64 protein-coding genes and 1 tRNA gene (1 of these 65 only partly in view) are annotated in these 53,877 nt (G+C 68.4%); 45 read left to right on the top strand and 20 right to left on the bottom strand.

The window, feature by feature from the left end:
* Positions 1 to 685: the 3' portion of a DsbA family oxidoreductase gene (locus ACWDRB_RS60625; RefSeq protein ID WP_449910779.1), read on the top strand. It extends 35 nt beyond the left edge of the window; only the last 685 of its 720 coding nucleotides appear in the window; the start codon falls outside the window, past its left edge; it ends in the stop codon at positions 683 to 685.
* Between the two features lie 151 nt (positions 686 to 836).
* Entirely contained in the window at positions 837 to 2,339 is a 1,503-nt protein-coding gene (locus ACWDRB_RS60620) for an MDR family MFS transporter (protein WP_449910777.1), read from the top strand.
* 363 nt (positions 2,340 to 2,702) lie between these two features.
* On the opposite strand, the gene ACWDRB_RS60615 is transcribed toward ACWDRB_RS60620, so the two are convergent.
* From ACWDRB_RS60615 to ACWDRB_RS60600, 4 genes are all read right to left on the bottom strand, one after another.
* Positions 2,703 to 3,158 (bottom strand): HIT family protein, encoded by a 456-nt coding sequence (locus tag ACWDRB_RS60615; RefSeq protein WP_449910775.1) that lies wholly within the window; start codon positions 3,156 to 3,158, stop codon positions 2,703 to 2,705.
* 547 nt (positions 3,159 to 3,705) lie between these two features.
* Positions 3,706 to 4,551: an alpha/beta fold hydrolase gene (locus tag ACWDRB_RS60610; protein WP_449910773.1), complete on the bottom strand. Its 846-nt coding sequence runs from the start codon at positions 4,549 to 4,551 to the stop codon at positions 3,706 to 3,708.
* Between the two features lie 14 nt (positions 4,552 to 4,565).
* Positions 4,566 to 5,021: a cupin domain-containing protein gene (locus ACWDRB_RS60605; protein WP_449910771.1), complete on the bottom strand. Its 456-nt coding sequence runs from the start codon at positions 5,019 to 5,021 to the stop codon at positions 4,566 to 4,568.
* Positions 5,022 to 5,025: 4 nt separating this feature from the next.
* Entirely contained in the window at positions 5,026 to 6,066 is a 1,041-nt protein-coding gene (locus tag ACWDRB_RS60600) for an alpha/beta fold hydrolase (protein ID WP_449910770.1), read from the bottom strand.
* Positions 6,067 to 6,229: 163 nt separating this feature from the next.
* Here ACWDRB_RS60600 and ACWDRB_RS60595 point away from each other — a divergent pair, with 163 nt between their 5' ends.
* From ACWDRB_RS60595 to ACWDRB_RS60555, 9 genes are all read left to right on the top strand, one after another.
* Positions 6,230 to 8,506: a tetratricopeptide repeat protein gene (locus tag ACWDRB_RS60595; protein ID WP_449910806.1), complete on the top strand. Its 2,277-nt coding sequence runs from the start codon at positions 6,230 to 6,232 to the stop codon at positions 8,504 to 8,506.
* Between the two features lie 114 nt (positions 8,507 to 8,620).
* On the top strand, positions 8,621 to 9,286 hold the full coding sequence (locus ACWDRB_RS60590) for an alpha/beta fold hydrolase (RefSeq protein WP_449910768.1): 666 nt from the start codon (positions 8,621 to 8,623) through the stop codon (positions 9,284 to 9,286).
* Between the two features lie 107 nt (positions 9,287 to 9,393).
* Entirely contained in the window at positions 9,394 to 12,294 is a 2,901-nt protein-coding gene (locus tag ACWDRB_RS60585) for a helix-turn-helix transcriptional regulator (RefSeq protein ID WP_449910766.1), read from the top strand.
* A gap of 62 nt (positions 12,295 to 12,356) precedes the next feature.
* Complete coding sequence (locus tag ACWDRB_RS60580) at positions 12,357 to 13,121, top strand: alpha/beta fold hydrolase (protein ID WP_449910764.1); 765 nt, start codon at positions 12,357 to 12,359, stop codon at positions 13,119 to 13,121.
* A 25-nt stretch (positions 13,122 to 13,146) separates the two neighbouring features.
* Positions 13,147 to 13,947, top strand: a complete 801-nt coding sequence (locus ACWDRB_RS60575; protein WP_449910762.1) for an alpha/beta hydrolase — start codon at positions 13,147 to 13,149, stop codon at positions 13,945 to 13,947.
* A 74-nt stretch (positions 13,948 to 14,021) separates the two neighbouring features.
* A complete protein-coding gene (locus tag ACWDRB_RS60570) occupies positions 14,022 to 14,807 on the top strand; it encodes an SDR family NAD(P)-dependent oxidoreductase (RefSeq protein WP_449910760.1) in 786 nt (261 codons plus the stop codon).
* Between the two features lie 15 nt (positions 14,808 to 14,822).
* Positions 14,823 to 15,860 (top strand): integrase core domain-containing protein, encoded by a 1,038-nt coding sequence (locus ACWDRB_RS60565; protein ID WP_449910758.1) that lies wholly within the window; start codon positions 14,823 to 14,825, stop codon positions 15,858 to 15,860.
* Positions 15,861 to 16,736: 876 nt separating this feature from the next.
* The gene (locus tag ACWDRB_RS60560; RefSeq protein WP_449910756.1) at positions 16,737 to 17,573 is read left to right on the top strand and encodes a hypothetical protein; all 837 of its coding nucleotides are present in this window, start codon (positions 16,737 to 16,739) and stop codon (positions 17,571 to 17,573) included.
* Between the two features lie 79 nt (positions 17,574 to 17,652).
* On the top strand, positions 17,653 to 18,669 hold the full coding sequence (locus ACWDRB_RS60555) for an NAD-dependent epimerase/dehydratase family protein (protein ID WP_449910755.1): 1,017 nt from the start codon (positions 17,653 to 17,655) through the stop codon (positions 18,667 to 18,669).
* Here the strand turns inward: ACWDRB_RS60555 and ACWDRB_RS60550 are convergent.
* Both ACWDRB_RS60550 and ACWDRB_RS60545 read right to left on the bottom strand, forming a co-directional pair.
* Entirely contained in the window at positions 18,666 to 19,958 is a 1,293-nt protein-coding gene (locus tag ACWDRB_RS60550; RefSeq protein WP_449910753.1) for a hypothetical protein, read from the bottom strand. The genes ACWDRB_RS60555 and ACWDRB_RS60550 overlap by 4 nt on opposite strands.
* 241 nt (positions 19,959 to 20,199) lie before the next feature.
* Positions 20,200 to 20,583: a GntR family transcriptional regulator gene (locus ACWDRB_RS60545; protein ID WP_449910752.1), complete on the bottom strand. Its 384-nt coding sequence runs from the start codon at positions 20,581 to 20,583 to the stop codon at positions 20,200 to 20,202.
* Positions 20,584 to 20,933: 350 nt separating this feature from the next.
* On the opposite strand from ACWDRB_RS60545, the gene ACWDRB_RS60540 reads away from it, so the two are divergent.
* From ACWDRB_RS60540 to ACWDRB_RS60420, 25 genes are all read left to right on the top strand, one after another.
* Positions 20,934 to 21,107, top strand: coding sequence for a hypothetical protein (locus ACWDRB_RS60540; RefSeq protein WP_449910750.1), 174 nt, complete (start codon positions 20,934 to 20,936; stop codon positions 21,105 to 21,107).
* A gap of 103 nt (positions 21,108 to 21,210) precedes the next feature.
* Positions 21,211 to 21,369, top strand: a complete 159-nt coding sequence (locus tag ACWDRB_RS60535; protein ID WP_449910749.1) for a hypothetical protein — start codon at positions 21,211 to 21,213, stop codon at positions 21,367 to 21,369.
* Positions 21,370 to 21,412: 43 nt separating this feature from the next.
* Positions 21,413 to 21,571: a hypothetical protein gene (locus ACWDRB_RS60530; protein WP_449910747.1), complete on the top strand. Its 159-nt coding sequence runs from the start codon at positions 21,413 to 21,415 to the stop codon at positions 21,569 to 21,571.
* A 185-nt stretch (positions 21,572 to 21,756) separates the two neighbouring features.
* A complete protein-coding gene (locus ACWDRB_RS60525) occupies positions 21,757 to 21,933 on the top strand; it encodes a hypothetical protein (RefSeq protein ID WP_449910746.1) in 177 nt (58 codons plus the stop codon).
* A gap of 26 nt (positions 21,934 to 21,959) precedes the next feature.
* Positions 21,960 to 22,331 carry a RapZ C-terminal domain-containing protein gene (locus ACWDRB_RS60520; protein ID WP_449910744.1) on the top strand — a complete coding sequence of 124 codons (372 nt, stop codon included), beginning with the start codon at positions 21,960 to 21,962 and terminating at the stop codon, positions 22,329 to 22,331.
* Positions 22,332 to 22,418: 87 nt separating this feature from the next.
* The gene (locus ACWDRB_RS60515; RefSeq protein ID WP_449910742.1) at positions 22,419 to 22,787 is read left to right on the top strand and encodes a WhiB family transcriptional regulator; all 369 of its coding nucleotides are present in this window, start codon (positions 22,419 to 22,421) and stop codon (positions 22,785 to 22,787) included.
* Positions 22,787 to 23,170 (top strand): RRQRL motif-containing zinc-binding protein, encoded by a 384-nt coding sequence (locus tag ACWDRB_RS60510; protein WP_449910740.1) that lies wholly within the window; start codon positions 22,787 to 22,789, stop codon positions 23,168 to 23,170. Before ACWDRB_RS60515 ends, ACWDRB_RS60510 begins: the two co-directional genes overlap by 1 nt.
* Positions 23,167 to 23,430, top strand: a complete 264-nt coding sequence (locus ACWDRB_RS60505; RefSeq protein WP_449910738.1) for a hypothetical protein — start codon at positions 23,167 to 23,169, stop codon at positions 23,428 to 23,430. The genes ACWDRB_RS60510 and ACWDRB_RS60505 overlap by 4 nt, the downstream gene beginning before the upstream one ends.
* Positions 23,427 to 24,725 carry a DUF2637 domain-containing protein gene (locus ACWDRB_RS60500; RefSeq protein WP_449910736.1) on the top strand — a complete coding sequence of 433 codons (1,299 nt, stop codon included), beginning with the start codon at positions 23,427 to 23,429 and terminating at the stop codon, positions 24,723 to 24,725. Before ACWDRB_RS60505 ends, ACWDRB_RS60500 begins: the two co-directional genes overlap by 4 nt.
* Positions 24,722 to 25,015, top strand: a complete 294-nt coding sequence (locus tag ACWDRB_RS60495; RefSeq protein WP_449910734.1) for a hypothetical protein — start codon at positions 24,722 to 24,724, stop codon at positions 25,013 to 25,015. Before ACWDRB_RS60500 ends, ACWDRB_RS60495 begins: the two co-directional genes overlap by 4 nt.
* Before the next feature lie 5 nt (positions 25,016 to 25,020).
* On the top strand, positions 25,021 to 25,395 hold the full coding sequence (locus ACWDRB_RS60490; protein ID WP_449910732.1) for a hypothetical protein: 375 nt from the start codon (positions 25,021 to 25,023) through the stop codon (positions 25,393 to 25,395).
* Complete coding sequence (locus tag ACWDRB_RS60485; protein WP_449910730.1) at positions 25,392 to 25,868, top strand: hypothetical protein; 477 nt, start codon at positions 25,392 to 25,394, stop codon at positions 25,866 to 25,868. The genes ACWDRB_RS60490 and ACWDRB_RS60485 overlap by 4 nt, the downstream gene beginning before the upstream one ends.
* Positions 25,869 to 25,877: 9 nt before the next feature.
* Positions 25,878 to 27,926: a hypothetical protein gene (locus ACWDRB_RS60480; RefSeq protein ID WP_449910729.1), complete on the top strand. Its 2,049-nt coding sequence runs from the start codon at positions 25,878 to 25,880 to the stop codon at positions 27,924 to 27,926.
* 8 nt (positions 27,927 to 27,934) lie between these two features.
* Positions 27,935 to 28,213, top strand: coding sequence for a hypothetical protein (locus ACWDRB_RS60475; RefSeq protein ID WP_449910727.1), 279 nt, complete (start codon positions 27,935 to 27,937; stop codon positions 28,211 to 28,213).
* 280 nt (positions 28,214 to 28,493) lie between these two features.
* The gene (locus ACWDRB_RS60470) at positions 28,494 to 28,805 is read left to right on the top strand and encodes a hypothetical protein (RefSeq protein WP_449910725.1); all 312 of its coding nucleotides are present in this window, start codon (positions 28,494 to 28,496) and stop codon (positions 28,803 to 28,805) included.
* Positions 28,806 to 28,824: 19 nt separating this feature from the next.
* Complete coding sequence (locus ACWDRB_RS60465; protein ID WP_449910723.1) at positions 28,825 to 29,496, top strand: hypothetical protein; 672 nt, start codon at positions 28,825 to 28,827, stop codon at positions 29,494 to 29,496.
* Positions 29,493 to 29,747 carry a hypothetical protein gene (locus tag ACWDRB_RS60460; protein ID WP_449910721.1) on the top strand — a complete coding sequence of 85 codons (255 nt, stop codon included), beginning with the start codon at positions 29,493 to 29,495 and terminating at the stop codon, positions 29,745 to 29,747. Before ACWDRB_RS60465 ends, ACWDRB_RS60460 begins: the two co-directional genes overlap by 4 nt.
* 68 nt (positions 29,748 to 29,815) lie before the next feature.
* Complete coding sequence (locus ACWDRB_RS60455; protein ID WP_449910719.1) at positions 29,816 to 30,271, top strand: single-stranded DNA-binding protein; 456 nt, start codon at positions 29,816 to 29,818, stop codon at positions 30,269 to 30,271.
* A 235-nt stretch (positions 30,272 to 30,506) separates the two neighbouring features.
* Positions 30,507 to 31,085 carry a MazG-like family protein gene (locus ACWDRB_RS60450; RefSeq protein ID WP_449910717.1) on the top strand — a complete coding sequence of 193 codons (579 nt, stop codon included), beginning with the start codon at positions 30,507 to 30,509 and terminating at the stop codon, positions 31,083 to 31,085.
* Positions 31,086 to 31,184: 99 nt separating this feature from the next.
* On the top strand, positions 31,185 to 31,403 hold the full coding sequence (locus tag ACWDRB_RS60445) for a hypothetical protein (protein WP_449910715.1): 219 nt from the start codon (positions 31,185 to 31,187) through the stop codon (positions 31,401 to 31,403).
* On the top strand, positions 31,400 to 32,302 hold the full coding sequence (locus ACWDRB_RS60440; RefSeq protein WP_449910713.1) for a bifunctional DNA primase/polymerase: 903 nt from the start codon (positions 31,400 to 31,402) through the stop codon (positions 32,300 to 32,302). Before ACWDRB_RS60445 ends, ACWDRB_RS60440 begins: the two co-directional genes overlap by 4 nt.
* A 22-nt stretch (positions 32,303 to 32,324) precedes the next feature.
* Complete coding sequence (locus ACWDRB_RS60435) at positions 32,325 to 33,497, top strand: DUF3631 domain-containing protein (protein WP_449910711.1); 1,173 nt, start codon at positions 32,325 to 32,327, stop codon at positions 33,495 to 33,497.
* A gap of 182 nt (positions 33,498 to 33,679) precedes the next feature.
* The gene (locus tag ACWDRB_RS60430) at positions 33,680 to 33,880 is read left to right on the top strand and encodes a helix-turn-helix transcriptional regulator (RefSeq protein WP_449910710.1); all 201 of its coding nucleotides are present in this window, start codon (positions 33,680 to 33,682) and stop codon (positions 33,878 to 33,880) included.
* Positions 33,880 to 35,304, top strand: coding sequence for a tyrosine-type recombinase/integrase (locus ACWDRB_RS60425; protein ID WP_449910708.1), 1,425 nt, complete (start codon positions 33,880 to 33,882; stop codon positions 35,302 to 35,304). Before ACWDRB_RS60430 ends, ACWDRB_RS60425 begins: the two co-directional genes overlap by 1 nt.
* Positions 35,305 to 35,424: 120 nt before the next feature.
* Positions 35,425 to 36,369 (top strand): restriction endonuclease, encoded by a 945-nt coding sequence (locus ACWDRB_RS60420; protein ID WP_449910707.1) that lies wholly within the window; start codon positions 35,425 to 35,427, stop codon positions 36,367 to 36,369.
* A 655-nt stretch (positions 36,370 to 37,024) separates the two neighbouring features.
* Here the strand turns inward: ACWDRB_RS60420 and ACWDRB_RS60415 are convergent.
* The gene (locus tag ACWDRB_RS60415) at positions 37,025 to 37,336 is read right to left on the bottom strand and encodes a hypothetical protein (RefSeq protein ID WP_449910706.1); all 312 of its coding nucleotides are present in this window, start codon (positions 37,334 to 37,336) and stop codon (positions 37,025 to 37,027) included.
* A gap of 531 nt (positions 37,337 to 37,867) precedes the next feature.
* Positions 37,868 to 37,941 (bottom strand) — tRNA-Ile (locus tag ACWDRB_RS60410).
* A 229-nt stretch (positions 37,942 to 38,170) separates the two neighbouring features.
* Here ACWDRB_RS60410 and ACWDRB_RS60405 point away from each other — a divergent pair.
* Positions 38,171 to 38,389, top strand: a complete 219-nt coding sequence (locus ACWDRB_RS60405; RefSeq protein ID WP_449910704.1) for a hypothetical protein — start codon at positions 38,171 to 38,173, stop codon at positions 38,387 to 38,389.
* A 288-nt stretch (positions 38,390 to 38,677) separates the two neighbouring features.
* Here ACWDRB_RS60405 and ACWDRB_RS60400 read toward each other — a convergent pair whose 3' ends face one another.
* The gene (locus ACWDRB_RS60400; protein WP_363963160.1) at positions 38,678 to 39,610 is read right to left on the bottom strand and encodes a LysR family transcriptional regulator; all 933 of its coding nucleotides are present in this window, start codon (positions 39,608 to 39,610) and stop codon (positions 38,678 to 38,680) included.
* A gap of 95 nt (positions 39,611 to 39,705) precedes the next feature.
* On the opposite strand from ACWDRB_RS60400, the gene ACWDRB_RS60395 reads away from it, so the two are divergent.
* Both ACWDRB_RS60395 and ACWDRB_RS60390 read left to right on the top strand, forming a co-directional pair.
* On the top strand, positions 39,706 to 39,933 hold the full coding sequence (locus tag ACWDRB_RS60395) for a DUF6158 family protein (RefSeq protein WP_449910701.1): 228 nt from the start codon (positions 39,706 to 39,708) through the stop codon (positions 39,931 to 39,933).
* On the top strand, positions 39,930 to 40,166 hold the full coding sequence (locus ACWDRB_RS60390; RefSeq protein ID WP_350741537.1) for a hypothetical protein: 237 nt from the start codon (positions 39,930 to 39,932) through the stop codon (positions 40,164 to 40,166). Before ACWDRB_RS60395 ends, ACWDRB_RS60390 begins: the two co-directional genes overlap by 4 nt.
* Positions 40,167 to 40,388: 222 nt before the next feature.
* On the opposite strand, the gene ACWDRB_RS60385 is transcribed toward ACWDRB_RS60390, so the two are convergent.
* From ACWDRB_RS60385 to ACWDRB_RS60375, 3 genes are read right to left on the bottom strand one after another with little or no spacing between them, the layout of a single operon-like run.
* Complete coding sequence (locus ACWDRB_RS60385; RefSeq protein ID WP_449910698.1) at positions 40,389 to 40,550, bottom strand: hypothetical protein; 162 nt, start codon at positions 40,548 to 40,550, stop codon at positions 40,389 to 40,391.
* Positions 40,547 to 41,632 carry a sodium:solute symporter family transporter gene (locus ACWDRB_RS60380; protein WP_449910697.1) on the bottom strand — a complete coding sequence of 362 codons (1,086 nt, stop codon included), beginning with the start codon at positions 41,630 to 41,632 and terminating at the stop codon, positions 40,547 to 40,549. Before ACWDRB_RS60380 ends, ACWDRB_RS60385 begins: the two co-directional genes overlap by 4 nt.
* Positions 41,614 to 42,228, bottom strand: a complete 615-nt coding sequence (locus tag ACWDRB_RS60375) for a sodium:solute symporter family transporter (RefSeq protein ID WP_449910695.1) — start codon at positions 42,226 to 42,228, stop codon at positions 41,614 to 41,616. The genes ACWDRB_RS60380 and ACWDRB_RS60375 overlap by 19 nt, the downstream gene beginning before the upstream one ends.
* A gap of 62 nt (positions 42,229 to 42,290) precedes the next feature.
* On the opposite strand from ACWDRB_RS60375, the gene ACWDRB_RS60370 reads away from it, so the two are divergent.
* Together ACWDRB_RS60370 and secY are read left to right on the top strand one after the other, a co-directional pair.
* On the top strand, positions 42,291 to 43,073 hold the full coding sequence (locus ACWDRB_RS60370) for a putative hydro-lyase (protein WP_449910693.1): 783 nt from the start codon (positions 42,291 to 42,293) through the stop codon (positions 43,071 to 43,073).
* A 100-nt stretch (positions 43,074 to 43,173) separates the two neighbouring features.
* On the top strand, positions 43,174 to 44,463 hold the full coding sequence (gene secY, locus ACWDRB_RS60365; protein ID WP_449910691.1) for a preprotein translocase subunit SecY: 1,290 nt from the start codon (positions 43,174 to 43,176) through the stop codon (positions 44,461 to 44,463).
* Position 44,464: 1 nt separating this feature from the next.
* Here secY and ACWDRB_RS60360 read toward each other — a convergent pair whose 3' ends face one another.
* The 4 genes from ACWDRB_RS60360 to ACWDRB_RS60345 form a co-directional block, all read right to left on the bottom strand.
* Entirely contained in the window at positions 44,465 to 45,154 is a 690-nt protein-coding gene (locus ACWDRB_RS60360; RefSeq protein WP_449910804.1) for a response regulator, read from the bottom strand.
* A gap of 95 nt (positions 45,155 to 45,249) precedes the next feature.
* The gene (locus tag ACWDRB_RS60355) at positions 45,250 to 46,185 is read right to left on the bottom strand and encodes a sensor histidine kinase (protein ID WP_449910802.1); all 936 of its coding nucleotides are present in this window, start codon (positions 46,183 to 46,185) and stop codon (positions 45,250 to 45,252) included.
* A gap of 44 nt (positions 46,186 to 46,229) precedes the next feature.
* The gene (locus ACWDRB_RS60350; RefSeq protein WP_449910690.1) at positions 46,230 to 46,619 is read right to left on the bottom strand and encodes a PPOX class F420-dependent oxidoreductase; all 390 of its coding nucleotides are present in this window, start codon (positions 46,617 to 46,619) and stop codon (positions 46,230 to 46,232) included.
* A gap of 34 nt (positions 46,620 to 46,653) precedes the next feature.
* Positions 46,654 to 47,562 carry a phosphotriesterase family protein gene (locus tag ACWDRB_RS60345; RefSeq protein WP_363963172.1) on the bottom strand — a complete coding sequence of 303 codons (909 nt, stop codon included), beginning with the start codon at positions 47,560 to 47,562 and terminating at the stop codon, positions 46,654 to 46,656.
* Positions 47,563 to 47,712: 150 nt separating this feature from the next.
* Between ACWDRB_RS60345 and ACWDRB_RS60340 the strand changes: the two genes are divergently transcribed.
* Both ACWDRB_RS60340 and ACWDRB_RS60335 read left to right on the top strand, forming a co-directional pair.
* Complete coding sequence (locus ACWDRB_RS60340) at positions 47,713 to 48,168, top strand: TIGR02611 family protein (RefSeq protein WP_449910688.1); 456 nt, start codon at positions 47,713 to 47,715, stop codon at positions 48,166 to 48,168.
* A 54-nt stretch (positions 48,169 to 48,222) separates the two neighbouring features.
* Positions 48,223 to 49,167 carry a hypothetical protein gene (locus ACWDRB_RS60335; protein WP_449910686.1) on the top strand — a complete coding sequence of 315 codons (945 nt, stop codon included), beginning with the start codon at positions 48,223 to 48,225 and terminating at the stop codon, positions 49,165 to 49,167.
* Here ACWDRB_RS60335 and ACWDRB_RS60330 read toward each other — a convergent pair.
* The gene (locus tag ACWDRB_RS60330) at positions 49,162 to 49,482 is read right to left on the bottom strand and encodes a GroES family chaperonin (protein ID WP_449910684.1); all 321 of its coding nucleotides are present in this window, start codon (positions 49,480 to 49,482) and stop codon (positions 49,162 to 49,164) included. The two genes, ACWDRB_RS60335 and ACWDRB_RS60330, sit on opposite strands and share 6 nt — an antisense overlap.
* A 47-nt stretch (positions 49,483 to 49,529) precedes the next feature.
* The gene (locus ACWDRB_RS60325; RefSeq protein ID WP_449910682.1) at positions 49,530 to 50,450 is read right to left on the bottom strand and encodes an endonuclease/exonuclease/phosphatase family protein; all 921 of its coding nucleotides are present in this window, start codon (positions 50,448 to 50,450) and stop codon (positions 49,530 to 49,532) included.
* A gap of 63 nt (positions 50,451 to 50,513) precedes the next feature.
* Between ACWDRB_RS60325 and ACWDRB_RS60320 the strand changes: the two genes are divergently transcribed.
* Entirely contained in the window at positions 50,514 to 51,782 is a 1,269-nt protein-coding gene (locus tag ACWDRB_RS60320; RefSeq protein ID WP_449910680.1) for an ArgE/DapE family deacylase, read from the top strand.
* Here the strand turns inward: ACWDRB_RS60320 and ACWDRB_RS60315 are convergent.
* Both ACWDRB_RS60315 and ACWDRB_RS60310 read right to left on the bottom strand, forming a co-directional pair.
* Complete coding sequence (locus ACWDRB_RS60315; RefSeq protein ID WP_449910678.1) at positions 51,733 to 52,074, bottom strand: hypothetical protein; 342 nt, start codon at positions 52,072 to 52,074, stop codon at positions 51,733 to 51,735. The two genes, ACWDRB_RS60320 and ACWDRB_RS60315, sit on opposite strands and share 50 nt — an antisense overlap.
* Before the next feature lie 265 nt (positions 52,075 to 52,339).
* A complete protein-coding gene (locus ACWDRB_RS60310; protein ID WP_449910676.1) occupies positions 52,340 to 53,014 on the bottom strand; it encodes an FAD-dependent oxidoreductase in 675 nt (224 codons plus the stop codon).
* Positions 53,015 to 53,135: 121 nt separating this feature from the next.
* Between ACWDRB_RS60310 and ACWDRB_RS60305 the strand changes: the two genes are divergently transcribed.
* Positions 53,136 to 53,735, top strand: a complete 600-nt coding sequence (locus ACWDRB_RS60305) for a TetR/AcrR family transcriptional regulator (protein WP_350741560.1) — start codon at positions 53,136 to 53,138, stop codon at positions 53,733 to 53,735.
* Positions 53,736 to 53,877: the final 142 nt, after the last annotated feature.

Below are 53,877 nucleotides of genomic sequence, written 5' to 3'. Positions count from 1 at the left end.
CGAGGTCTACGCCGACATCGTCTGCCCGTGGTGCTACATCGGAAAGCGCCGACTGGAGCGGGCGTTGCGCAACTTCCGGGGAACGGACGGTGTCCGGATCGTCTACCGGCCGTTCCAGCTCGATCCGGGCGCCCCGGCCACGGGCGCCCCGGCCCGCCAGCACCTCGGTCAGAAGCTGGGGTTGCAGGTCGGCACGGTCCTTGAACGCACCCCGCGGATGGCGGCGCGTGAGGGGATCGAAATGAACTTCGATCATGCACTGATCGGTAACACCCTCGACGTCCACCGGGTGCTACGGCTGGCCGAGGCCGAAGGGAAACAGGCGGGGGTGCTGGAGCAGCTGTTCGCCGCCTACTTCACCCACGGCCGGGACATCACCGACCACGCCGTGCTCGCCGACGCAGCGGCCGCCGCGGGCCTGGACCGCCGGCACGTCTTGGACATGCTGGCCGGATCCACAGGCGTACGCGAAGTCACGGCGGAGATCGCGGCCGCGCACGCACGCGGAGTCAGCTCTGTACCCACCATCGTCGTCAACGGCCGCCACGCGATCCAGGGCGTCCAGGAGATACCCGCGCTGCTCGACGCGCTCGAACGCGCCCGCGACGAGGCTGTGGCCGGGGATGCCGAAACTGGCGACACCACACCCAATCCAGCCGGCGTGGCCGGCACCTGCACGATCTGACCGCGGGCATGACCATGACTTTCCTTTACCGCTGGCATCGGGCGAGGTTGCACCCGATGCGGCGACCGCGTCCCTGCACCGCACAGCACCAGACCTCTGCGCCCCTTGATTGTTCGACCCTGTCGGCTGGTCTCAGGAGCTCGATGGGCGGATGGGCAGGAGCCGCACCGTGGTGAGACGGGTGCCATACAAGTGGCTGGTCGCCACCGCGTTCGTGTTTGGGCTGTTCATGGAGATCCTCGACATGACTGTGCTGAACACCGCATTGCCCGCACTCGGCCAGCACTTCGGCGTCGGGACCGAGACGCTGCAGTGGCTGGTCACCGGCTATCTGGTCAGCATGGCGGTGTTCATCCCCGCCTCCGGGTGGGTCGCCGACCGGTTCGGCACCAAGCGCACCTTCCTGTTCGCGCTCGCGGTCTTCACCGCCGCCTCGGCCTGGGGCGGGATCGCCGGATCGCTCGGCGAGCTGATCGTGGCCAGGGTCGTCCAAGGCGTCGGCGGCGGGCTGCTGACCCCGGTCGGCACTGCGATGCTGTTCCGCGCCTTCCCGCCGGCCGAGCGGGCAAAGGCGTCGGCGGTGCTGTCCATACCAACCACCATCGCCCCGGCCTTCGGCCCGGTGCTTGGCGGATGGATGGTCGACAACGTCAGCTGGCGATGGATCTTCTTCCTCAAAGTGCCGATCGGCCTGCTCGGTCTGCTCTTCGCGATGGTGGCCCTTCGCGAGGAACGCGCGGATCGTCCTGGCCGCTTCGACATCGCCGGGTTCCTGTCCGGCGGTGCCGCGCTCGCGCTGCTGCTGCTCGGCCTCGACGGTGGCGCTCGAGAGGGGTGGGGCGCCGCCCCGGTGCTCGTGCAGCTGGGCGCCGGGCTCGCGCTGGCGGCAGTGTTCGCCACGATCGAGTTGGCCCGCAGCGAGCCGATGATCGACCTGCGCCTGCTGAAGGACCGGCTGTTTCGGACCGGCAACCTGCTGATGCTTCCGGCGTCAGGAGCGCTGATGGGCGCGTTGTTCTTGGTGCCACTGCTGCTGCAATATCAGATGGGCGTCGACGCGACCGGCTCCGGCCTCGTCACGATGTTCCAGGCACTGGGCATGATGGCCTTCCTCCCGTTGGCCGGCCGCCTCTACCCGAAGGTCGGCCCTCGCCGCCTGCTCGCAACAGGATTCGGCATCATCGCCGCCGCCCAGGCAATGCTGATCATGGTCGGACTCGGCACTACCCTGTGGGCAGTCAGGCTGGCGCTGTTCGCCATGGGCGCGGGCATGGCACTCACCGTCATCTCCCTGCAGGCCGCCACCTTCGCCACGATCACCCCCAGGGCGATCGCCCGAGCCTCGTCGGTATTCTCCACCACCCGTCAGGTCGCCAGCGCCGCCGGCGTCGCCGCGGTCGCCACCTTGCTCACCGCGCGAACCGACTCCAGGCTCGCCGACCTCGGTGCCCGCGCCGCCGATCTCGCCGGCAGGCAGGAAGCGCTCTTCGCCGCCTACCACGACATCTTCCTCGTCACCACCGCGCTCGCGCTGATCGGCTTTCTCATCTCCCTGCGCGTGCGCGACATCGACGCCATCACCAGCATGCCTCCAGGCCCTGCCTCGAAGGATGTCGACCGGGCGCAGGCATCGGACGGCGAGCCTTCCACGTAGTCGTCCCCAAGTCTCCGGGTGTTCCCAGAAGCATCGGGGACATCCCATCAATCGAGCGGTTCATGGCCTGTCGTTAAGGAAGCTGTCACCAAGTACACCCGAGCGGAGTTGACCCAGGTAGCAGGGCAATCGCGCGCCGTGAAATAGCTCTTCAGGCAGTCGTCCCAAGGGGATCAGCCAGTAACGGCCTGCCGGTAAGAATCGCGCCACACGGCCCAAACGAGCGGCGTCGCCGCAGCTCACAGTGCGCGACGGTGTCACCTGTAGAGGGTCGGTTTCGGTCCGGGCGTTCGGGGATGAGTCAGGCGCCCTGCGGCGCGATAACGCTGGATCGAGCGTTTCCGCAGGTCGCAACTGGCAGCCCTAGCTATCCATCGACGATGAAATCGTCTGGGTGGACTGTTCATCCCAGCGCCAGGTCCTTATCTCCTCAGCCAGTCCCTTGAGGGACTCGACCGGGTGCTCGACCTCCTCCGTCCACGGTGGCGTGAGGTCGGTGGACTCGAAGCGGGGCACCACGTGGAGGTGGAAGTGGAAGACGCTCTGCCAGGCCGTCTCGCCGCTGGCGTGCCAGAGGTTCACGCCAGGAGCCCCGAGCGCGCCGGCGACTTGCCGGGACACCTCGACCGCGGCCCGCATCACGTGTGCCGCCGTCTCTGCTGGGATCTCCCCCAGATCCCGGTGGTGCGTTCTCGGGACGACCAGTGTGTGACCCCTGGTGGCCTGGGCGAGGTTGAGGAAGGCGATGGCGTGCTCGTCCTCGTGGATGGTCTGCGAGGGCTCGGTGCCGGCGACGATGCGGCAGAAGGTGCAGCTCATGAGCGGCATGATCACAGCTCGCCCGGCCATCATGCAAAGGCGTTTCAGTTGGTGACTCTGGCTATCCATCAGCGTCAACGATGAATCGCCCGGCCGGGGATAGCTGAGGAAGTCCGCGCCTGCGAGCTTGGCATACCGCATGGCCGTGATCGGATGAATACCGAGGGCTTGTGCGAGCACGGAGGGTGGGGCCTCACGGACGAGTTGAAGCCAGGTTCCGCTTCGACCGCCAGGACGAGCCGTCCGTCGGCGGCCCGCGGCAGCGGCAAAGCAGCCAGGGCCATGCGCACCCGCGCGATGTTGAGGCGGCCGTGGTTGAGCCCGTCGTACAACGCACCATGCCCGCGCCGGCTACTGCAACACGAATGGTCCAGCCTGGCACTCAGACAGCGTCCTCGGGGCTTGCCGGACAAATCGGCTGGAACGACCCTCGACAGTCACGATCCGGCCGAGTCCGCGGTGAGCGCTGGGGCGGCCAGGGCCGGAACCGCGGCAGGCGCGGGGATCGCGCCTGCCGCAGTTCCGGACCGATGGGTGTCGTGTGGGATCAGCTGATGGCGCGGGCTGCCGCTGTGATGACAGCGGTGGTGGTGTCAGGCCGCGAGATCATGATCACGTGTGAGGCATCCCTGACTTCACTGGTGTGCGCGCCGGTGCGCTTGGCCATGAACCGCTGGGCTGCGGGTGGGATGGCCTGGTCGGCGCCGGCGACCAGGTACCAGGAGGGGGTGGTCTTCCAGGCGGGCGCTCCGCTCGGGGAGCCGAGGGCGGCCAGCGCGGCCGGGCGCTGGGTGGCGGCCATCAGGGCGGTGTCGCGGGCGGGCAGGTCGGCGGCGAAGGCGGCGCGGAATTTGGCGGGGTCGACGTAGGCGTCGGTGCCGGTGCCGCCGCCGGGCAGCGGGTACTGGCGGGTGATCAGGCTGGTGGGCAGTTGGCTGCCGGGGAACTTGCCGGTCAGGTCGAGCGCTGACTCGGCCTCCTCGGGTGCGAACGCGGCGATGAAGACCAGCGCCTTAACGTTGGGGTGGCCGGTGGCGGCGTTGGAGATGACTGCTCCGCCGTAGGAGTGGCCGACCAGGATGACCGGTCCGTCGATGCTGGAGACGATGCTCGACAGGTAGGCCGCATCGCCTGCCAGGTCGCGCAGGGGGTTGGCGGGGGCGATCACCGGGTAGCCGGCCCCTTGGAGCCGGGCGACGACCTTGTTCCAGCTCGAGGCGTCGGCGAACGCGCCGTGCACCAGCACCACGGTGGGCTTGGCCGTACGGCCCGCCGTAGTGGAGGCGGCGGACGGCGAGGCGAGAGCCGTGACCATGATGGACAGGACGGCCAGCATCAGGGGCAGCAGGATCCGGATCCCCGGCCGGGAGAGCGGGGAGGTCTGTGGGGACATGGTGGAGCTCCTTGTCAGAGGTGAGCCGGCGGAGGACCTACTACGCGCAGGTGGTGCGCCGTGGCCGAGGCGACGATGGCTTCGATGTCAAAGGCGGCCGGTACGTCGTTCACGTCGGAGATGGGCGAGCTGTTGGCGGCGAACCAGTCCTCGATGCCGGCGGGGCCGAAGGCGACGACCATGCGGGCGTCCGACGAGCGGACCAGGTAGCTGTGCGGGACGCCGCGGGGGCCATGCGCGATGGCGCCGGCGTGCAGGTCGTGACGGTCGTCCCCGACGAAGAAGGTGATCTCACCGTCGAGCACGATCCAGATCTCGTCCTCCGCGTCGTGAACGTGCAGGGGCGGCGCGTGGCCCTTGGGATCGGTGAACTCCATCACGCTCAGCGCGCCGCCGGTCGCCGTGCCCGGCACCAGGATCTGGGCCCGGCCGCCGAGGAACCAGAAGAGGCCGCTTCGTTCCTTGTGCATGGGGTCAGTCCTTCTTGAGGAAGCGCAGGAGGGTGCGGGTGAGCTGCCCGGGCTGTTCCTCGAAGATCCAGTGACCGGAGTTCTCGATGACGACCCCGGTCACATGGCTGGCGTACCGGCGGACTTGGGTGGGGACGAAGTCGCCGAGGCTGCCACGGGCGCCGATGGCGAGCACGGGCATGGTGAGCTTCTTCTTTCGGTATGCGCTGTTGTCGGCGACGTCCTTGTGAAGGGAGCGGAACCATTCGAAACTCGCGCGCAGATGGGCGTCATCGCGCAGGTAGCGGGCGTACTCCTGGACCTGTTTGTCGCTGACGCCGTTCTTCTTGACTTCGAGGGAGTCGATGAAGCCCTCCACCCACTGCTGTTCCCTGCCGTTCACCATGCGCTCGGGCAGACCGTTGGTGAGGCTGAAGTAGCCGAAGTTCCAAAAGCCCGGTCCTTTGGAGGTGAGGGCGGGGAAGGAGTAGAGGGTCTTGTCGGGGATGGGCGCCTCGCTGAGGACCAGCTTGGTGATGTCGCGCGGGTGGGCGGCGGCGTAGGCGTAGGCGACCATCGTGCCGATGTCGTGCCCCACGAGCCTGACGTGCCGGTTGAGGCCGAGCTTGGTCAGCAACCCGTGCAGATCGGCGGCGAGGGTCTTCTTGTCGTAGCCGCTGGCGGGTGCATCGCTTTTGCCCGCTCCACGTAGGTCCGGTGCGATGACCGTGTAGTGCTTGGCGAGTTCGGGCAGGACGTCCCGCCAGGTGTACCAGGTTTGCGGGTATCCGTGCAGCAGGACCAGTGTCGGCCCCTGTCCGCCGCGCACGTAGTTGATCGCGACGTCGCCGACCTGATCTTTCTGCTCGCGGAAACCTGCGGGAATGCGCGGCTCATGGCCAGTCTTCGCTGGGGTCTCGGAGGCGATGGTGGTGATGGGCGCCGCTGCGGCCTGAGCAGAGACGGCTGGGGCGATGGAGGTGAGCATGCCGATGATCGCGATGGGAATGATGACGCCGAGGCGTCGTAGGGGGGTCGCCGGGAGGCCCGGCACCGCTGTGTTCATGGCGCAAACCGTAGAAACCGGCCTGCTTGCCGGGCGAGCGTCACCTGACTGCGTCACCGAGCGCTACGTGACTGCGAGCCGAGTCCGTATGGTCGACGCTCTGCGGGGCACCCTAGGTCGCCGCCGCTGAGCTTCGCCGTAAGCTCTGAGCGAGAGTCACTGAATCGCGGAGAAGGGGCATCCGATCATCACACCCACCTTCGCGGAGGAGCTGCGTCGCCATCGGCGCGCGGCGCGGCTGACGCTGGAGCAGCTCGCCGAGGCCTCAGGGGTCAGCGCCCGGACGCTGTCGGACATGGAACGCGGACGCAGCAAGGGTCCCCAGCATCGGAACGTCATCGCGCTGGCCGACGCCCTGGGTCTGGCCGACGCCGGCCGTAAACAGCTCATCGAGTTGGCGCGAGAGGGCCGCCTTCGCGATCACTGGGCCCGCCCGACCGGGCTGTGCGAGCTGCCGCGCTCCGTCGACGACTTCACCGGTCGAGCCGCCGGACTGGCCTGGACGAGCGAGCTCTTGCGCGCCGCTGACGCGCCGGGCGCCGCGGGGGTGGGGCTCATCACCGGTTCTGCCGGGCTGGGCAAGACCACGTTGACCGTTCGCGCCGCCCACGCCCTGCGGCCGGACTTTCCCCATGGGGTGTTCTTCCTCGACCTGTTCGGTATGTCTCCGCAACCTCTGCCTGCGGACGACGCCCTGGGCATGCTGCTTCGCGCGCTCGGCATCGCCGATCAGCAGATCCCGGGCGACGAGGCCGGGCGCGCGTCCTTGTACCGGTCACTGCTGCGTGATCGGCGCGCGCTGATCGTGCTCGACAACGCCGCCTCCGAGGAGCAGATCCGGCCGCTACTGCCGGGCGGCGGCGCGGGCAGAGCCCTGGTGACCAGCCGCCGCCTGCTGGCGGGCCTGGAAGGGGTACGCAGGCTCGCCCTCGGGCCGTTGCCGCCGCTGGAGGCCACCGAGCTGCTGACGGGAATCCTCAAGGACCGCGGGGCCTCGGAGAAGGGGGCGGCTCTGGAGCAGCTCGCGCAGCTGTGCGGTGGTCTGCCCCTCGCACTCAGGATCGCCGGAAATCGGTTGGTCAGTCGGCCCGGCTGGAACGCGGCCGACCTGGCCGCCCGGCTGGCGAACGAGGAGCGCCGTCTGGACCAGCTCAGCGCCGGCGATCTCAAGATCGCCACTGCGTTCGGGTTGTCCTACGAGCAGCTGGCCATCGAGACCAAGCGGCTCTTCCGCCGCCTCGCCCTGGTGCCGGGCCGCAGCTTCGACGCCGCTCTGGCCGCCGTGGCGGGCGGTACCTCGATCGAAGAGGCATGGGACGCTCTCGACGAACTCGTCGATCTCGGTCTGCTGCAGGACAGCACGTCGGGACGCTATCGTTTCCACGACCTGGTCCGGCTGTTCGCCCGTGATCGGCTTCACCAGGAGGAGTCCGCGGCAGAACGCGACGCGTTCACCATAGCCATGACGGCGTGGCTGCTGCGGACGGCCACGACCGCAGGGCGATGGTTCGAGCCTGGGTACGGCGAGCCGCACCAGGCCGACCCCGATTCCGCCGAGCTGTCCTCCCAGCAGGCGGCCGACCACTGGCTGCGCGCGAATGTGGACAACTGGGTGGGCGCGTTGCGCCTCGGGACCAGCATCGGCCAGTTCGCCGCCGTCGTCGACTGCGCCGAGTCGATGGACTGGTTCTCCGACCGATGGATGCACGCGCCGTACTGGCATGAGGTCTTCAGCCTTGGCGCCGAGGCCGCCGCCGCCCTGGGCGACCCGGCCCGGCAGGCCGTACAGCTGAACATGCTGTCCTGGGTTTACCTTCTGTCGCGAGACGATCCGGAGACCACCCTGCGCTACACGGCCCAGGCGAGGGACCTGGCCACCCGCAGCGGTGCCACGACACAGATCGCCCTGGCCCACCACCATGCTGGGGGCGCGCTGCGGCGGCTCGGGCGGCTCGACGAGGCCATCGTGGCGCAAACCCGGGCGGCGGAGATACACAAGGCCAACGGCGACATCGATCGCTACGGCCACTCCCTCGGCGCCCTCGGTACCTGCCTGCGCGATACCGGACGCCACGGCAAGGCGCTGGAGCAGTACCTCGACTTGCTGACCCTGGTGAACGACGACCGTTCGGGCATGACCCCGAGCGTCGCGGCGATCATCCGACCGATCGCTCTGGCCCGCGTCGGTGATTGCCTGGGACTGCTCGGCCAACGGGCCGAGGCGATCGTCAACCTCACCGAGGCGATCAGCCTCATGGAGCAGGTCCAGTTGCCCGTGCCGCAGGCTCGCTCCCTGGAGACACTGGCGGTCTTGCTGGCCGAGGAGGACCAGACCGCGGAGAGCCGCCGTGCCTATGCGCGGGCGTCCGAGGTGTACGAGGCCATCGGCGACGCCGAGGCGAGCAGCCGCTGCCGCAACCTCGCGACCGCCGCTCCCTGACTGTTTCCACGGTACTTCTGCGTGCTGTCCTGCGTGGCCGGGCCACGCGCGCGCGACTTGGATGGAGGGCACCAGGACAGGCGGCGCGCCTGTCCGTCGAGGGCAGGAGCGTCCATGACCGCTATCAGGAACGTCGTGCTCGTGCACGGTGGCTTTGTGGACGGATCCGGCTGGCGGGGCGTCTATGACGAGCTGACCAGGGATGGACTCCGCGTCCACATCGTGCAGAACCCGACGCTGTCGCTTGAGGATGACGCCGCGATGACTCGCCGGGTCCTGGACGGCCTCGACGGCCCAGCGGTCCTGGTCGGCCACTCCTACGGCGGGGGCGTCATCAGCGAGGCCGGCACCCACCCCAATGTCGCGTCGCTGGTGTACATCGCCGCGTTCGCCCCTGACGCGGGCGAATCGGTCAGCACCCTCATCGCCGCACCGGCGCCGCCCATCCTCCCTTCCCAGGAGGGCTTTCATTTCCTCGACCGCGACGAGTTCGCCGCCTCGTTCGCCGCCGACCTGCCCGACCTGGTGGCCGCGTTCATGGCCGACTCCCAGGTTCCGTGGGGCGCGGACGCCGTCGGCGGGCCGGTCACCGATCCGGCATGGCGGTACAAGCCGAGCTGGTACCTCGTCGCGACCGCGGACCGGATGATTCCGCCGCCGACTCAGCGCAGGATGGCCGAGCGCGCCGGAGCGACGGTCGTCGAGGTCATCAGCAGTCACGCCGTCTACATCTCCCAGCCCGCCGCTGTCGCCGACCTCATCCGCGAGGCCGCCGCCTGACGACGCCCGCCTCGCGGGGACCGCCGGACCCGACCGGGGAAACCCTCCCTGCGAGCCGCCCAGAGTACGCGCCGAGCTGAACGCACCCCTGAAAGGCCGGAATCCTCATGCCCCGCGTTCCCGAAGAAGGCGCGATATCCGACCGCGCGGCAGATGCCGCCACCGCGCAAAACCAGCCTGGTCAGAAGGGAGCCGTCAACAGATGTGACAGCGAGTTCGCTGGATGGAACCTCCAACACAGACAATCATGGTCATATATGCAGGCAAAACGGTCAGTAAAAGTACTTTTCGGGCGAGAGTCCGAAAAGCGGCGTCTCGGCGAGTTCGTGGACGGCGTTCGTATGAGCGGCGGTGCGATGCTGGTGCGCGGCGAACCGGGGGTCGGGAAGTCGGCCCTGTTGCTGGACACGGCCGAGATCGCCGCCGCGCATGGCATGCGGATCCTGCGGGTGGCCGGTGTGGAATCAGAGACCCATATGCCCTTCGCCGGTCTGCATCAGATGTTGCTTCCGCTTCGTGCCGAGGTCAGGGAACTGCCCGCTCCGCAGCGCGATGCGCTGGGAGCCGCGTTCGGGTTGACCGATGCTCGGGTGCCGGACCCGTTCCTCATCGCCCTGGCCGCGCTGAACCTTTTGGGCGAGGCCGCCGCCCACTCGCCCGTCCTGCTCCTCGTCGAGGACGTTCACTGGTTGGACCGTGCCAGCGCCGACGTGCTCGCGTTCGTCGCGCGGCGGCTGGACTCCGAGCCGATCGTGCTGCTGGCCGCGATCCGCGAGGGTTTCCAGAGTCCTCTTGACGGGGCAGGGCTGCAGGAGTTGCTCCTCGGTCGGCTCGATGACGCCGCCGCGAACGCTTTGCTGGACGCCTGCAGCCCCAGCCTGACCCGGGCGGTCCGCGCACGGTTGCTGCGGGAGGCGGCGGGAAATCCCTTGGCCCTCGTCGAGCTGCGGATCGCCGCGGAAACGCAGGACGGGAAGGGCTCTCTGCCGGGGTGGCTCCCGCTGACCACTCGCCTGGAACAGGCCTTCACCGCCCGCATGTCGGGGTTGCCGCCGACCACTCGGACTTTGCTGCTGGTGGCCGCGCTCAACGACAGCGCCGCTCTCTCCGAGGTCCTCGATGCCACCACGCTGATCACCGGCGCACCCGTCACGGCAGACGATCTGTCGCCGGCGATCACCGTACGGCTGATCGACGTGCACGAAGCCGCGGTGTCGTTCCGGCACCCGCTCATGCGCTCGGCGATCTACCAGGGAGCGAGCATCTCCCAGAGGCACGCGGCGCACGCCGCGTTGGCCGACGTCCTCACCGGCCGGCCGGACCGTCGCCTCTGGCACCGCGCGGCATCCACCCCCAGGCCGGATGAGAGCATCGCCGCCGAGCTGGAGACCACGGCCAAGAGCGTGCGACGTCGGGGCGACCTGTTGTTGGCCGTCGCGGCCCTGGAGCACGCGGTCAGGCTCAGCGAGAATCCCGCTCACTGGTGTGAACGGTTGGTGCGAGCCGCCGAGTACGCGGCTGAGATAGGACGGCGCGACATCGTCATGCGACTGCTGGGCGAAGACGAGCAGCCGCGGCTGTCGGCCCAGCAGCAGGCCCGTATCGTGTGGATCCGCGAGAGCTTCCAGGACGGCATCCGTGACGACAGCGCGGCAGCGCACTCTCTGGCCGATCTCGCCGAGACGATGGCGGCGCAGGGGGACGTCGATCTCGCGCTGAAACTCCTGTCCAGTGCGTCCCTGCGATGTTTCTGGGCTCATGCTGACGAGCGGTCGCGGCAACGCGTCGTCACCGTGGCCGAGGGCCTGCCCGTCGACGATCTGGACGGACGACTGCTGACGGTCCTGGCGTTCGCGGCTCCGATCGAGCGTGGCAAGCTCGTGATCGAGCGATTACGCCAGCTGGCCGCCCACCCGACCGGCGGGCGGCCGGCGGCCCGCCTGCTCGGCAGTTCGGCGTTGATGGTGGGGGCGTTCGACCTGTCGGAGGAGTTCTGCGCCGCGTCGCTGCCGGCCCTGCGCGCGCAGGGCCGGCTCAGCCTCCTGACACGAGACCTCGGGGCACAGGCGTGGAGCGCGGCCCGGCTGGCCGACCTGAGCGTGGCCATCCCCGCTGCCGAGGAGGCCGCCCGTCTGGCGCACGAGACGTCCCAGCCGCTGATGCACGCCATCGCTCAGGCCTCGGGCGCGGTGCTCGCCGCGCTGCGCGGCGAGCAGGATCGCGTGGAGAGCCTCGCGATGGCGGCCGAGCAGGTGGCCCTGCCCGTCGGAGCCCGCCCCGTGCTGGCCACGGTGCAGCTCGCGCGTGGACTCGCCGCACTGGGCGAGGGACGTTACGCCGACGCCTTCGACCATCTGCGACGGATGCACGACCCCGCCGATCCGGCCTTCCACCTGGCGCTGCGCTGCTTTTCCCTGGCCGAACTCGCAGATGCCGCGGCGCACAGCGGTCAAGGTCGCGCGGTGGCCGGCATCATCGAGGAACTGGAGGCGGTGGCGCTCACCACGCCGTCGCCGTCCTTGCACGCCGACCTGCGCTACGCCCGGGCCGTCCTGGCCGATGAGGCGGCGGCAGAGCCCTTCTTCGATGCCGCGCTCGGGGCCGACCTGCGGCGATGGCCCTTCGTACGGGCTCGGGTGCAGCTGGCGTACGGTGAATGGCTGCGGCGCCAGCGGCGTACGGCCGAGTCGCGGGCGCCCTTGCGTACGGCTCGCGAGACGTTCGACGCCTTGGGGGTGATCCCCTGGAGCGAGCGAGCGCGCCAGGAGCTGCGGGCCTCCGGCGAGAGCAGCCGCAGGCGCAGCAGTGAAGCGCGCGACGTGCTGACCGCGCAGGAACTCCAGATCGCCCAGATGGCGGCCGACGGCCTGACGAACCGGGAGATCGGCGAGAAGCTCTATCTGTCTCATCGAACCGTCAGCTCCCACCTCTACAGGATCTTCCCCAAGCTCGGGGTCACCTCACGATCGGCGTTGAGCTCGGCGTTGAGCACGGCCCTGCGCGTGTGACGCTCGGTGACGCAGTCATGTGACGCTCGCGAGGCGCGCAAGGAGCTTCCTACGGTGAGGCCATGACCACAGGGAGATCCTTCAGAAACGGCAGCACGCCGACCGTCGTACTGGTTCACGGCGCCTTCACGGACGCGTCGAGCTGGGCGGGCGTGATCGCCGAGCTCCAGGCTTCCGGGATCCCCGTGACCGCGGTGGCCAACCCGCTGCGCGGACCGGCCACCGACGCGGCCTACCTGGCCGGCGTCGTCGCCGCGATCGACGGTCCGGTCCTGCTGGTGGGTCACTCCTACGGCGGTGTGGTCATCACCCGGACGGGAGCCCAACCGGGCAACGTGATCGGGCTGGTCTACGTGACCGCTTTCGCCCTGGAGGAAGGGGAGAGCGTGCTGGACGTCACGGGCCGCTTCCCCGACAGCCTGCTGGGCCCGGCGCTGCGGCCGGCCGTCTTCCGCACGGGCGATGGAGAGGAGGCCGTGGAGCTGTACCTCAAGGACGACCGGTTTCCCGCGGTGTTCGCCGCCGACCTGCCCCGGCGCCTCACCTCGGTGGCGGCCGCCGCGCAGCGCCCCATCGCGGCCGTGGCGTTCGAGGAGAGCTCTCCCGCCGCAAGCTGGAAGACGCTGCCGTCCTGGTACGTCGTCGCCACCGCCGACCAGGCGATCCATCCCGCCGCACAGCGTTTCATGGCCCAGCGCGCCGGGGCCGACACCATCGAGGTCGACGCGTCACACGCGATCGCGCTGTCGCAACCGGCAGCCGTGGCCGGCCACATCCGCGCCGCCGCCACCGCAACCCAGGCCGTCCAGCACACCCATCCGGCATGACAGCCGTGTTCCTGAGGAGCAACCGATGACCGCACCGACCATTCCCGTCATCTTCATCCACGGCCTGTGGCTACACGCCACCTCCTGGTCCTCCTGGACCGAGCTGTTCACGACCGCCGGCTACGACGCGACGGCCCCCGGCTGGCCGGGCGACAGCGAAACCGTCGAACTGTCCAGAAAGGACCCCGACAGCATCGCCGACCACGGCATCGACGACGTCGTCGCCCACTACACGGAGATCATCAACGCTCTGGACGTCAAGCCGATCCTGATCGGCCATTCCTTCGGCGGCATGATCGCCGAGAAGCTGCTCGGGCAGGACCTGGCCAGAGCCGCGATCGCGATCGACGCCGCACAGATCAAGGGGGTGCTGCCGCTGCCGCTGTCGGCGCTGCGCTCGACCCTGCCGGTGTTCAAGAACCCGGCCAACAAGCACCGGGCCGTCTCCCTCACCCTCGACCAGTTCACCTACGCGTTCGGCAACGCCATCCCGGCTGAGGAGGCCGCCGAACTGTACGAACGCTGGACCATCCCCGCGCCGGGCAAGCCGCTGTTCGAGGCCGCCGCCGCCAACTTCTCCCCCCATTCGCCCGCCAAGGTCGACACCGGCAACAACGCCCGGGGGCCGCTGCTCCTGATCGCCGGCGGCAAGGACCACACTGTCCCCGAGACCGTCACCAAGGCGACCCTCAAGCAGTACCGGGACTCCACCGCGATCACCGACTTCCAGGAGTTCCCCGACCGCGGCCACTCCCTGACCATCGACCACGGCTGGCGTGAGGTCGCCAACGCCTGCCTGACCTGGCTCACCAGGAACCACCTCTAGACGAACCAGAGCATCCGCAGCGTTGAGCGTCACCACCGGTCAACGCTGCGGACTGTGCCGCAGAAAGGGATGCCATGGACTTGAAACTGCAGGGCAAGGTCGCGGTGGTGACCGGCGCCAGCAAAGGAATCGGGCTCGCCATCACCCAGGCCCTGGCCGAAGAGGGAGCCCACGTCGTCGCCGGATCACGCCGAAGCACACCTGAACTGAAAGAACTGGGTGCGAAAGGAAGCGTGCGGGCGATCGAGGTCGACCTCGCCACCACCACGGGCCCGGCCCAGCTCGTCGCCGCCGCGCTGGCCCACGGACGCCTCGACATCCTGGTCAACAACGTCGGCGCGGTCGCGCCGCGCCTGACAGGTTTCCTGAACGTCACCGACGAACAATGGCAGCACAGCCTGACGCTCAACCTGATGGCGGCGATACGCACCACCCGCGCGGCGCTACCGGCCATGCTCGCGGCCGGGCACGGCAACATCATCACGATCAGTTCGGTCAACGCATTCCTGCCTGACCCAGGAGTGATCGACTACAGCGCCGCCAAAGCCGCCCTCACCAACTTCTCCAAAGCCCTGTCGAAAGAGGTCGGGGCCCACGGCATCCGCGTCAACACCATCAGTCCCGGCCCAGTCACCACGGACCTGTGGCTCGGAGACGAAGGCGTCGCCGCGACCGTTGCCCGCGCAAGCGGGGCTGACCCGGAAGCGGTGGCCAAGCAGGCCGCCGCCCAAGCCGAGACCAGCAGGTTCACTCATCCACACGAGATCGCCGACCTGGTATTACTCCTGTCCAGCGACCGGGCGGGGAACGTCACCGGCACCGACTTCGTCATCGACGGAGGACTTACCAAAACCCTGTGAACCTACAACCGATGTTTGCAGCATCTCGCGGGTTGGGTGGTGCTGCTGGGTCGTTCGCAGAGGTCGAAAGACGCGGAGATCCTCGTCTTGCGTCATCAGCTCGCGGTGTTGCGTCGGCGGGTGGCACGGCCCCGGCTGTCGTGGGCGGATCGGGCGGTGATCAGCGCGCTGGCGCGGCTGCTGTCTCCAGCCGGTCGTCGGCGGTTGTTCGTGACGCCGGGTACGTTGCTGCGCTGGCACGCCGATCTGGTACGGCGGCGGTGGACCTTCAAGCGCCGCAGCCATGGTCGGCCTCCCATCCGCGCCTCCATCCGGGCCTTGGTACTTCGTCTGGCCCGGGAGAATCCGCTGTGGGGATACCGGCGGATCGCCGGGGAACTCACGGCTCTGGGCTACCGGGTGGGAGCCTCCACGGTGTGGCTCATCTTGAAGAAGGCGGGCATCGACCCGGCGCCGCGACGCGTGGGGCCGACCTGGAGTGAGTTCCTGCGTGCTCAAGCTACGGGGATCTTGGCGTGCGATTTCTTCCACTGCGACACCGTGCTGCTAAAGCGCCTGTATTGCCTGGTCGTCATGGAGCTCGGCACCCGCCGGGTGCACGTTCTCGGCGTCACTGAGCACCCGTCTGGCCCGTGGGTTGCGCAGCAGGCCAGGAACCTGGTGATCGAGCTGAGGAACAGAGCGGAGGGGCTCAGGTTCCTTATCCGCGATCGGGATACGAAGTTCACCACGATGTTCGACGAAGTCTTCACGGCCGAGGGCATCGGCATCCTCAAGACGCCGCCTTGGGCTCCGCGGGCCAACGCGTTCGCCGAACGCTGGATCGGCGGCTTGCGCCGAGAACTCCTTGATCGGATCCTCATCGTCAACGCCCGCCACTTACGGCGCGTGCTGGCTACCTATGAGACCCATTTCAATGAGCATCGCCCGCATCGCTCCCTGGGCCAGGCCGCTCCACTGCGAGCCCTTCCCGACCCGGTCGAGGCCGATATCAAGGTCATCCGGCGTGACCGCCTCGGCGGGCTGATCCACGAATACACGCAGGTCGCGTAGGGTAGCCGAGTTCGTGGCACCCACAGGGTTATGAAGGTTAGGTGCCGAGGCTCGAACCCGGAACCCGCGGATCAAATATCTGCTGGGCAGCGAGGGGTGGCGGATGAAGCAAGTGCCGGAACCGATCTTTGACCATGCGCCAACTGCGACTTGGATGAGCGGGCCGTGAAGGTGTTCTGACTTGATCTTCTCTTGATCGTCACGCGGTCTGACGTGACGTTGGCACCCTAAATGATCTACCGCATCACACAACCCGCGCCGATGAGCAACCACCGAGCAACCAACCATGATCAACAATGTGATCGAAGGCCGGCGAGAACCGAGAAACCCCAGGTCGAACGCGGTATTGAAGAGTAGGGCGGGTGGGACTTGAACCCACGACCCACGGATTATGAGGGCGGCTATCGTTTTGACTGCATCGCGCCTCTGACCTGCGGAATCATGCTCGACGAAATGGTGACATTGGGTGTTTGGGTAGGTATTGGGTAAGGATCAAGCTTGTGCGCGACTCTCCGCCTCTGGGGCCGGGGTGCACCCAAACTATCGCGGCACCTCGGGATCTAGTCTTTAGCATGCATCGGAGCCCCTTCGGAGTGCACCATGTAATGAACATGTGCAAGTTCGAGGATCGCGGGGGCGCGACCTAGAGTGTGCCTCCGCGTCGGCGCTTGCATTGGTGACGACGGTGGCTGGAAGATGAAAAGATCATTTCAAGCACTTCGCGATGCTGTGTCGAACATTGAACCGTTAATGGCCGCAGGTCTTCAGCGGCTTACGGATGTTCCATGGATCCACCGTGCTATAGATGCTGCGTGGAGGAAGAGAGTTGCACGGCTGTCTTGGAAGACAAAAGTCTACTTGTCTCTCGTTGCCGTGGTGGCAGTCGCACTCATAGCCGGGTATCGAAGCTATGGCTCGGAGTTTTCGAGCAACTTGCTCGCCGAAGTGGCAGGAATCACTACGAGTATAGTAATCGGTTTCGCCTTGGTGGATCGACTTATCGAAATCGAAAATAAGCGCAAATGGGAGCGAGTCAGCAACTATCTCACGAGAGGAATTATGTTTCATCTATATGAAATGCACTTTTTGCTAATGGCATCCGCTGCTATGTTCGCTAGGGACCTTGCAGTGGACGATGAGGATGATGAGGTTGCAACAGATTTGGCATCCCGTTTTCGTTCATTTGCGAAGTATGTCAGCGAAAATACGGATACACTGATGCACCTCCATGACGATGAGCAGATAATCATAAGCGATGAGGATGGACTGTTTGATTCGGACGAGGGATATATGGTCCGCACGGTGAGTGAAGGTGATGGAGCTCCTCCTATCCATTACGCACCTAATGAGCGGGTGGCGGGGATAATACGAAAGAAGTTGCAGGATGAGCAGTCGGCGGAATCCATATATCATCCCCTGAAACCGCACGTGCGGACGCTGCGTGATGTATTCACTCCAAGAGTTCTTGAGTTCGGGTATGAGCCGGAGTTAGTGGAGGCGCTTGTTGTCGTCGAGGAGGCTGAAGAGCATTGGGCGTCCACGCTCAGGCTAATCAAAGATGAGTGGGACATTCCGGAGGAGTCTGGTTGGCTGGCTGCGGCTGGCTTATTGGAAGCCTGTGCAGCTCTGGCGGAATGCGTACAACCCAAACTTGGAGGCGCGATCAGTTCTGGTCGGATAGGATACGCGATCACCGCCGAGGATCTACAGTGACAACGACTCGGAGTCGATTAAAGACCACCTTTTGACAGACAACCCGAACGAAGACCAGGTGCAGGAAGGTGCTCCTAGCATGACCAGAATTCTCGTCCTTGGCGGTACCGCCTTTGTTGGACGTGCCATCGTGGAGAGTGCTCTTTCGTATGGTTGGGATGTGACTGCGTTCAATCGCGGGCTGACCAGCCCGTCAGTTGAGGGCGCACGGACAATCAACGGGAACCGGGACAATCCTGCGGACATCGAAAAGCTGGCTTCGGCCGGGCCATGGGATGCAGTTATTGACACGTCGGGATATGTTCCTCGGAATGTACTGGCGATGGCGCAAGCCCTGGAGCCTGTGACAACGCGATACGTCTTCATGTCAACAGTGAGCGTCTACGCCGACTGGCCTGCTAGCCCTCTTACAGAAAGCTCTACCGTTCTTGAGTGTCCGCCGGATGCAGATGAGAGCTTCGGGGAAGATGTAGAAGATGGCCCAACCAGGTACGGATATCAAAAGTCCGGGTGTGAGTTGGCCGCTCGACTAACGTTTGGTGAAGAGAGAACCACCGTACTTAGGCCTGGTGTGGTGCTAGGGCCTCGTGAATACGTCGGAAGACTGCCATGGTGGCTGAGAAGAGTCTCGGAAGGGGGGCGCGTTCTGGCTCCGGGAGATCCTTCGCGAACCATTCAGCCTGTAGATGTCCGTGACCTTGCAAACTTCGCCATCCATTCGGTAGCACGTGACCTATCAGGAAACTTCAACGTAACTGCGCCAACTGATTTTGATACCTTCGGCGGCCTGCTGAGTTATTGTGCGTCGGTCACGCAATCGAACGCGCAATTCGTTTGGGTGGCCGACGATGTCTTGCTAGCGTCCGGAGTGCGTCAATGGTCTGAGATGCCGTTGTGGCGCGTGCACGCAGGTGTTTGGCGTGTCTCTTCGGACCATGCTCGTTCCTGTGGTCTGGAATGCCGGCCACTTATGAGCACTGTGCGCGACACCTGGGAATGGCTGAGGGCGACAAGTAGCCTTTCGGCGCATGAGCGCTCAAGTGAGATAGGGATTAGCAGGGTCCGGGAAAATGCCGTTCTGGCTTCACTGGACTAGATGGCTTCGTCAACCACGTCGGGTTTAGCGGCGGTTTCTTTCAGCCAGTCATTGATACGAGACGATAGCGCCTTGGACTTGAGGTCTTTAGGCTGCCCGTCGTTGTCGAGGGTTGCCTGAACCTTAGCCAACCTACCGGCAAGGGAGGCATTGCGTAGCTCCCGGGGTAGTGCGAGCGCTGCTTCCAATTTCTCTTCGGCGGCGTCTCGATTCCCGCTAATCAGATGTGCGGCAGCAAGGTCTAATGTTGCGCCCGTCGTTGGGGAGAATGGACGCCTTTCCTCCGGAAGGGACATGTAGACGTTCAGAGCGGACTCCGCGTAGGAAGCTGCTTTCTCGCCGTTTCCGACATGGAGCCATGCGGCGGCGGCACATGCAGCCGCCCGCGCATCGTCGAACGTGAACTCTCCCCTGATTGAGTCATTTAGCTCGTCTGGGCGCCGCGCGCGGTCCTCAAAGTCCGACCGGGCTTGCGCAAGCACCTCGCCAACCGCCTGCTCATTACCCTGAACTGCATGAGCGCGGCTAGCGATATAAAGCAGGCGGTAGTGAGGAACCCCGGGAGGAGCGATTGACAGGCCCCGCGACAAATAGGATAGCGATTGCTCTGGTTCGCATCGCCAAAACGCGAGAGTGCCTTGGAGTCCGAGCGTCCACGCTTGGAGCGACGAATGCCCGGCAATCTCGGCGTACGTTGTAGCTGACCTTGCAAGGGTGGCTGCCGCCTGCCAGTTGCCGAGGTCGAATGCAATCGAGCCCATCAGCGCATTCGTTTGTCCAAGTATGACGTAAAGGTCTGCAAGGTCAGACGGACGGAATGTGCGTTGGACCAAGGTTCGAGCCAGATCCCTTACGTCTCTGGCGTCCACGAACGCGACCATCGGAGGGCGAGACGAGTATGCGCGAGCTACGTACACCGTTCGGTCGTGCAGGTCGGAGATGCTTTCAGTTGGACATTGAGCAGCTCTCAGCGCTGCGTCTTCCGCGGACTCGTTAGCCGCGACCATTACCACCTCGCGAGAGTCGTGCTTGCGTTCTCGGGTTGGTTCTTGTGTATGCCGCTCAAACAGTATAGCAAACCGTGCCTTTACGGCATCTGGTGCCGTTTCAAGTGCAGTATCAAGCACCTGTTGCATTGCTGGCACCGGAACAATGTCCGGCTCTGCATCCCATTTGGCGACGGTTCGGGTAGCGACCCCTAGATGATCCGCATACGCCTCAATGCTCATGCGCCACGCAGTACGGAGCGCGCCGGCCTTACGCCCGGTCCAAAGATCGACAACCACCATGCCCCTACCTGCACTTCTCGGTGTCTTTCCCGTGCGCCTGCACTACTAGTGCATCACGAGTGCAGCGCCAGTGCGTAGCGAATGCATGGCTTCGGTCAGTTCGTTCGCGTTCACTTGAGAGTGCAAGGCCGCGACGGATCACCTGGAGTGCACCAGCGCACAAGTAGGTCCTGAGGCGAGGCCAATCGAAGTCGGTGGATCAGAGGGGAGGATACCTAAAATGGCTCCTTGCAGAGATCGTCTATTTCGCGTGAAGTCGATCGACAAGCCCGGCAAGAGCATCTTCGGCTGATACCAGCATCTTTCGGGCGTCCTTAATCTGCTGTTTTACCTCTGCCAGTTCGGCCCGAAGTTGATCAGAGGTGCTCGTCAGGGGTGCCTCTGCCGGGTCAAGGACATAAGCCCCGCTAGCGGCGCGGATTGTCACCATGCCCTCAGCTTGGAGAATTCGCACAGCCGCCTGCGCGGTGTTTTGTGCCACTTCGTACTTTTCTGCAAGTTGCCGATACGAGGGCAGGCGGGCACCTGCCGGCCACTGTCCGGCCTCAATGTCCGCCCGGATGATCGCCGCAAGCTTGTGACTCGCGTGGATCTTCTGGCCTTCCTCACCTGATCGCTTTTCCACACGGCAAGCGTACTCGACTGCCTTAAGGCAGTCGGTTGACGTGAGCCGGGCCATGCTCTATTGTCCTGAGTCAGTTGAACTGCCTTAAGGCAGTTGTGGCACCCTGCACAGCTCTACGCCGTAGCTGGGACGGCGGCGCACCCGCGCACCACTAGGGCTGTCGCACCTGATCGTTTGAGAACTGAACAGTGACGACGAAGGGTCACCGCCTCCCGCGAAAAGGCGGCCTAGCAGGGCAAACGAGCCCCTGCGCCACTTCAACGTTCACCTATTTCGCCAACGGTGAGAGGGCCTGGTGCCCGATGTGCCGCGGCTCTCTCACCGCTGCCGCCCGAAGGGATAGATGCACCGTGTACTCCGAGCGCAGACCACTGCGCCGCTTCCTGCTCTACCTGCTTCTCGGCCTTGTTCTGGTGTTCGTCGTTCGACAGCCGGACAAGGCCGCCGACATGGCTACCAGCGTCTTCAACGGGCTGATGACGGTGGCCGATGCGTTGGCCTCCTTCGCCAACAACCTCGGTTAGTCACCGCCCGCCGACTCTTCCCCTCAACCGCCCTGATGGTCGTAGGCGGGGTTCGACTCCACGCCAGGGCGCTACCGCCAATCCTCGCGCCGAAGGGATCACCATGAAGCGACGTAAGGCCAGCCAGTTCTACGGCCCCGGCGAATCACACGTGGGCGACTGCCCGAGATGGATCGCCCTCATGCGGCGACGACGCCCCGAGCTGCGTGAGCGCACGGTCATCGTGTATGGCCGCGGCCCGTGGCCCTGCTGGGACTGCTGACCCGGCCCCTTCTCCTCTGCCCGACAAACCCAAGGGAGTGCTCATGTTGTCGATCCGCCTAGTCGGCGCACCTGCAGAGGTCGCCGATGCCGTCCTGACCCTGCGTGAGGCGTTCTCCATCACCGCCATTAGGGGCCTGTGCCCTTCGGTGCCAAACCAGTCGAGTGTGCGCGTCTACATCGAGGCAGACGCCGGCGCTTGACCTTCCTCGTCTGAGCCCGACCAGCAGACACCCGGTGTGCAAGTCCCGGGCGGGCACGACCGACGCGCCTCAGGCGCACCCCAACCACGAAGGGAATACGTCCGTCCGCACCGCTGCCGGTGATGGCGCGCCCAACCCCGCCAAGAGTAGAACGCGCCGCCGGCTCCTCAAAGGAGACATCCAGCATGTCACAGACTCCTAGTGACCCGGCCTACGACCGAGCACAGTCCAAGTTGACCCGCGATGCCGCGCACCGCTATCTGCAGCCCGATTGGGGCAAGGAGAACCTGCGCACCCGCGAGGCGTACGACCGCGAGCTGTCGAAGACCATGCCAGTCATCGGCCGGCGAGGCCGCCGATGATGGAGCGGCCTGGCCATGCCCCCTCGGTGGAGATCGTGTCGTTCGGCTACCTGCACGGCGAACCGCCGGCCGCGCATCTGACGATCGATCTGCGGCACCACTTCAAGGACCCGCACATCTCACCCGAGCTGCGCTACATGACCGCGCATGATGAGCCAGTGCGTACCACGGTGCTGGCCACGCCCGGCATCGCCGCGCTGTTGGAGGCCACCGCCCACGCGGTGGTCGCGTTCCTGTCCGGCCCGAGCGCCGGCCCGGTCTCCGTAGCCGATGGCTGCGCCGGCGGCCGGCACCGCGCGCCGGTCTTTGCTCAGCATCTGGCCGACCGGCTGCGCCGAGACGGTCTGTCGGTCACGTTGCACCACCGCGACTTGGACAAGCCCGTCATTCAGCGCTGACCCATTCCACTTCACCCGGGGGCGGCCCCTGATCCGCCAAGACCTGAGCCGCCCCCTTTGACTCCTTGTAAAGGAGCACCACCCATCATGACCTACGACCTGACCGCGCCTCCCCGAGGGGCGCGAGCGCTGGCGCGAGATCGCGCGGCGCTGAGCCTGCTGGCCGCAGTCACAGGGGATATGCCGCGCCAACTGGCCGAAGAGGCGGCGTGCGGGTTCGACCCCGAGCTGCACAGCGGCCCCGACAGCTTCGCCGAGGAGAGCGCCGAGGAGCGTGCGGCGCGTGAGCAGGTGGCGCGCGAGGTGTGCGCGGAGTGCCCGGTGTGGGCCTCCTGCCTGTTCTACGCCCTGGACGTGCGCCCCCAGACCGGCGTGTGGGCCGGCCTGACCGCCGAGGAAATCGCTGCCATCGCCGGCGAACACGACGCCTCGACACACTCGCCGGAGGTGGCCTGATGTCCCGTATCCGCGCCCGATTCTGGGATCCCGCCGGCCAGCGCTACGGCCTGCCGACCTGGCCCTGGCGGATGGCACCGCCGCACCTGGTGACCCTGCGCCAGCTCACCGCCGCCGGACTTCGGCCTGGCGGGCAGAGCGTACAAGGACAAGTGCTGTGGCGCTCGCGCCGCTACCGTGCCCGCGGAGGTGTGCGCGCCGCCTACCTCTACGACGTGCGTTTCGCGCTGCCCAAGCGCACGGCGACCGCCCGGCAACGCGCCGCCCTGGCCAAGGCCAACGCCGCCCGCCGGACCTGCCCCGACTGCACCCGTGACGTGGGCTACGTGCTGGCCCGTCACCTCGGCATCTGCAACGACTGCGCCGAAAGGAGCGCCGCATGACCGCCCCGACCGACACCCCTACACACGCCCCGTCCGCCAACGGCGCCGGCGCCAAGCAGGCCACCCGCGCCCTGTTCATTGTCATCACGGTGCAGAGCCGCCACGGGGAGATATCCACCAGCAGCCACGCCGTGACCGTCCCCGTTGGCATGCGTCACCAGGACCTGCTGACGCAGGTACTGAATGAGGGCATCCCCGAGCACCTGCGCGGCAAGTCCGTCGTACTGCACTACTCCGTTCACGCGGCGGTGATCACGTGACCACCTACTGGGACACCAAAGCCGCCCGCACCGTGGCGGGCGCCGACGCGGAAACCCGGCTGGCCGAAGCCGAGGCCACCCGCGCCGAAACCATGCTCCGTGTCGAGGCGCAGCGGCTGGCGCTGCAGGCTCAACAGGCTGAGCAGGCCGACCAGGCCCGTGCCCGGCGCCAGGAGGCTCAGGCCAAGGCGCGCCGGGAGCGCCGGAGCGAGCGCGACAAGCGCCGCAAGGAACGCCGCCAAAGACGCCAGCAGGCCATCACCGCCGTGGCCGCCGCGGTGAGCGAACGCGCGCCGCTGCTGGTCGGCGCGGTCGCGATGGGCGCCCCGATCGTCATCGCCTGGAACGGCCAACTGGAGTTCGGCCAGGCCGTCATGCGCCTCGGCGCGCTGGCGGTGACCGTGCCGATCGCGCTGGAGGGCAGCGCCTGGTATCTGGCCTGGCTGACCCACAAGGCGCTGGAAGCCGACAAGCCGACCGGCCAGCTACGCGTCTGGACGTGGCTGCTGGCGTTGACCGCCGCGGCGATGAACGTCTGGCACGGCATCACCGGCGAGGCGTTCGGCGCGGATGGGCTGCAGGTCGGCATCGTGCGCGGCCTGGCCTCCCTGCTGGGAGTCGGGCTGTGGGAGCTGACCGTGATGGCGCGCCGCCAGCGCAATGCCGGCCGGTCCCTGGCAGAGCTGCGCACCACGCTGTGGCGACGCCTGCGCTACCCGCGCCTGTCCTGGCAGGCTGCCAGCATCCTGGCCGCCCGCGGCCCGGCCTGCTGCGCCGATGATGCCTGGCATGCGGCGTGGATCGACCGCTATGGCATCGACCCCGAGGCGCCCCGGCGGGAACGCCGGCTCGCCCGCCGGATCATCCGGCGTCAGGCCCGGCTGGACCGCAAAGCGATCAAGGATGGCCGCCTGTCCATGGTCGGCGGTCTGATGATCGGACGACCGATCCCGATCGTCGTTCCCGTCGATCGGACAGTGCCCGCGCCTGCGCGGGTGACGCCCGCTGCGTCGATCGAAGCCGTGCGCGTCGATCCTCCCGGACGTCGATCGACCGATGATCGGCCGAAGTCGATCGATCGACCCTCACGCCGATCGATCGAACCGCCCCGGCGCGACACCGGCCCGGCGCCGCGTCGATCGATCGATGAGCACCGGCAGATCCTGCGCCTGCTGATCGGCCAGGGAGACGTCAGTTCCCACCCGACCGCCGAAGAGATCCGCACGACGTTGCGGTGCGCCCCCAAGACCGCCGCGGCGCTCAAAGACGAGATCGCCAAGGGGGTGACGGCATGAGCCGCCGCCGCACCACCGCCGAAGTCCTGATCGGCGCGCTGGTCACCCTGGCCGCGCTGTCCGTCGCCACGGGGCTGGCCGTGGTCAACCTGACGCCCTGGCCCCGCGAGGTGGCGCTGTGGCTGGCTGGCGCCGTCGCGGGCCTGTTCGCCGGTCCACCACTGCGGGTCTGGCTGGCACTGGTCGCCGCCAGGCTGGCCGGCAAGCCCGCGGTGCGTGCCCACACCGCCCACACCCGCGCGACGCGCGCCGTGTCCGGATCGCAGGCTCGGACCCGGCGGGGGCGGTGATGGCGATGACCAAGACGCCGCGCACGGTGTACGAGATCACCGATGCCGCCCCGCCCCGCACACCCCCGACCATCCCCGCGGCCTGGTATGCGCGCCTGTTGCGGCGCGCCCTCGTGGCCGTGGCTGCCCTGATGCTGGCCGGCCTGCTGCTCGGAGGCGCGTTCAACACCTGGCGCTGGCTGGTCGTCCCGATGCTGCTGGCCTGGGTCGCGTGGCCGTGGCTGCGCTCGGCTCTGCACCGGGCGGCCACGGTCGCGCTGCTGATCCTCGGCGCTCTGGATGCACTGGTCGCCGCCATGCTCGGCACGCGCCGCCTGGTCTATCTGATGCATCAGTTCGCCGAAGTGGTGCGGGAGACCGCACGAAAGGAGAACCTGTGAGCAACAACGGCATCTTCTTCCAAAGCGACGACCCTGCCGGTCGCACGGCCGGCTACAGCGCCACGGCGCCCAGCCCGTCGTCCAGCCCGTCGTCCGGCAAGCCCGGCCGCAACCGCATCCCGGAACTGTCGTCCATCCCGTGGGGCGGCCCCTCGGCGATCACCCGATACGCGCAGGTCGGCCGCAACCTGGCCCGCGACCTCGGCGAGGAGTTCGCCCTCGGCGCCGATGAGCTGTACGCGGTGCTGGTCCGCAGCTTCAAGGGCCATCCGGTGCTGAGTGTGTTCGGCGCCCCGGACGTACGCCGCCGCGCCCGCCGTGTAGTCAAAAGGCTCAAGCGCGCCGCCGAACTGCAGCGCGGCGCCGGCGTGGAACTGGTGAAGTTCCACGCCCAGTTCCGCAAGGAGTTCATCGAGGTGCTGCCGCCGGCCAAGCCCGAAAAGCGGCACACCGAGTTCAACTGGAAGGAATGAGGACGCCAGATGCCCCGCACCACTACACCTGCAACGCCGCCGCCCGCGGTGCTGCCTGCGGTCCCGGACTCCTCTTCCTGGGAGCAGGTGGCCACGCGCGAGGTGTCCAAGGCGCTGCTGTACTTCCCGCCCTGGCTGATCGGCTTGCTGCTGTTCGGCCTCGGCGCGGCCTTTCACTTCACCCTGGCCAGTGACGACCCCCAAACGATCGCCTGGACCACCGCCCTGATCATCACGTGCGTGCTCGTGCTGACCGCGCTGACCTGGCGGCAGTCCCATGCCCGCAGCCTCACCGGGCGGGCACACACAACGCTGACCACGCTCGCCGGCGGGCTGTGGGTATGCGCGGCCACCATCAACGGCCCCGCCACCACCGTGACCGGCCGGCTGATCCTGATCGGCGGGGTGGCGTTCGCGCTGTCGTTCAACATCCGCACCGTCATCCGCGCCAAGCAGATCGACATGAACGCCGCGGTCGCCGACCCGCTGGCCTTCCTGTTCGGGCGCGGCGCCGAAAAGGCCGGCATGCCCGCGGTACAGGCCCGCACCATCCAGGCCACCGCGCACAAGGTGACCGGCGAAGTCCAGCTCGCCGAGGGCCGGCAGATCGCCGATGACCTGCAAAAGAAGGTCCCCTACGTCGAATCCGGCATCGGCCTACCCCCGGGATCGATCACCACCGCCATCGACCCCGACGACGCCAGCAAAGCCAGCGTGACGATCTCCGATCCGCGGGTGATGAAGCACCCGATCGCCTGGCCCGGCCCCTCCCGCGTCGGCGCCAGCATCGCCGCACCGATCCGCCCGGGGCTGTGGCAAGACCTGGACGAAGTCGAATACGTCATCGTCGGCCACCACGTGCAGATCATGGGCAAGACCGGCGCCGGCAAGTCCATCGGCGGCGCCTGGAACGTCCTCGCCGAGGTCGTCACCCGCCGCGACGTGGCCGTGTTCGCCATCGACATCACCAAGGGTGAGCAGACTCTGGGACCGCTCAAGGCCGGCCTCCACCGGCTAGAGACCACCAAGGACGGCGCCCGCGCCCTTCTCGGCGAGATGTACGCCGACATCAAACCGCGTACCGACCTGCTGGCCAGCAAGGGGCTACAGAAGTGGGTCGAAGGGTGCGGGCTCACCTACTGGGTGCTGTGGCTGGAGGAGTTCCCCGACATCTACGACGCCCTGACCGACAAGCAGCAGGAACAGTTCCTGTCCCTGATCAAGGCCATCCGCAGCGCCGGCGGCACCGTCGTCCTCTCCCTGCAGCGCAGCGACTGGACCCAGATGCCCACCATCGCCCGCGGCCAGCTCGCCAAGATGTGCTTCGGCGTCGATTCCGCCGCCGACGCCACCTTCGGCCTGTCCGAGGCCCAGGAAGACGCCGGGTGCCGGCCGGAGCTGTGGAGCAACAAGCAGCCCGGCATGGCCTACCTGGACGCCCCGTCCATCCCCGAAGAGCGGATCACCATGCCCATGCGCACCTACGCCTGGGGCATCACCGCAGCCGGCGAGTTCGACGACGAACAGGCCAACGCCCAGATGCGGGCGCACGCCGCGGCCTTCCCCGCCATCCACAAGCAGATCGATCCCATGACCGCGGCCCTGTCCCGGCTGTCGGCCACGGCGCTGGCTGACCCCGCACCGCTGCCCGCCCTCGACACCACCGAGCCCGACGACGAAGACGACGATGAGGAGGTGCGCAACGTCGCCACCGAATACCTGGCCACCGACGACCCCGACCCTGAGGTGGCCGCTGGCATCGATGACGAGATCACCGACTTCCCCGAGGGGGAACCGCCGCTAACGTTCGCCCCGCCCGAGCCCAAGATGACCCCGGAAGAGCGGGGCGCGGCGCTCATGGCCCGCCTGCATGAACTGTGGGACGACGGCGCCCGCGACGTCGGAACCGGGGACTTCAAGGTGCTGTGGGAGACCACCGACATCTCCCGGTCCTGGTTCCAGAAGCAGATGAGGCGCCTGTCTGAGGCCGGCGTCATCGGCGCCTACGACGACGACCGGCAGCGCTACCTCATGGAGCACCGCCCCGAACTCCCCTAGGAAGGTGAATGCCCCAGGTACGCATCATGGGCGATGACCCCGAACACGTCGAACAGGTCATCTCGCTCCTGCTGGCGCTGATCGACTCCGCCCCCAGCCTCACCGCGGGAGATCCCACCCGCCTGCGTCACCGCAGCGGCGGTGGGCGCATCGTGTTCGACCTCAACGCCACCGACCGCCGCATACCCGCCGACCGCCCCACGCGCGTGCATGCTGAGCGGATCGACAACCAGCCGGCCCCGCGCCCTCGACGCGCGCCCGCCCGGCGAGAGTTGCCGCCCGGCTGAGCACCCTTTCCCCGGCCCTCGTGATCGCGTGGCCCCTCTTCGGGGGCCACGGGCGGGGGCTGGGGGAGGGAGTTACAGGTCAACGCGGGGGCCACGATGCGTGGCCCCCCATCGTGGCCCCATCGTGGCCCCCGCCGTGGCCCCTCGTGTGGCCCCGTTCATCTGAGCTGTGGCTCCCCCTCGTGGCCCCCTCCAAGCAAGATCAAAAACTTTCGCGGATGCATCCCACGCGCAGCCGTGCGCGCGAGCCTGCCCGCACACCCGGAAGGAGCTCACGGCCGTGAGCATCACCACCCGAACCTGCCTGGTCGTCACCTGCACCCGATGCGGCGAGGTGGACGACGAATTCCAGACCCTGCACGCCGACACCCTCGACCAGCTCCGCGACTGGCTCAAGGACTGGCACTGGAGCGACCCCAACACCCCTGAACTCTGCCCTGGCTGCGCGGCTCGCCTCGCCTGCGAGCGCGACAGCCACCAGTGGGGTGAGTGGTGGCCCCGCATCGCCGACCCCAGCTCGCGGTTCCGCTTCTGCGAGCGCTGCAGCGCCGCCGAAAGCGATCCGCCTCTCCGTCCCGCCGTAACGGCCTGAGCGGAAAGGGAACACGACCGTGAACTCGTTGAAGCTCACCGCGGCCGAATGGCGCATCCTGCGTTACCTGGCCGCCCACAGCACCACCGCCACCCGCGTCGGCTTCCGCATCCGGGACCTGCGCCAGCGCACCGGCGCCAACCGTGCCGACGTGGTGGCGCTGGCCGAATCGCACTACATCACCGGCCGGCTCCACACCGAACAGCAGCCTTACCCCGTCCTCATGCAAACCGCCGACAATCCTCGGCTGCGTATCCACCTCACCCCGGCCGGTAAGACCGCCGCCACCGTCCTACAGGCCGCCCACCTCGCCCTGTGCCACCTGCGCGCACGCGGCCCCCTACCCATGGCCGCCCTCCAGCGCGACGCCGGCACCAGCGACGACACCGTGACCCAACTCGAACGACACGGCCACATCGCCATCACGCCAGGTGAATACCTGAGCTGGCAGACCGGCGGCTTCACCTTCCTCTACGGTCCGCCGAGCGCCGGCCCGGCCGGCTGTGACCCCTGCTGGCGCTGTAACACACCCCCGCCGCACGGCGCCCGCATCTGGCGCAACACCTACGGCGACCTGTACTGCGACCCGTGCGCCCGCCACAACGCCGGCGAAGCCCCCACCCCTCTCCTCACCCTGACCAGCCTCGGCCGCCGCTACGCGGAGCCCTACACCCCGCAGGATCCGTCATGACCGGTCTGTCCATCCTCGACACGCTGGCCGCCATCGCGTTCTGCCTGACCGCTCTGGCAGTGCTGGCGCTGGCCCTCCTTCTGGCCTACCGGGTCAACCTCAAGCGCCACCCCTACACCGACTGCCGCCGCTGCCGCGGCACCGGCGAACGCCGTAGCCGCCTGTTCGCGCACTCCTTCGGCTACTGCCCCGACTGCGCCGGCACTGGCAACAAGCTCCGCGCCGGCGTCCGCCTGTTCAACGTCCGCTGACGACCGCGGGCAGCACCCTGCGCACCCTCGCCACCCGAACCTTTCAAATCTGTGGAAGGAAGACCGCCATGTCCGGCGAAACCACGATCACCATCATCGGCAACCTGACCGGCGACCCCGAACTGCGCTACACCCAGACCGGCACCGCCGTAGCCGGCTTCACCATCGCCTCCAGCGCCCGCACCTACGACAAGCAGGTTGAGCAGTGGAAGGACGGCGAGGTCCTGTTCATGCGCTGCTCAGCGTGGCGCGACCTCGGCGAGCACGTCACCGAATCCCTCACCCGCGGCACCCGCGTCATCGCCTCCGGACGGCTGCGCATGCGCACCTATGAAACCAGCGACGGCGACAAGCGCACCATCACCGAGATGACCGTAGACGAGATCGGCCCCAGCCTGCGCTTCGCCACCGCCAAACCCCAAAAGGCCGCCCGCGCCGGCGGCAACGGCCACGGCAACGGCGCGCCCGCCGATGACCCATGGGCCAGCGCCAACCCCTACCAGGGCGACGAGCCGCCGTTCTAAACCGGCCCCCGCAGTGCGGGCCTGACGCGCCACTTCCCCGACGCGTGAGGCCCGCACCCCCTGTCAACACCCCGTCAACCCGTCACCTCACGACAGAGGACCTGCCATGCAAACCCTGACCGACCGACCCGCCGACACCGCCACACCGTGGTCCGCCCCGTCCTTGTGGGCACACATCGCGGCCACGCTCACCTGGCTCGACGGCACCAACGGGCGCACCGACCATGAGCTGTCCATGCGCCTGATGAAGATCGGCGAAGAGTACGGCGAAGCCGTCGCCGCCTACATCGGCGTCACCGGCCAAAACCCCCGAAAGGGCGTCACCCACACCCTCGACGACCTGGCCGGCGAACTGTGCGACGTCGTCATCACCGCCCTGATCGCCCTGGCCAGTCTCACCGGCACTGCGGCCACTGCCGAGGCTGCCATGAACGCGCACCTGGCCCGGCGTTCCCCGCGCCTGGCCACCCTGCTGACCACCCTTCGGCCTCAACTTCGCAACCTCGCCAAGGCGCGGCTGAACGGCTCCCTCGACCGGATGATGACCCTCGCCGGCGAGTTGGACATCACCGCGGGAGATCTCAGGGACCTACCGCACCAGATCGCCGCCGAGATCGCCGAGGGCTGCATCCAAGACGAACGCTCCCACGGCCACGAGGTCAGCCGGGACTGGCACGCCGTCTTTCGCGCCGAGGCAGACGAAGCCGTGACCGGCGGCCTGGAAGGGTTGATCGCCTACCTTCTCGGCAACTTCTACGAAGCCGACGTCGCGGACACGCTCCGGCACGAAGCCGCCTGCAAACCGCCGTTCTGACCCCCTCTTCGGAGGGCTTTGCGGCCTCGGCGACAGCCGCCAAGCACGACGCCGAGGCCGCCCGCCCACTCCGGCATCAGAGAAAGGGCACCTGCCAGCATGACAGCCACCGCCAACAGCGGCTACCGCATCTACCAGGGGCTTGTCTCCCTGGACTGGCACAAGAAACGCGAACACTGGGGCGGGGGACGCCGCCGCCCCTGCCGCTTCTGCCACCGCCCGTGCTTCCTCCTCGACGACGACCGGCGCCCTGTCCATAAGGTCTGCCTCGAACGGGCGCTGACCGCCGCCGCGTCAGCCGAGGTGAGCGCCGCATGACCGCACCACACCGTCACGACATGACCGCCGCCGCCCTGGCCACCGCCGCCCGCGGCTGGCCCGTCTTCCCCATCGCAGTGGGCGACAAGGCGCCCCCGCGCGGCTTCACCGACTGGGAAGCCCGCGCCACCTGCGATCCCGACCGTATCCGCGCGTGGTGGCAGCGCGCCCCGTACAACGTCGGCATCGCCACCGGCCCCGCCAGGCTGGTCGTGATCGACCTGGACCTGCCCAAGCCTGGCCAACAGGCGCCCCGGGAATGGGATCTACCCGGCGTCGGAGATGGCGCCGACGTGTTCGCGCTGCTCTGCCAGCGCGCCGGCATCCCGATCGAGTGGGAAACGCTGCAGGTGCGCACCCGGCGCGGCGGCCTGCACCTGTACTACACCGCCCCGCCCGGTACCCGGCTGCCCAGCACCAACGGCAGCCTCGGGTGGCTGATCGACACCCGCGCCTGGGGCGGCTACGTGGTCGCGCCCGGCAGCACAGTCACCCTGCCGGACGGCGCCGGCCGGTACGCGGTGCAGCACGCCACCGCTCCCGCGCCGCTGCCCCCCTCCCTGTTCAAGCTACTCACACCCGCCCCGTTACCGGCCAAGAGGCCCGTGCACGTCCCCATCCCCGACGACCGCCATTCCGCCTATCTACGCGCGGCCTTGGACCGCGAGCTTGCGCACCTAGCCGCCGCCCAACCCGGCCAGCGCAACCGCGCCCTGTTCGGCGCCGCCGCCGCCCTCGGCGAACTCATCGCCGGCGGCGCGCTCCCCGAGCAACCCGTCAAAGAGCTGCTTGAACAGGGAGGGGGCGACCTCGGACTATCCCGCGCCGAAGTCGCCCGAACCGTCAACTCTGGGCTGCGGCACGGCGCCCGGCGCCCCCGCCACCTGGCCCCCGCCTAACCCGCCCTCGGGAGGCACCACCATGACCCAACACCCGCCCGGCGCGGACCTGCTAGACCGCCTTCGCGCCGCCCTGACCCGCTACGTCATTCTGCCCAGCAGCGAGGCCGCCGACGCCGTCACGCTGTGGATCGCTGCCACCCACGCTCAACCCGCGTGGGCGCACGCACCCCGCCTGGTCATCCGAGGCCCGGAAAAGCGGTGCGGCAAGTCCCGGCTCCTCGACATCGTGGAGGCCACCTGCCACCAGCCGTTCATCACGGTGAACTCCTCCAGCGCCGCCGTCTACCGCTCCATCACCGACGACCCGCCGACCATGCTCGTGGACGAAGCCGATACCATCTTCGGCCCCAAAGCAGACGGCAACGAAGACCTCCGCGGCCTGCTCAACGCCGGACACCAGCGCAACCGGCCGGCCAAACGCTACGACGCGGCCACCAACCGCGTAGAAAGCATTCCAACCTTCGCCATGGCGGCACTTGCCGGCATCGGCGCCATGCCCGACACCATCGAAGACCGCGCCGTCGTCGTCCGCATGCGCCGCCGCGCCCCCGGCGAGACTGCCGCACCCTACCGACACCGCCGCGACCGCACCCCGCTACGCGACCTGGCCGCCGCACTCAACCAGTGGCTACGCGCCGACCTGGCCAGACTGGAGGAGGCCGAACCCGCCATGCCCGTCGAAGACCGCGCCGCCGACACCTGGGAACCCCTGGTAATCGTCGCCGACCACGCCGGCGGCACTTGGCCAGACCGCGCCCGCGCCGCCGCCGTCGCGCTGACCGCCGAAGCCGACGACAACGGCCGACCCTCCATCGGCCTGCGCCTACTGACCGATTGCCGCACCGCCTTTGGCACCGATACCGCCCTACCAACCGCCCTCCTTCTGGAACGGCTGAAGGTCCTCCCAGAAGGAGAATGGAACGAGCATGGACCGGCCGGACTCACCCCGCGCAAGCTCGGCATCATGCTCGGCGAATACGACATCCGATCCGCCAACATCCGCTTCCCCAACGGGCAGGCCAAGGGCTACCAGCGGGCTGATTTCGGGGATGCATGGTCCCGCTACTGCCCGGCCCTCGAACCCCTCCCCGAGGCTGCCGTGGTCCCGTTGGAGCGGGGCACCCGTCCCACCCGTCCCAACCTCGTTGCCGCAGGTCAGCCCGGGACGGAAACCATGCCTGGGACGGGTTGACCCGTCCCACCTCATCTACCCGTCCCAGGCTTGAGCTGCGGAAATGAGCTTGGGACGGGTGGGACGGGTGCCCCCTCCAAACCCGTCTCCACCGCCCTCGCAACGGGTCTCGGCGACAGTGCCGAGCACACCGCCGAGGCCGCCCCATGCACCAGTCCACACGCACAGAAGGAACGCGCCAGATGGCTGCCACCGTCACCCGCTTGCACGTGATGCTCACCGTCGCCGAGATCTGCACCGAACTCAAGATCTCCCGGTCCACCTTCTACGACTGGCGGCAGAAAGGCCGCGCCCCACGCTGCATCACCCTGCCCAACAACTCCCTCCGTGTACGCCGTACCGACCTTGAAAGCTGGCTCAACGCCCGAGAGGACGTGGCCTGATGGAGAACACGACCTACCGAGTTCGCGTTCATAAGACCGAGGTCCGCAAGAACGCCGCGGGCAAGGTCACCTCCTACCGCGTCCAGTGGTCCACGGATGGTAAACCGTGGAAGCGGACCTTCCAGAAGAGTGCGCAAGCAGATGCTTACCGAAGCAAGCTGCTCACCGCCGCTCGGGAGGGCGAGCCTTTCAGCCTGGTCACCGGCGAGCCGGTGAAGTGGAGCCGTGTTGAGCGGCCAGAGATGACCTGGTACGACTTCGCCTGCAGGTTCGCCGACTTCAAGTGGAAAGCTGCCTCAGCCAAGTACCGCCAAGACATCGCCCGCGCCCTCACCGCAGCCACGCCGGCCATGCTTACGAGCGGCAAGGGCAAACCGTCTGACCTCGACCTCCGAACCGCCATGCGTCGATGGGGGTTCAACGCGAAACAGCGTGCCGAAGCGTCCGCGGAAACGGCCGAGGTGTTGGCGTGGCTGGCCAAGAACACCCGTCCCGTTTCCGCCCTGACCGAGGCGGCCACTGTCCGTGCGCTGCTCGACGCCGCCACCTCGCGCCTGAACGGCAAGACCGCCGCCACAAGCACGATTCGCCGGCACAAGACCATCCTGCAGAACGCCATGGACTACGCCGTAGAGCTGAAGCTCTTGGATTCCAACCCGATCAAGGCTCTGAAGTGGAAGCCGCCGCGGGTCACCTACGAAGTGGACCGACGTAGCGTCGTCAACCACGCTCAAGCGCGCCGCCTACTTGCCGCAGTGGAAGCACAACAGCCCAGCGGAAAGCGGCTGGTCGCGTTCTTCGCCGTCATCTATTACGCGGGGCTACGTCCCGAGGAAGTAGTCAGGCTTAGCGAGGACAACATCATCCTCCCCGAACTGGCCAGAAATCCTGAAACGGGAGAACCGGAGGAGCCGGCAGACGGTTGGGGCGAGCTCCGCTTCGCCGGCGCCGCCCCGTTCGCCGGCCGTGAATGGACGGACGACGGCAGCCTGCGGGAAGTGCGAGCCCTCAAGCATCGCGCCGAGGGGGAGACCCGTGTCGTGCCCTGTCCGCCCGCGCTAACCCAGATTCTCCGCGCGCACCTTGCGGAGTTTGGCGCCGGCCCCGGAGGGCGGTTGTTCACCGGGGTGCGCGGCGGCGAGCTCGCCGGCATTACATGCCGGCGAGTATGGGGCAAGGCCAGAGAGCAGGCCCTGACCGAGAAGGAAGCGCAGTCACCGCTGGCCAAGCGCATCTACGACCTGCGCCACGCCTGCGTCTCGACCTGGCTCAACGCCGGCGTACCGGCCACGCAGGTAGCCGAATGGGCAGGTCACAGCGTGGATGTCCTGCTAAGGATCTACGCGAAATGCATCGTTGGCCAAGACGAGGCCGCAAAGCGGCGGATCGCCGACGCATTGAAGGATCTCGACCCTCCGGTCTGACCTGATGCCTCAATTGGACCCCGAAAATCGGCATCCAATTTCCGTACAGGAGTTGCACGCCGATGATCGGGGTCCGCTAAGGTAGATCACAAGCAAAGTGATCGCAGGAGGGACTGCCCCATGACAACCCCCACCCCCGCATGGACTCTCAAGCCCAACCAGCAGATCGAGCGCAAGACGCTGCACGAGCGTTTCGGTGGCCGCACGCAGGGCGGCATCGGCCCGTCCAGTCGCAGCGACAACGTCTTCGTCTTCACCGACCCCATCGCCGGGGAGAAGCACGGCTACTTCGACGGCTGGATGCCCGACGGCCTGTTCCACTACAGCGGTGAGGGCCAGTACGGCGACCAGCGGATGATGTCCGGGAACGCGAGCATCCTCAACCACAAGCAGAACAACAAGGCGCTGCGCGTCTTCCAGGGCGCCCGCGGCACCGTCACCTACCTCGGCGAGTTCGAGGTGGACGACAAGGAGCCCTGGTATGAGGCCGACGCCCCCGAAACTGGTGGCGGCGCCATCCGCCGCGTCATCGTCTTCCGGCTGCGCCCCATCGACGCAGACGTACAGCCGCCGCAGACCAGCCTGGCGCGGCTGCTCGACGCCGCCAACGACAACCCGAACGAAGACCAGGTGCAGGAGCTCGAACTGGAGCAGCAGCTCACAGAGCGGACTTTCGTCAACCCCGACCGAGAGCCGTACGAGGCCGAGCGGAAAGAGTCCACCCTCGTGCAGGCGCTGGGGGACTACCTGCGCGGCAAGAACCACAAGGTCGGCCGGCATCAGATGCTGCCGAAGGGGGAGACCCGTCCCCTCTTCACCGACCTGTACGACCACGACGCCAAGCTGCTGGTCGAGGCCAAGGGCAGCGTCACCCGCGAGAACGTGCGCATGGCCATCGGCCAGCTCGCCGACTACGGCCGCTTCCTACCGGATGCCACGAGGGCGATCCTGCTGCCCAGCGAGCCGCGCCACGACCTGATCGAACTGGCCCACAGCCAGGACATCGTCGTCCTGTGGCCGGCCAAGCAGGGGTATGGCGCCAGCCGGCCGGGCTTCGAGCTGTAAGTCATCCGCACGGTGAAGTCCTGGACATAAGAAACCCCCGTCTCCAGGCAAAGGCGCAGGTCAGGCGGGAGTTTGGCTGTTCCAGAGAAGTAGGACGTCGTGTATGGATGTAGTTTTCGGCAGGCAGGGATCTTGGCCTTGACCTCTGGCACGCCTCATAGTGCGGCAGCCTACGGAGAGTCGCGCCGAGCGCGCCGAGCTCGATAGGCGGCCTGACGACACCGGTTTGAGCAGTATTTCCGCGGCCGGCCGCCGCTGCCCTCATCGGGGATGCGGGAGGCGAATTGGCGCTCGTGGCAATGAGCGCACCAGGTTATTTCTGTCGGCGGAAGAGTCATAAAGGTCTTGGGCATGCGTCTTGCGTCGATGACATCGACTGCTCTGCCTTCCTCCAGAACTCGCAGTACGCCGACATGGGACGACTCGCGTAACATGCGAACTGCCCTGTCCAGGAACCTCCACATTTGGCTGTACCTCATCCCGTACAGCTCTGCGATCTCGCGCACGAGCATGGGGGTACCCGTGGAAAGTCCGTAGGCCATGCAGAGCGCATCTCGTTCACGTTGAGGAAGAGCATGCAGCGCAGAGGCTAGAAGTTGCCCCTCATCGAGAGCGATCCGCGAAACCGGGTCGCTGTTCGTGCGACGTCGCCTAGTCACTGTCCTGCCCCTGTCGTATCGATGCCCTGGCTGCCAGTCTGCTCCTGGGGGGCAGGCTCCTGCAGCACTGTGGTTGGGGCGGTGGAAGAGGAGTTGTTGAAGGCGCGGTTGAGCGGGAGGGTTAGGGCGCCCAGCATTTGGGCTAGCGCCGGGAGGACCTTAGGTAGGTCGCGAGCGTCGGTCTTGTTGATGGTGGCCTTGAAGATTGCGTAGACCAGGAAGGCGATCACGAGAACGGTCGCTAGCCATGCGCCGACCAGCAGGAGTGGCAAGGGGACCGCGGTGAGCGACGACGAACGGAGGGGCATGATTCTCTCCCAGAAAACACGAAAGCGGCCCCGCTGTGCAGGGCCGCTTTCAGACGGACAAGGGTAGAAACGCGAAAAGCCCCTGAAATCCCATATGGGAATCAAGGGCTTTGAGGAAACGGGCACACGTGTGCCCGAGCGGGAGACACTCTAACATTGCCCTCCGGGTTCGAGCAAATCCTGCGTCTGTGCAGGTTGTAGGCGATCGAACCGTAGACCTCTTAAGACTTTGAGGTTTCGTAACGCCGCGTTCGCGATCGTCCGCCCCGGAGATGGGTCTCCGGTCAGAGGACTACTTCTATACGGTCAGAGCACTTGGCAAACGAGGTTGTCGAGTTGCTGTGTCATCTTGGGCGTGCTGGAAGATGGCGGGGCGCGACTCATGATCCGGATCATGCTTGCACCGTGGGTAAGCATTGGGTAGAGACACCCGCAGGCAGTGGGGGCGAGCCGTAGACAGCCGGACGCTCAGAACCCCCGCCTCCATGCAATAGGGCAGGTCAGGCAGGGGTTTGGGCTAGTCAAGCGAAGTAGGGCGGGTGGGACTTGAACCCACGACCCACGGATTATGAGTCCGATGCTCTGACCGGCTGAGCTACCGCCCCTGGATTAAGTTGTGTGACGTGCGGTGGGGCGTCGGAAGACCGTGCCGAGCCCCTGCGCATGCTAAGGCTAGAGCATCGGATGCGGTCGTGGCGTCCGGCCGAACGGGAGACGGGTCTCCGCGGATATCATTCCATGCCCGGCAGTGTTGTTGGAGCCTCGGTCGATCATATTCGGGGTCTTCGCTCCCAGCGGAGTCGTAGGGGATTGATGGGGCGGTAGCGTCTGGGCGTGGCCGTGACGCTGGTTTGCGAGACTCGCTCCATCGCAGTGGACAACGAGACGGGCATCGCCACCGGGTGGTTACCCGGGGAGTTGTCCGCGCGCTACAACGGACGGCCGGTCGGTGAGGTGGCGGCGTTGCGGAGTAGGCATATCGATATGCCGTGGCCGGGTGGGCAGAGCTATCGGCAGGTCGTGGGGGAGATGGCGGGTTTCTGCGGGACATGATGGATGAGTGGCAGGGGTGTGGTGCTCGTGGTGTCGCATTCCGCCAATCGGTGGGCGCTGCAGAATCTGCTGGATGGGACTCCGTTGGAGGAGTTGGTTGACGCGCCGTTCGAGTGGCGGCCGGGGTGGGAGTTCAGCATCGCCTGAGGTGGGTCTGAGGTGGGTCGTTGCGGGGGAGGGTGGGGTGCCCTCCCCGGGGTGTTGTTTTGGGTCCAACGGGTGGGGGCGGAGTCCGGGGCAGACGATGGTTTTCGGGGCGGTGGCGGGTCTTACGGGGCGGGGCGAAGCTTAGGGCGCGGTGCCGTAGCTGGGGTTGCGTACCAGCCAGTCGTGGTAGACGGGGCTGCGGCGTACGGCGTCCAGGTGGGCCTGTTTGGCCTGTGCCACCACCCAGTCGGCTTTGGGGGCGGTGGGGTGGTGGCCGAGGAGTTGGCGCCAGCGCAGTGGCGCGCCGGCGAACGGCACCATGGTCAGGCCCTGGGCGGCCTGGTGGGTGGCCTGGCAGAGCACGACCGCGCGGCCGACCTGGGCGAGGTGGGTGCAGGTTGACACGTCGGTCTCGTAGATCGTGCCCGGGGTGAACCCCGCTCGCGCGCACGCCGTGGCGAAGCAGTCGGCGAAGCAGCCGTCGCCGGGCGTCACCGCCCACTGTTCGCCGGCGAGGTCGGCGAGCTCCACCTCCTTCTCCTTGGCGGCCGGATGGTCCTCGCCGACCAGGCAGAACACGGGGTCGAGGCTGATCGTCTCCCACATGAGCGCGCCGGTGGGGGTGCCGGAGTCGCCGCAGGCGCCGGTCAGCACGTAGTCGAGGCGGCCGAGCTCGACCATGCTGGTCAGCTCGTGGGCCGACCAGGAGGTGTACGTGCTGACCGCCCCTTCCGCGGCGAGCCGGTCGACCAGGCCGCCCAGTATGGGGCCGTTGGTGGCGCCGATGCGGAATCCGGGGGAGGGGGCGGCGGCGAAACGTACGGCTTCCTCCTGCAGCTCCTGTGCTGCGGGAAGCAGTACTCGTGCCCTGGAGAGCACGAGCTCGCCCAGCCTGGTGGGTCGCGCGCCATGCCTGTCGCGCTCGAACAGCGTGCCGCCGAGCACCCGCTCGATGCGCTTGAGCTGGGCGGTCAGGGCCGGCTGGGCCAGCCCGAGCTGGGATGCGGCCTTGCTCACACTTCCCGCGTCCGCGACCGCACGGACGATCCTGAGGTGCCTGAGCTCGAGGTCCATAAGGGGACGGTAAGGCGGCGATCTCTTACAAACAATGCCCATATGTCAGGAAATGTGACAGATATTGTCGAGGGTCTCTGGGGTAGGGGGAGCCCATGACGACGATGGGAATAGATCCGGCGCAGCTCAGCGACGAGGATCTGGTCCGCGAGCTGCGGCAACTGCACGTCACCCGGAGCGACACCTTCTTCCACGGGTCGGACGACGCTCTGGCGGTGCACACGTCCCGGATGAACGAACTGGAATCCGAGTACCTTCGCCGCAACCCGGACCGTGAGGTCGACCCGAACCGGCTGAGGGAGGGGGCGAGACAGCGATCATGATCGAGGTCCACGATGTGCAGGCTCTGTCGGACGTCGACGTCTACGTCTACGAGGCGGTGGCGTCACTGGCGGTGGAGCACGGCATGGCGGTTCCGGCCGCGTTGGTGCGGGCGTGCGGGCTGACCGAGGAGCAGGTGCGCGAGAGCCTCAAGCACCTGATCGAGCATGGGTACGTGGTGCCCAGGCAGGACGGGTACGCCCTCGGGGCACATACGTTCGAGGTCGAGTACTGAGGGTGCTGAGGCGTCGTCGGCCGTTCTCGGCGCGCGCTTGAGCAGTTCACGTGGTGTGCTGATCGTGCGCTGCCTGGACGAGATCTCGGCGATGTGATCGCGGCGAGTAGGGCTCGCGACGAGTAAGGCCTGCGATGAACGGGCGAACCGAGCCGGTCAGGGCCGTCTGGCCCGGACCGGTGCCATGAAAGGTGCCGGTCAGGGCCGGGGCCGGAGGGGCGGTCAGAGGCGTCTGGCTCGGGCCCAGGCCACGAACGCGCCGCCGAAGACGGCCATGGCGAGGCCGGTCCACAGGTTGATCGCGCTCCCGAACGCCCCGGCGACGACGAGGATCACCCCGTACACCAGGAACAACCCGCCGATCACCATCCGAATGTCACTCACAGGATCACCCCGTACATCACAACGGCCAGGACGAGGGCGCCCGTGCCGAGCAGCACCGGCGAGCGGTACCAGCGCGCGTCGCCCGCGAGCGCGTCGTCCGCCAGGTCGGTGGCGTTGAGCCCGTACACGAGCCCGCGCAGCTCCTCGGCGGGCTTGGGCGTGGTGACCAGCGTGACCGCCACGGACACGATCACGTCCACGACGAACGCCAGGCCCGCGCCCCAGAAGCTGGCGTTCAGCTCGGTGCCGAAGTCCACGATCCCGGCCTTGAACGCGATGTACGACGCGAAGGCCGCCAGCGTGCCGGCGAGCAGTCCCCAGAAGCCGGCCCACGGCGTCATCCGCCGCCAGAAGAGCCCGACGATGAACGTCGCGAAGAGCGGTGCGTTGAAGAACGAGAAGAGGGCCTGCAGGTAGTTCATGATGTTGGAGTAGCCGGCCGCGATGAACGCCGTCCCGACGCCCAGCGCCACGCCCGCGACGGTCGCGATCCGGCCCACCCGCACGTAGTAGCCGTCGTCGCGGTCCGGCCGCAGGTGCGACTGCCAGATGTCGTTGGTGAACACCGTGTTGAACCCGCTGATGTTGGCCGCCATCCCCGCCATGAACGAGGCCGGCAGCCCGGTCACCGCGACCCCGAGCACGCCGTTCGGCAGCAGGTCCCGCATGAGCATCGGGATCGCGTTGTTGTACGCCTGCCCCTGCCCCCAGCCGCTGAACAGCACCAGCGCGATCATCCCCGGCAGCACCGTCACCAGTGGGATGAACAGCTTCGGGTACGCGGCGATGATCGGCGTGAGCCGGGCCGCGTTCGTGTTCCTGGCCGACAGCGCCCGCTGCACCTCGGCGAAGTTCGTGGTCCAGTACCCGAAGGACAGCACGAACCCGAGGCCGAACACGATCCCGATCCAGTGCGCGTGCATCGGGTTGTCGCCTGCCGTGCCCGCCCACGTGTGCAGGCCGCCCTCGCCGAGCGGGCTCTGCCGTACCTTGTCCGCCAGCCCCGAGAAGCCGCCCACCTTGATCAGCCCGAGCACGGTCAGCGGGATCAGCCCGGCGAGGATCACGAAGAACTGCAGCACCTCGTTGTAGGCGCGGAGCCCCGCTGCCTCTCGTGGACCGCTGAACGCGGCCCACGATAGATCGCCGACGAGAGGCCGCCGAGCGTGATGTACGCCAGCACGATCACCGCCGAGACCACCACCGAGACCGGCAGCGGCCGGCCCAGCAGCGCCTCCATGACCAGGGCGAGCGCGTAGAGGTTCACGCCCGCGATGAGGATCTGCGCGACCGCGAACGTGATCGCGTTCAGCAGCTGCGTGGCGCCGTTGAAGCGCTTGCGCAGGAACTCGGGGACGCTGCGGACCTTGGAGCGGTAGTAGAAGGGCATCATCACGATGCCGAGGAACACCATGGCGGGCACGGCGCCGATCCAGTAGTAGTGCACGGTCATGGCGCCGTACTGCACGCCGTTGGCCGCCATGCCGAGGATCTCGATCGCGCCCAGGTTGGCCGAGACGAACGCGAGCCCGGTGATCCACGCGGGCAGGCCGCGCCCGGCGAGGAAGAAGTCGAGACTGGAGCTGATCCGTTTGCGGGCGGCCAACCCGATGGCGAGCACGGTGGCGAAGTAGATGGCGATGAGCACGTAGTCGAGGAGGTTCACGTCGAGACGCACGCCTGCTACCCCGGAAACGCCCGGCATCACGCAAACCTGTCACGCGGGCGTACTGTCGGGGTGTGGACGTCGCCGATCTCAGCCCGGCGCAGGCGCGGGAGCGCTTCCGCGCCGGCGAGCGCGTGCCCACGGCGGGGTGGTGCCTGGGGTGGACGCAGGCCAACCTGATCGCCGTGCCCCGGCGGCTGCGGTACGAGCTGCTGCTGTTCGCCCACCTCAACCCGCAGGCGTGCCCCGTGCTGGACGTGGGGGAGCCGGGCGCCTGGTCCACGCCGCTGTTCCCCGGCGACCTCCGTACCGACCTGCCCGGATACCGGCTCTACCGCGACGGCGAGCCGGTCGCGGACCTCGGCGACGTGGTGGAGCGGTGGCGGGACGACCTGGTGCCGTTCCTCATCGGGTGCAGCTTCACCTTCGAGCGGGCGCTGCTCGCGGCCGGGGTGCCGGTGCGGCACCTGGAGCTGGGGACGAACGTGCCGATGTACGTCACGGACGTCGCCTGCACGGCGGCCGGGAGCCTGTCGGGGCCGCTGGTCGTGTCGATGCGGCCGGTGCCGGACGAGCTGGTGAAGACCGCGATCGAGGTGAGCGGGCAGTATCCGCTGGTGCACGGGGCTCCGGTGCACGTCGGGGACCCCGCGGCGATCGGGATCCACGATCTGGCCCGGCCGGACTTCGGCGATCCGGTCGAGGTGCGGGAGGGGGAGGCGCCGCTGTTCTGGGCGTGCGGGGTGACGCCGCAGGCGGCGGTCATGGCCAGCGGCGTCGAGTACGCGATCGGCCACCTGCCGGGGCACATGGCGATCCTGGACGCCCGCGACGACGACTACCGCGTGCCGTCCTGACCGTCTTGCTGTCCTGACACCCGCGTACGCGGATTTGCGTACGCGGGTGCCTCGTCTCGGCGGACGACCCCGGGCGCCGCCCAGGTCAGACTTCTTGACCATGCTGACCGTCTTGACCAGGGCGTTCCGGGTGCCGGAGCTGCGTAAGAAGCTGCTGTTCACGCTGGGACTGATCGCGTTGTTCCGCCTCGGGCAGCTCATGCCCTCCCCGGGGGTGGACGTGGTGGCCGTACGGGAGTGCGTGGGGTCGGCCAGGGGCGGGCTGTTCGACATGGTGCAGATGCTCAGCGGGGGCGCGATGCTGCAGCTGTCGGTGTTCGCGCTGGGCGTCATGCCGTACATCACGGCCAGCATCATCATGCAGCTCTTCGCCGTGACGGTGCCCAGGCTGGAGGCCCTCAGGAAGGAAGGGCAGCGGGGCCAGGCGAAGATCACCCAGTACACGCGGTACCTGACCGTCGGGCTCGCCGTGCTGAACGCCGGGACGATCGTCGCGCTCGCCCGCTCACGGCAGCTCCTGCCCGGGTGCGCGAAGCCGCTGCTGCGCGACGAGGGGCTGCTGCCCGTGGCCGTGATCGTGCTGACCATGGTGGCCGGGGCCTGCGTGGTCATGTGGCTCGGCGAGCTGGTCACGGACCGGGGCATCGGGAACGGCATGTCCATCCTGATGTTCACGCAGGTCGTGGCCGTCTTCCCGGGATACATGGCGAAGATCTTCGTGATGAGCCCGGTGAGCTTCGTGGTGATAACGGCGGCCGGGCTGTGCCTGGTGGCGGCCGTGGTGTTCGTGGAGCAGGCGCAGCGGCGGATCCCGGTGCAGTACGCGAAGCGGATGGTGGGGCGGCGGATGTACGGGGGCACCAACACCTACATCCCGCTGAAGGTGAACCAGGCGGGGATCGTGCCGGTGATCTTCACCTCCTCGCTGCTGTACCTGCCGACGCTGGTGGCGCCGCTGCTGGGGGACTCGGCGCGGACGTGGGTGGAGCTCAACCTGACCTCGGGGACGCATCCCCTCTACATGAGCGTGTACGTGCTGCTCATCGTCGCCTTCGCCTACTTCTACGTGTCGATCACCTTCAACCCCGTGGAGGTGGCGGACAACATGCGGCGCTACGGGGGATTCGTTCCCGGGATCCGGCCGGGCGGGCCAACGGCGCGATACCTGGCGTACGTGCTCTCCCGGCTGACCGCGCCCGGGGCGCTCTACCTGGGGGTGCTGGCGCTGCTGCCGCTGGTGGCGTTCGCGATCCTCCGGGATCCGGGTACGCAGCAGAACTTCCCGTTCGGCGGGACGAGCGTGCTGATCATGGTCGGCGTCGGGCTGGACACCGTCAAGCAGATCGAGTCCCAGCTCCAGCAGCGCAACTACGAGGGCTTCCTGCGGTAAGTCACACGCTGAGCCCGGCTCGCATGGCGAAGACCACGAGCTGGGCCCGGTCCCTGGCATGCAGCTTGAGCATGGCGCGGCTGACGTGGGTGCGGACGGTGTCGGGGCTGATCACCAGCTCCTTGGCGATCTCCTCGTTCGACCGGCCGGTGGCCACCCACGCCACCAGCTCCCGTTCGCGGGGCGTGAGCGTCTCCAGCCCTTCGACCGGCTCGGTGCCGTGCCGCCCGAACAGCCCGATGACCTTCTTCGTGATCGCCGGTGAGAGCAGCGCCTCCCCGGCGGCCACCACGCGTACGGCGTTGACCAGCTCCTCCGGGGCGCTGTCCTTGAGCAGGAAGCCGCTGGCGCCGGCCTGGAGGGCGGCGAAGACGTACTCGTCGACGGCGAAGGTCGTCACCACGACGATCCTGGTGGCTCGCAGCCCGGGGTCGTCGGCGATGGCCCGCAGCACGGCCAGGCCGTCCATGCCGGGCATGCGGATGTCGAGCAGGAGGACGTCGGGGCGGGTGCGGCGGATCAGCGCGAGCGCGGCGGCGCCGTCGGCGGCCTCGCCCACGCACTCCATCCCGGGCGCGCGCTCCAGCAAGGCCCGCAGCCCCATCCGCACGACCGCCTGATCGTCGGCGACGGCCACCCTGACCGCGCCCTCAGGGGAGGACGCGCCGTCCGGGACGGTTGCGCCGTCCAAGGGGATCGCGCCGTACGGGGCCGTCGCGCCGTCCGGGGAGGGCGCCCGGTTCGGGGCGGGCGTCCGGCTTGGGGAGGTCGTGCCGTCCGGGGTGGTCACGCGGAGATCCGGGGGAACCGGGCGGTCACCTGGAAGCCGCCGCCCTCGCGCGGTCCCGCGGCGAGATGGCCGCCCGCCTCGGTGACCTTGGCACGCATCCCGCCCAGCCCACGCCCTTCGCCCGCGCCCGTACGGCCGACACCCCGATCGGCCACCTCCACCACGAACTCGCCCGGACCCCCGCCCACCCGCACGAGCGCCCTGGTGGGCCCCGCGTGCCGCAGGACGTTGGTCAGCGACTCGCGCACCACCCCGTAGACGGCGGCCTGGAGATGGGCGGGCACGGCGAGGTCCGCGGGCTCGACGTCCACCGGCACGCCCGCCGCCCGGACGCCGTCGATCAGCCCGGCGAGGTCGGCGCCCGGCGGGTCGATGCCGTCGAGCGCCGCCCGCAGCTGGGCGAGCGCCGTCGTGCTGGTCTCCCTGATCGCCCGCAGCGAGGCGCGCGCCTGCTCGGGGTCGTCGTCCAGGGTGACGAGCGCGATCCCGGCCTGCATGGCGATGGCCGCCAGCCCGTGCCCGGCCGCGTCGTGCACCTCTCCGGCGATCCTGGCCCGCTCCGCCGCCAGCAGGTCGGGCCCGGCGCCGTCGGCGGAACGCACCGTGGTGAGCCGGTGGGGCTGGGCGGCGGGGATGCCCCACGCCGGCTCGGCTCGTACGGACTCGGCGAAAAGCGGCGGCTCAGCGAAAGAGAACGACGGTGGCTCGGCGCGTACGGACTCCGTGGAGAACGGCGGCGGCTCGGCCTCCGCCGCGGCGGCAGCGGCCGCGGCGCGGGCCTGGGCGAGGCCGCTGAACGACCACGGGACGGCCAGCCAGCCCGCCCACGCCAGCATGATCACAACGGGGACGTCGCCGACCCGGGTCAGGCGTGACAGGGCGGCGAGCGGCCGGCGCAGGCGGCCGGCCCTGTGCGTCTGCTCCGTCACCATCCCCACCCGGCCAAGGTTCGCGTTGCCCCGATCCTAGCGAGCTTTCACAGGTTCCGGGTCTGGCGCGGGCCGTCCAGCCCCCACGAGGTGATCTTCCTCGGGGTGATCCTGATGATCTCTCTCGAGAAGTACGGCACGGGCGGGTCCACGTCGCTCAGCGCCTCCGCCGTGCCCCTGATCTCGATGCCGCGCACCACCCACGGATCGACCGAGGCCAGGTCGTCCACGACGAGCGCGACGGTGCTGCCCTTCCCGACGTTCCTGAACTTCTTGGACGCGCCCATGGCGTGCCCGCCGATGGTGATCGTGCCGGTCCCGGCGTCGACGAAGAAGCCGACCGGGTTGTTCTGCACCTGCCCGCCGGGCGACACGGAGGCCAGCCGGCCGAGGTGCTGCGAGGACAGGTAGTCAAGTTCCGCTGGTGTGAAGGTCATGCAGGCGAGTCTGCAACCTTGACATTGGTTGGGGTCAAGCCATTCCGCCTGTGAGCCAGCGCACCGGGTTCGCGGTGGTGATGAGGCCGATCGTGTCCTCGCCGACGCCCGCCTCGCGCAGGCGCGGCAGCAGCGCGTGGAAAAGGTGCGCGTAGCCCGGCCCGTCGTACTTGCGCAGCTGCGCGACCCGGCTCAGCCCCGTGCTGATCAGCAGGCGTTCCGCGTGGCCGTCCTCGATGAGGCCGAGCGCGATCCTGGCCGCCTGGTCGGCGCCCAGACCGAGCACGCCCAGGCTCACGTACGCGCCGGCCTCGGCGATCTTCCTGGCCGCGCCCAGGTCGGTGCCCGCGTAGCCGACGGCCACCCGGGAGCCCGGCAGGCCCTGGCCGAGCAGGATCTCCAGGAGCGCGGGGGCGTGCGCGCCGTGCGTGGCGACCGGCAGGCGCGACTTCAGCGAGGCGCGGGCGGCGGCGACCAGGCAGCGCTCCTCGCGCGGCGTCGGCTCGGCGCCCCAGGTGCCGACCTCGCCGATCACGCCGGGGAAGACGCCCATGTCGTCCACGCCGCTGAGGATCTCGTCCATGAGGCGGGCGGTGAGCGTGTCCACGTCCGCGTCGCCGACGTCCGTGAACGGCTCGGCGAACAGGCCGGTCGAGGCGATCACCGGCACCCGGCTGCCGGCCGCCATGCGGGCCAGGGCGGCGGCGTCGCGGCCCATCCCCATGCAGGTCAGGTCGACCACGAGGCCGAGGCCGTCGGCCTGGCGCAGCTCGCGGAGCTCGGCGGTGACGGCCTGCTCCTCGTCGAGCCACCGGTACGGGTCCGAGTCGATGCCGACGGCCCAGCGCATGTCGGTACGCAGGTGCTCGTGGGGGAGTACGGGGCCGGTGATGGCCGCGGCTCGTACAGGGCCGGTGACGGTGCGAAGCAAGACCTCGGGCATAGCAGACATTAACCGATGTTTGCCGGAAGTAGCCTCTTCTGGCGGGAAATTTTGCCGTTCGGAGGGTTTCAGGCCTTGCTAGTCGCCTGCAAGTCGGCACCTAGTGAGGGCCCGTATCCTGGATGGCACACCGACTGCCGGGGGGGAATTGTGCAGGTTCAGAACTCCGACACCGGCGACGCCGACATGCTCAAGGGCGAGGCCGCCGAGCATTCCAGCATGCCCGAGCGCCGTACGGGCCTTCACGGGTGGCTGGATGGGATCAGGTCCACGCGCACGGGCGCGCTCACGCTGAAGATCGTGTTCGGCGTGATCGGGACCGTCATGGTGGTGGCCGGGCTGATCATGGTGCCCTTCCCCGGGCCGGGATGGGCGGTCGTGTTCGCGGGGCTGGCGGTGCTGGCCGTGGAGTTCCACTGGGCCCGCAGGGTGCTGGAGTTCGGCAAGCGCACGCTGCACGCCTGGATGGAGTGGTACAAGCGGCAGGGCTGGCCGGTGCGCGTCGTCGTGCTCGTCGTGACGGTGGCCGCCGCCGCGGTGATCGTCTACTTCGGGCTGCTCACGCTCGGCTTCGACGCGATCGCGTTCGTCCGGGGTTACATATAGATCGGTCCGGTATACCGGCCCGATATTCCATGCTTTCCTGCCTATTCTGCGGGCGTGATCGCCAAAATCGTCATCGCGCTGTCCTTAACGCTTTCCGGCCACGCGTCCGCGGGGTTTACGGGTCCCGCCGCCCGGGCGGACCTCGTCCTCCCCGGGACCGCAGGCGTGAAATATCGCGAAACAACGGGTGATCCGGTACGCCTGACCGCCTACGGCCTCGGCACCAAGCGCACCTACCTCAGGTCCACGACCGGGAGCACGTTCACCTGGCAACAGGCGCTGTCCGAGGTGTCCGTCGCGCCCGGCGGCCGGCTGACGGCAGGCGTGCCCAGGGCGTACCGGTCGGGCTACGACTCCCTGATCGTCACCGACCGCACCACGGGCGCCGCCGGCCGGATCCGTACGGTCAAGAAGCCCCTGACGGCCTCCTACGCCTCCTGGTCCCGCGACGGGAAACGGGTCGCGCTCACGGTCGAGCAGAAGACCGGCGGCACGTGGCGCGTGATCGGCTACACCGTCGTGGACGTGGCCGCCAAGACCGCCCGCACGATCAGGGTCACCGGCCTGAGCGCGAAAGCGGGCTTCTGGTGGAGCCCCGACGGCAACCTCGTCTCCATGTACGGCACCGGCCTGCGCGTCTACCGGGCCTTGGACGGCGCGGTCCTGCGCACCTACGCCGGCGTCGGCCTGCCGACCGGCCCCGAGGACTCGTTCTCGCCGTCGGGCACCCGCCTGACGACCTGGTGCCCGGCACGCTTCAAGGAACAGCTCTGCCTGGTCGACCCGGCCACCGGCAAGATCGCCCAGCGGGTGAACGCCCGGCCGGAGGCGCTGTTCGGCTGGTGGGACGACAGCCACGTCATCGCCGTCGTGGCGCGCGGCACCGCCTACCGGCTGGTGCTGCTGGACCTGACCGGCAAGGTGACACGCGTGCTCGCGGAACTGCCCCGTACGACGTGGGCCGCGGAGCTCTGGCTCTCCTTCACCCGAGGATCATAGATAGAGGCCGGTGCCGTGGTCGGTCTCCTGGGTGGCCACCGCGTGCAGATCGCGCTCGCGCATCACCAGATAGACCTGCGCGTGCACCTCGACCTCGGACTGCTCTTCCGGATTGAAGAGCACCTTGTCGCCCACCTTGACCGAGCGCACGTTCGTCCCGACGCCGCACACCTCGCCCCAGGCCAGCCGGTTGGCCAGCTTGACCGTCGCGGGGATGACGATCCCGGAGCCGCTGCGCCGCTCCGCGGCCTCCGACTCCAGCTTGATCATGACCCGGTCGTGCAGCATCTGAATTTCGAACTTGGGCTCAACCACAGCCCAAGTTTACGAGTCAGGACACCCCCGAGACTCCGGAAGCGCGATCACGGCAGCCTGAGCTCGGCGAACACGGGCCGGTGGTCGGTCCCCCGCAGAGGCAGCACCTGGAACTCCCGCACCGCCATCCGCGAGTCCGCCAGCACGTGGTCGATCGCCACGCCCGGCAGATCCACCCGCGAGCCCTCCTGCGGCCAGGTCGCCACGAATCCCCGCCCCATGACGTCGGCCGCGTCCCGGTAGCCGCTCGCCAGCAGGGCGCGTACCGGCAGGTGGTCGAGCGTGGCGTTGAAGTCGCCCGCCAGCACCCGCAGCTCCTTGCCCGCCGGCGGCAGCGCCTCCAGGCCGGACTGCCAGCACGGTTGCCGCCCGATCCGCTTGGGCGCGCACGGGTGCACCGACACGATCTCCACGCGGGCCCCGCCGGGATGCCTGAGCCAGGCCCTGGCCTGCCCGAAGCCGCCGAAGTTGATGGCCTGCCCGGCCGTGAGCGGGTGCCGCGCGTACACGGCCGACCCGCCGACCCCCTCCCGCGGCCGCGTGACGGCGTACGGCAACAGCGCGCGCACCCCCGCCCGGTCCAGCCGCCGCATGGCGTCCGGCGTGAACTCCTGCAACGTCAGCACGTCCGGCCGCAACCTGCTGATCAGCGCCATCAGGTCAGCCGTGTGGGCCCGCCCCACCAGCAGGTTCGCCGCGAGCACCCGCAGCACCGGCCCGTCGGCGTCGGGGTTGCCGTCGACCAGGGCCCGGGGGAGCACGGCCGGCACCAACGCCAGCACCGTGACGAGCGCGACCGTGCCCGCCGCCCACCGCCGCAGCACGCAGGCCAGCGCCAGGCTCACCGCCGCCGCGCACACCGCGTACGGCGTGTACGCCACCACCGGCACCCACGGCCAGTCCGGCTCGAACCCGCTCAACCGCACCGCCCCCCACCCCGCGAACGGCACCACCACGATCCAGCTCACCCATGTCCGCACGCCTTGTATCGCCACAAAGCGCGATTCGGGTTCATGAGTAAGGTGTGCTCCATGCGCGACGTGGAGGCCGGCGTCCTGAACGCCATCGACGAGGTCGAGACAGTGAGCCTGCTGGCCGAGACCGTCGGCGTCCCCAGCGTGACCGGCACCGATGCCGAGTCGGAGCTTCAGCACCGCTTCGCCCGCCTGCTCACCGAGGCCGGCATGGACGTGGACGTCTGGAAACTCGACCTCGCCGGCCTGGCCGCCCGCCCCGGCTTCCCCGGCACCGAGGCGCCCAGGAGCGAGGGGTACGGCGTCGTGGCCGTCACCGAGGGCGAGGGGCCGCCGGCGCTCGCGCTCCAGGGCCACGTGGACGTCGTCCCGACCGGCGACCTGGCCAAGTGGGAAGGGCACGACCCGTTCGCCGCCCGGATCACCGGCGACGTGCTGCACGGCAGGGGCGCCTGCGACATGAAGGCGGGCCTGGTCGCGAACCTGGCCGTCGCGCGGGCGATCAAGAAGGCCGGGGTCAGGCTGGCCAGGCCGCTGGCGGTCCACTGCGTGATCAGCGAGGAGGACGGCGGGCTCGGCGCGTTCGCCACGCTCGCCCGGGGGCACACGGCGCAGGCCGCGGTCATCACCGAGCCCACCAGCGGCGCGGTCATCACGGCCAACGCGGGCGCGCTGACCTTCCGGCTGGAGATCGCCGGGCGGGCCGCCCACGGGGCCACGCGGCACGAGGGGGTCAGCGCGGTCGAGGCGTTCTGGCCGGTGTTCGAGGCGATCAGGCGGCTGGAGACCGAGCGCAACCGGGACGTTCCCGATCTCTCTCGGCCCGGCCTCTTCCGGGGCGACGGAGCGCCGTACCCGATCGAGGTCGGCACCGTGCGCGCGGGCGACTGGGCCAGCACCGTGCCCGACCTGCTGGTGGCCGAGGGCCGGCTCGGGGTGCGGCTGGACGAGGACCCGGCGGCGGCGCGGGCCGCGTTCGAGGATGCGGTCGCCGACGTCGCCGATCCCTGGCTGCGCGCGAACCCGCCGGTGGTGACGTGGCCCGGCGGCCAGTTCGCCAGCGGCCGGCTGCCCGCCGGGCACGCGCTGCTGGACGAGGTCGGCCGGGCGGTCGCCGACGTCACAGGCGCGCGGCCCGCCGAGGCGGCGGCGCCGTACGGGAGCGACCTGCGGCTGTACGCGGCCGGCGGGATCCCGACCCTGCACTACGGCCCCGGGGACGTGCGGTACGCGCACGCCCCCAGGGAACAGGTCGAGCTGCGGGAGCTGCGCGAGGTCACGCGGGCACTGGCACTGCTCGTTGTGCGCCGCTGCGGAGCACTCTGAGCAGGGTCCCCGGGCTCATCAGCGACGGCGGCGGGTCGTAGAGCTTCGACACCCGCAGGAAGCGCAGCGCCAGCTCGGGGTCGTGCGCGGCGGCCGCGTGGAAGCGCTCCAGGTACGCGTTCACCATGCGGACCTTCGGCGTCAGGTGGCCCTCCACGCCGGGCATCACCAGGTCGCCGCCCACCGTGATCTCCCACGGGCCGTCCACGATCTTCGCTATCCGCCGGAAGAACGGCAGCGGCCGCAGGTCCGGGTCGAGCAGCATCCTGGCCTCCAGCGCGGCGACCGTCATGCCCTGGCCGTAGATCGGGTTGAACGCGCAGACCGCGTCCCCGACGACCAGCAGGCCCTCAGATATCGCAGGGTAGTGCCAGGAACGCCCAGCAAGGGCACTGCCTTGCCTGATAGCGTTCCCTCGTGCCTCGGAAGGGGTGCCGGTCAGGGCTTGGCCGTCGCCGACTCAGGCGAGCTCGGCCTGAGAACGCGAGAAGCCGCTCCCCCCGGGGGCGGAGGAGTCACGGTGACGATCCAGCGGTCGTCTTCATCCAGCGCCAGCGCTACGAAAGCGTGGGCGACTCCGGTTCGGCGATCTCGACGGTGACCAGATCCCCGTCGAGGACGCCGGGCCCGCGGCGGAACTCGCGCGTGCCGTAGCGCAGGTCGATGCCCACCCGCTCCTCCTCGGGCGGCCGGTAGCCCAGCTCGCCCAGCCAGAGCGGCGTGCGCGAGGCCCGGCCGCCCGCGTCCACGACCAGGTCGGCCGGGATCGGCTCCCCGTCGGCCAGGCGCACCCCCGTGACGCGCCCGTCCCGGGAGAGCAGGCCGGTGACGACCTTGCCCGGCGAGACGTGCACGCCGGGGAGCGCGCTCACCCTGCGGCGTACCTGGCCTTCGAGCAGCGGCCGGCTGACGAGCAGCCCGATCAGGCCGCTGTCGCCGCGGGCCAGCATCCGCCCGGCGTGGTAGTGGCGCGAGTGCCGCTGCAGGTCGCCCTCCATCGCGCCCTGCGCGACGAGTTCGGCCGTGATGCCGGGCAGCAGCTCGTCGATGGTTTCGCGGCCCCTGGCGAGCAGGCCGTGGGCGTGCCGGCTCTGCGCGGTGCCCCGCCGGTGGACGTCCACGGCGGGCAGCGTGTCGCGGTCGAGTACGGTGACGGTGGCGAAGCGGCGGTGCAGCGCGGCCGCGGTCAGCAGCCCTGCCATGCTCGCGCCGATGACGACGGCGTGGTCCATGAGATTCCCCCAGTGTGGTGTCTGTCCGGCTGAGGGTCACCCGGGACGCCCGTCCGTTCCACGTCCAACGGCGCGTTCCGGCTGTGCCGGCGGGCACTGAAAATGGACTAGAGTCCGAATCATGTCGGAGTCCCTGGAGCTTCTGGTCGGCCAGCCGGTGAAAGAGCGGGCGGACGCGGCGCGCAACCGGGAGAAGGTGCTGGCCGCGGCGGCCCGGCTGTTCGCGGAGAAGGGGGTGGAGGCGGTCTCGATGGACGCCGTCGCCGCGGAGGCCGGGGTGGGCAAGGGCACGCTCTTCCGGCGCTTCGGTGACAAGTCGGGGCTCGCCGTGGCGCTCCTGGACGCGCGCGAACGCGACCTGCAGCAGCGCGTCCTGTCCGGCCCGCCGCCCCTCGGGCCCGGCGCTCCCGCGTCCGAGCGGCTGGCCGCCTTCGTGGCCGCCTACCTCGACTATCTCTTCGCCCACCTGGACCTGGTCCGCATGTCGGAGACCGCTAGCCCGGGGGCCCGCTACCGGATCGGGGCCTACCGCTTCTGGCACCGGCACGTCGCGATCCTGCTGGCCGAGTGCCGCCCGGGCGGTGACGCGGACCCGCTGTCCCACACGCTGCTGGCCGCGATGGGCGCGGAGGCGGCCGCGGCCCTGAAGGACGCCTACGGCCCCGCGCGTGCGGCCACGGCCGTCACCACCCTCGCCACCGCCCTCACCACCACCCCCTGACCTCACCGCGCGGCCCGCCGAGCCCGCGGGCCGGTCGTCGGCGGGGTGGGTCAGACATCCCTGGATCCGGAATGTCAAGCGGCGAGGTCGTGTCGCCGGTGTGACCATGCGGTTGCTTGGTTGTAGGTGGTGTGGGTTTTCA

This window comes from Nonomuraea sp. NPDC003707 (assembly GCF_053587055.1).
This window is presented reverse-complemented; position numbering and strand designations above follow the sequence as displayed.

What these genes read in the sequence shown, in the direction of transcription:
- ACWDRB_RS60620 (WP_449910777.1), top strand. Translation starts at nt 837, where the DNA reads ATGGGCAGGAGCCGCACCGTGGTGAGACGGGTGCCATACAAGTGGCTG.
- ACWDRB_RS60615 (WP_449910775.1), bottom strand. Translation starts at nt 3,158, where the DNA reads ATGAGCTGCACCTTCTGCCGCATCGTCGCCGGCACCGAGCCCTCGCAG.
- ACWDRB_RS60610 (WP_449910773.1), bottom strand. Translation starts at nt 4,551, where the DNA reads ATGTCCCCACAGACCTCCCCGCTCTCCCGGCCGGGGATCCGGATCCTG.
- ACWDRB_RS60605 (WP_449910771.1), bottom strand. Translation starts at nt 5,021, where the DNA reads ATGCACAAGGAACGAAGCGGCCTCTTCTGGTTCCTCGGCGGCCGGGCC.
- ACWDRB_RS60600 (WP_449910770.1), bottom strand. Translation starts at nt 6,066, where the DNA reads ATGAACACAGCGGTGCCGGGCCTCCCGGCGACCCCCCTACGACGCCTC.
- ACWDRB_RS60590 (WP_449910768.1), top strand. Translation starts at nt 8,621, where the DNA reads ATGACCGCTATCAGGAACGTCGTGCTCGTGCACGGTGGCTTTGTGGAC.
- ACWDRB_RS60585 (WP_449910766.1), top strand. Translation starts at nt 9,394, where the DNA reads ATGCCCCGCGTTCCCGAAGAAGGCGCGATATCCGACCGCGCGGCAGAT.
- ACWDRB_RS60580 (WP_449910764.1), top strand. Translation starts at nt 12,357, where the DNA reads ATGACCACAGGGAGATCCTTCAGAAACGGCAGCACGCCGACCGTCGTA.
- ACWDRB_RS60575 (WP_449910762.1), top strand. Translation starts at nt 13,147, where the DNA reads ATGACCGCACCGACCATTCCCGTCATCTTCATCCACGGCCTGTGGCTA.
- ACWDRB_RS60570 (WP_449910760.1), top strand. Translation starts at nt 14,022, where the DNA reads ATGGACTTGAAACTGCAGGGCAAGGTCGCGGTGGTGACCGGCGCCAGC.
- ACWDRB_RS60555 (WP_449910755.1), top strand. Translation starts at nt 17,653, where the DNA reads ATGACCAGAATTCTCGTCCTTGGCGGTACCGCCTTTGTTGGACGTGCC.
- ACWDRB_RS60550 (WP_449910753.1), bottom strand. Translation starts at nt 19,958, where the DNA reads ATGGTGGTTGTCGATCTTTGGACCGGGCGTAAGGCCGGCGCGCTCCGT.
- ACWDRB_RS60535 (WP_449910749.1), top strand. Translation starts at nt 21,211, where the DNA reads ATGAAGCGACGTAAGGCCAGCCAGTTCTACGGCCCCGGCGAATCACAC.
- ACWDRB_RS60530 (WP_449910747.1), top strand. Translation starts at nt 21,413, where the DNA reads ATGTTGTCGATCCGCCTAGTCGGCGCACCTGCAGAGGTCGCCGATGCC.
- ACWDRB_RS60525 (WP_449910746.1), top strand. Translation starts at nt 21,757, where the DNA reads ATGTCACAGACTCCTAGTGACCCGGCCTACGACCGAGCACAGTCCAAG.
- ACWDRB_RS60515 (WP_449910742.1), top strand. Translation starts at nt 22,419, where the DNA reads ATGACCTACGACCTGACCGCGCCTCCCCGAGGGGCGCGAGCGCTGGCG.
- ACWDRB_RS60510 (WP_449910740.1), top strand. Translation starts at nt 22,787, where the DNA reads ATGTCCCGTATCCGCGCCCGATTCTGGGATCCCGCCGGCCAGCGCTAC.
- ACWDRB_RS60505 (WP_449910738.1), top strand. Translation starts at nt 23,167, where the DNA reads ATGACCGCCCCGACCGACACCCCTACACACGCCCCGTCCGCCAACGGC.
- ACWDRB_RS60495 (WP_449910734.1), top strand. Translation starts at nt 24,722, where the DNA reads ATGAGCCGCCGCCGCACCACCGCCGAAGTCCTGATCGGCGCGCTGGTC.
- ACWDRB_RS60490 (WP_449910732.1), top strand. Translation starts at nt 25,021, where the DNA reads ATGACCAAGACGCCGCGCACGGTGTACGAGATCACCGATGCCGCCCCG.
- ACWDRB_RS60480 (WP_449910729.1), top strand. Translation starts at nt 25,878, where the DNA reads ATGCCCCGCACCACTACACCTGCAACGCCGCCGCCCGCGGTGCTGCCT.
- ACWDRB_RS60475 (WP_449910727.1), top strand. Translation starts at nt 27,935, where the DNA reads ATGCCCCAGGTACGCATCATGGGCGATGACCCCGAACACGTCGAACAG.
- ACWDRB_RS60460 (WP_449910721.1), top strand. Translation starts at nt 29,493, where the DNA reads ATGACCGGTCTGTCCATCCTCGACACGCTGGCCGCCATCGCGTTCTGC.
- ACWDRB_RS60455 (WP_449910719.1), top strand. Translation starts at nt 29,816, where the DNA reads ATGTCCGGCGAAACCACGATCACCATCATCGGCAACCTGACCGGCGAC.
- ACWDRB_RS60450 (WP_449910717.1), top strand. Translation starts at nt 30,507, where the DNA reads ATGCGCCTGATGAAGATCGGCGAAGAGTACGGCGAAGCCGTCGCCGCC.
- ACWDRB_RS60445 (WP_449910715.1), top strand. Translation starts at nt 31,185, where the DNA reads ATGACAGCCACCGCCAACAGCGGCTACCGCATCTACCAGGGGCTTGTC.
- ACWDRB_RS60440 (WP_449910713.1), top strand. Translation starts at nt 31,400, where the DNA reads ATGACCGCACCACACCGTCACGACATGACCGCCGCCGCCCTGGCCACC.
- ACWDRB_RS60435 (WP_449910711.1), top strand. Translation starts at nt 32,325, where the DNA reads ATGACCCAACACCCGCCCGGCGCGGACCTGCTAGACCGCCTTCGCGCC.
- ACWDRB_RS60430 (WP_449910710.1), top strand. Translation starts at nt 33,680, where the DNA reads ATGGCTGCCACCGTCACCCGCTTGCACGTGATGCTCACCGTCGCCGAG.
- ACWDRB_RS60425 (WP_449910708.1), top strand. Translation starts at nt 33,880, where the DNA reads ATGGAGAACACGACCTACCGAGTTCGCGTTCATAAGACCGAGGTCCGC.
- ACWDRB_RS60420 (WP_449910707.1), top strand. Translation starts at nt 35,425, where the DNA reads ATGACAACCCCCACCCCCGCATGGACTCTCAAGCCCAACCAGCAGATC.
- ACWDRB_RS60415 (WP_449910706.1), bottom strand. Translation starts at nt 37,336, where the DNA reads ATGCCCCTCCGTTCGTCGTCGCTCACCGCGGTCCCCTTGCCACTCCTG.
- ACWDRB_RS60400 (WP_363963160.1), bottom strand. Translation starts at nt 39,610, where the DNA reads ATGGACCTCGAGCTCAGGCACCTCAGGATCGTCCGTGCGGTCGCGGAC.
- ACWDRB_RS60395 (WP_449910701.1), top strand. Translation starts at nt 39,706, where the DNA reads ATGACGACGATGGGAATAGATCCGGCGCAGCTCAGCGACGAGGATCTG.
- ACWDRB_RS60390 (WP_350741537.1), top strand. Translation starts at nt 39,930, where the DNA reads ATGATCGAGGTCCACGATGTGCAGGCTCTGTCGGACGTCGACGTCTAC.
- secY (WP_449910691.1), top strand. Translation starts at nt 43,174, where the DNA reads ATGCTGACCGTCTTGACCAGGGCGTTCCGGGTGCCGGAGCTGCGTAAG.
- ACWDRB_RS60355 (WP_449910802.1), bottom strand. Translation starts at nt 46,185, where the DNA reads ATGGTGACGGAGCAGACGCACAGGGCCGGCCGCCTGCGCCGGCCGCTC.
- ACWDRB_RS60350 (WP_449910690.1), bottom strand. Translation starts at nt 46,619, where the DNA reads ATGACCTTCACACCAGCGGAACTTGACTACCTGTCCTCGCAGCACCTC.
- ACWDRB_RS60345 (WP_363963172.1), bottom strand. Translation starts at nt 47,562, where the DNA reads ATGCCCGAGGTCTTGCTTCGCACCGTCACCGGCCCTGTACGAGCCGCG.
- ACWDRB_RS60320 (WP_449910680.1), top strand. Translation starts at nt 50,514, where the DNA reads ATGCGCGACGTGGAGGCCGGCGTCCTGAACGCCATCGACGAGGTCGAG.
- ACWDRB_RS60315 (WP_449910678.1), bottom strand. Translation starts at nt 52,074, where the DNA reads ATGACGGTCGCCGCGCTGGAGGCCAGGATGCTGCTCGACCCGGACCTG.
- ACWDRB_RS60310 (WP_449910676.1), bottom strand. Translation starts at nt 53,014, where the DNA reads ATGGACCACGCCGTCGTCATCGGCGCGAGCATGGCAGGGCTGCTGACC.
- ACWDRB_RS60305 (WP_350741560.1), top strand. Translation starts at nt 53,136, where the DNA reads ATGTCGGAGTCCCTGGAGCTTCTGGTCGGCCAGCCGGTGAAAGAGCGG.